A 54,471-nucleotide genomic window follows, 5' to 3' on the forward strand; every position below is an offset into this window, starting at 1 on the left:
GTCATACGTGGGCATGCCCGAACAGTATCGAGACCGCACCGCCCCCGCGAACGCCGTCCACGGTACGGCCGGGAGGCGCCCTTGACAGGATCTGGCGGCCCGTCAAATCTTGCGGGTGAGCCAGGCCCGGGGACAGCCGGCCGGCGCGACAGGCGGGGGAGGCGACGTTGTCGGCGGCCCGGGAGTCCTTGCTGAAAGCGGCGGAGGCGGCGCTGTGCGCCCGCCCCTGGCCGGCCGTGCGGATGGTGGAGGTCGCGAACGCCGCCGGGGTCTCGCGGCAGACGCTGTACAACGAGTTCGGCGGCAAGGAGGGCCTCGGCCGGGCCCTGGTGCGCCGCGCGGCCGACTGGTACCTCGACGGGGTGGACCGGGCGCTGGCCGCTGCCCCGCCCGGGCACACCGCCGCCGAGCGGCTCGCGGCGGTCGCCGAGTGGACCGTACGGGCGGCCCGCGCGCGTGCGCTCGTACGGGCCCTGCTGACCGGGGCGTGGACCCCGGCCCTGCCCGCGCCGCCCCCGGCCGGGAGCCGGCTGGCGATCGCGCCGGGGGAGCTGACCCGGGCCGTCCGCGACCGGGCCGCCGCCGCGCTGCCGCAGGAGCCGGAGCGGCGCTGTGAGCTCGCCGTGCGGCTCGCGCTGTCCTACGTGGTGGCGCCCGGGGAGGAGCCGGGGGAGCGGGAGCTGCTGCGGCTGCTCAGTGGGCCGAGCCGGAGAGCTGGAGGCCGATGACGCCGAGGATGACCAGCGTGATCGAGACCAGCTTGAGGGTGGAGACCAGGTCCCCGAGGAAGACCATGCCGTAGATGGCGGTCCCGGCCGCCCCGATGCCCGTCCACACCGCGTACGCCGGGCCCACGTCCAGCTTCTTGAGGGCCAGGGTCAGCAGGCCGAAGCTGCCGAGCGCGAAGCACGCGAAGGCGATCGTCGGCCACAGCCGGGTGAACCCGTGGGACAGCTTGAGGCAGACCGCGAAACCGGTCTCCAGGATTCCCGCGACCACGACCAGCAGCCACGCCATGTCGAATGCCTCCCCGCGTCAGGTGACATCGCGTCACGTGGTGGGATTATGCATTTACCAGACAAGGCGTGACGCAAACCCCGCCGGACGATCAGTCGCCTTCGCGGCGCTCGCGCGTCCCCAGCAGCCGGCGCAGCGAGTACAGCCGCGCCGGATCCGCGTGACCGTCCTCCACCCACTGGTCGAGCGCGCAGTCCGGCTCGTCGTGGCTGCACGCGCGCGGGCACTCCTCCGTACCCGGCACCAGGTCCGGGAAGGCCAGCACCACCCGGGAGGGGTCCACGTGGTGCAGGCCGAAGGAACGCACGCCCGGGGTGTCGATGACCCAGCCGTCCCCGGAGGGCAGGGGCAGGGCCAGCGCGGAGGTGGTGGTGTGCCGGCCGCGGCCGGTGACCTTGTTGACGTGGCCGGTGGCCCGCTGACGGCCCTCGGCGACCAGCGAGTTCACCAGCGTCGTCTTGCCGACGCCCGAGTGGCCGACGAAGGCGGTGATCCGGCCCTCCAGCCGCTCGCGGACCCGCTCGGCGGCGTCGCCCGTCTCCAGCTCCTCGCGGTTGGTCACCACGTAGTTCAGGCCGAAGGTCGAATAGACCTCCAGGATCTTGTCCGGGGAGGTCAGGTCGGACTTGGTGAGCACCAGCAGGGGCTCCAGCCCCGCGTCGTACGCCGCCACCAGACAGCGGTCGATCATCCGGGGCCGGGGCTCCGGGTCGGCCAGCGCCGTGACGATGGCCAGCTGGTCGGCGTTGGCGACGACCACCCGCTCGTACGGGTCGTCGTCGTCGGCGGTGCGCCGCAGGACGGACTTGCGCTCCTCGATCCGCACGATCCGGGCGAGGGTGTCCTTCTTGCCGGACAGGTCGCCGACGAGGGACACCCGGTCGCCGACCACCGCCGCCTTGCGGCCCAGTTCACGGGCCTTCATCGCGGTGACCTTGCGATCGTCGACCAGGCAGGTCAGCCGGCCCCGGTCGACGGTGAGGACGAAGCCCTCGGAGGCGTCCTCGTGCTTGGGCCGGATGTTCGTCCGCGCCCGGTTGCCCTTGGGGTTCGGGCGCTGGCGGATGTCGTCCTCGTCGGTGTGCTTGCCGTACCTGCGCATGACCGGGCCCCTACGCTCCCGCTCCCGCATCCGCTCCGGAGAGCATGTCCGTCCACATCTTCGGGAAGTCGGGCAGCGTCTTGGCGGTGGTCGCCACGTTCTCGATCTCCACGCCCGCGACGGCCAGGCCGATCACCGCGCCCGCGGTGGCCATGCGGTGGTCGTCGTAGGTGTGGAAGACCCCGCCGTGCAGCGGGCGCGGGCGGATGTGCAGCCCGTCCGCCGTCTCGGTGACGTCGCCGCCGAGCTCGTTGATCTCCTTGGTCAGCGCGGCCAGCCGGTCCGTCTCGTGCAGCCGCAGGTGGGCCACCCCGCGCAGGGTCGACGGGGAGTCGGCCAGCGCCGCCACGGCGGCGATGCCCGGGGTCAGCTCGCCGACCTCGCCCAGGTCCACGTCGATGCCGTGGATCGTGCCGGTGCCGGTGAAGACTAGGCCCGCGTCGGTCAGCTCGCAGGAGCCGCCCATCTCGGTGAAGATGCGGCGCAGCTCGTCGCCGGGCTGCGTGGTGCGGTGCGGCCAGTCCGGGATGGTGACCGTGCCGCCGGTGATCAGCGCGGCCGCCAGGAAGGGCTGGGCGTTGGACAGGTCCGGCTCCACCACCATGTCGCGGCCCAGCAGCGCGCTCGGCGCGACCCGCCACACGTTCTTCTCGCCCCCGGCCTCGGGCGTGTCGACCTGGGCGCCGGCCGCGCGCAGCATCTCCACCGTCATCCGGATGTGCGGCATCGACGGCAGGGTCGCGCCGGTGTGCCGGACCTCGACGCCCTGGTTGAAGCGCGGGGCGGACAGCAGCAGCGCCGAGACGAACTGCGAGGAGTTGGAGGCGTCGATCTCGACCGTGCCGCCCTCCAGGGCGCCGCCGCCGTGGACGGTCATCGGCAGCGCGCCGCGGCCGTCGTCGTCGATCCGGGCGCCCAGGGCGCGCAGGGCGTTGATGACCTCGCCGAGCGGGCGCTCGTAGGAGCGCGGGTCGCCGTCGAAGCGGATGTCGCCCGCGGCCAGGGTGGCGACGGGCGGCAGGAAGCGCATGACCGTGCCCGCGTTGCCGACGTCGACGGTGGCCGGACCGTGCAGGGCGGCGGGGATGATCCGCCAGGCCTCGCCGCCCGCGCCGGCGCCGGCGGAGCTGGAGGAGACCGTCTCCTCGATGCCGACGCCCAGGGCGCGCAGCGCGTCCGACATCAGCTGCGAGTCGCGCGAGCGCAGCGGACGGCGCACCCAGCCCGGCTCGGCGGCCAGGGCGGCGAGCACGAGGGCGCGGTTGGTGACCGATTTGGACCCCGGCACGGTGACGGTGGCGTGGACGGCGCCCTCGGCGAGCGGAGCGGGCCAGAGGGGATGGAGCGCGGGGGTCTCGGTCATGGCCCCCACTTTAGTGGCTCCCCGCTACCCCGGATCTTGATCGCTCCCGCGTCTCACAGGCCGAGCAGCCAGCGCCCGCCGCCCACCAGGCAGCACAGCGTGACCGTGTGGAAGAAGACCAGCCAGACCACCGGATGCAGGTGCGTGAGCCGCCCCAGCTGGTCGGCGTCGGAGTCCGGCGCCCCGCCCCCGCGCCGCTTGACCTGGAGCTCGAAGACCGGCCGCACCCCGCCCACCAGCAGGAACCACACCGCCGCATAGGCGAACACCGCCTGCACCTGGGCCGAGGCCAGCCAGGACACCAGGACGAACGCCGTACCGGTCAGGATCACGGTCAGCAGCCCGTACGCGTTGCGGATCCGCACCAGCAGCAGCACCAGCAGCGCGGTCGCCGCCCACAGCAGCACCGTGATCCGGTGCGCCGACAGCAGGGCGGCCCCGCCGAGGCCCAGCAGCGAGGGCGCCGTGTACCCGGCGGCCGCCGTCAGGACCATGCCGATCCCGGTCGGCTTGCCCCAGCTGACGGTGACCCCGCTCGTGTCCGAGTGCAGCCGGATCCCCGCCAGCCTGCGGCCGCTCAGCCGGGCCACCAGCCCGTGGCCGCCCTCGTGCGCGATGGTGATCGCGTTGCGGGCCGGCAGCCACAGCGGCCGCCAGGCGACGACGGCCAAGGCGGCCAGGCCGGTGGCGGCCACGAGCCACCAGTCCGGGGCGGTCTGTATACCGGTCAGCCGGTCCCAGAGGCCGGCGGTCGTGGTGCTGTCCATGGAGTGGCGCACTCCTTGCGGTGGGGGGCGGTCGTCGTGGCAGTGTGTCAGCCATGTGCGGAAGGTTTGCGGCCGGTCGGACGCCACAGGAGCTGGCGGGGATATTCGGCATCGAGCGGTGGGAGCCCGAGGAGACCCTGGCCCCCGACTACAACGTGGCGCCCACGAAAGAGGTCCACGTCGTCCTCGACCGCCCCCTCAAAGACGCGCGTGACCCCCGTCCGGTTCGCCAGCTGCGGACCCTGAAGTGGGGCCTGGTCCCCTCCTGGGCCAAGAGCCCCGAGGGCGCCGCCCGGATGATCAACGCCCGGTCGGAGACCCTGCACGAGAAGCCCTCCTTCCGGCGCCCCTTCGCCCAGCGCCGCTGCATCGTCCCCGCCGACGGCTACTACGAGTGGGTCACCGCCCACGACGAGCGGCAGCTGGAGGTCGAGGGGAAGCGGAAGCGGGCCCGCAAGCAGCCCTACTTCGTGCTCCCCGCCGACGGCTCCGTCTTCGCGATGGCCGGGATCTACGAGTTCTGGCGCGACGCCACCCTGCCCCCCGACCACCCGCAGGCCTGGTGGGCCACCTGCTCGGTGATCACCGCCGAGGCCGAGACCACCCCGCTGGGCGTCGCCCCCGCCGAGGGGCCCCGCTCGCTCTCCGACATCCACCCCCGGATGCCGCTGATGCTCACCCCGGACCGCTGGGACGCCTGGCTCGACCCCGCCCGCAGCGACGAGACGGGCCTGCGCGAGCTGCTGGCCCCGCCGCCGGGCGGGCTGATGCGGGCCTACCCGGTCTCCACCGCCGTGAGCAACGTACGCAACAACGGGCCGGAGCTGCTCGGCGAGCTGGAGGCCCCCGAGGAGGGCACGCTCTTCTAGGCGTTTCCAGGCCGCCCCTCCCGGCCCCGGCACGCCCCCACCGGGGCCGCCGCCCGGCACGATGGGGGCATGACCACGCGCAGCGAGACCGTCGACACCCCGGCCGGCCAGGCCCGGATCACCTGGCACACGGCCCGCGCCGCCAAGGCCGTACTGGCCCTCGGCCACGGCGCCGGCGGCGGCGTCGAGGCCCGCGACCTCCAGGCCCTGGCGGCGGAGCTGCCCGCGCGGGGCTTCACCGTCGCTCTGGTCGAACAGCCCTGGCGGGTGGCGGGGAAGAAGGTGGCGGCCGCCCCCAAGGTCCTCGACGAGGGCTGGCGCGGCCTGTGGCCCGCCCTGGAGAAGCCCGGGCCGCCCGTCGTCGCCGGCGGCCGCAGCGCGGGCGCCCGGGTGGCCTGCCGGACCGCCGCGGAACTGGGCGCCGCCGGGGTGCTCGCGCTGGCCTTTCCCCTGCACCCGCCGGGCAAGCCCGAGAAGTCCCGGGCGGACGAGCTGCTGGGGGCGGGCCGGCCCGCACTGGTCCTCCAGGGCGGCCGGGACCCCTTCGGGCGGCCGGAGGAGTTCCCCGAGGGGGAGTACGAGCTGGTCGAGGTGGCCCACGGCGACCACGGCTTCGCCGTGCCCAAGAAGGCCGCCCTGACCCAGGAGGAGGCCCTCGCCGTGATCACCGGCGCGGTGGCCCCCTGGCTCGCCCGGCTCCTCGGCTGAACCCTTCGGCGGCCGAGCCCCCCGGCGGCCGAGCCCCCTCCGGCGGCCGTCCCCTTCGGCGGCCGAGCCCCCCGGCCCGGACCTGACAGATTTCCGCCGGGCCGGCACGTGATCCCGCTCACCCGCCGTCCCCCGGCCCCCGCGCACACGCCGGATCCCTTGCCCCGCCCGGGAATGCGCGGGCGGGGGCTCCTGTTGTGCGGAGTGTCGGTACGCAGGGAAAAGACGTCGGAGGAGAGGGAGCGCATGACCCGGGTCATCAGCCAGAACCGTCCGCAGGCCGCTGACCTGGAGTGGACGGTCCTGCCGGCGCCCAGGCGCGGCTCGGTTCGAGCGGCGGAGGGCCGGGATGGTCGACTATTCTCCGATTCGAGCGGATCCGCTTTCGGAGCCGCCACGCTGTCGGAGGAGGTGGGTCCTGTCGCTGGGACCGACGAAGGCCAGGCGCAGGAGACGACCGCTGAGCGCAATGCGCGATTCGAGCGGGACGCCCTCGGCTACCTCGACCAGATGTACTCCGCCGCCCTGCGCATGACGCGCAACCCGGCCGACGCCGAGGACCTGGTCCAGGAGACGTACGCGAAGGCGTACGCGTCCTTCCACCAGTTCCGCGAGGGCACCAACCTCAAGGCGTGGCTGTACCGCATTCTGACCAACACCTTCATCAACTCCTACCGCAAGAAGCAGCGCGAGCCGCAGCGGAGCGCCGCGGAGGAGATCGAGGACTGGCAGCTGGCGCGCGCCGAGTCGCACATGTCGACCGGTTTGCGTTCGGCCGAATCGCAGGCGCTCGACCACCTGCCGGATTCCGACGTGAAGGAGGCCCTCCAGGCCATTCCCGAGGAGTTCCGCATCGCGGTCTATCTTGCCGACGTAGAGGGCTTTGCGTACAAGGAGATCGCGGACATCATGGGTACACCCATCGGTACGGTCATGTCCCGGCTGCACCGTGGCCGCCGTCAACTCCGCGGAATGCTGGAGGACTACGCCCGCGAGCGCGGGCTGGTCCCCGCGGGCGCGGGAGAGTCGAACGACCTGAAAGGCTCGGGCTCATGAGCTGCGGAGACCCGCACGAGACGGAGTGCGCCGAGGTCCTGGACCATCTCTACGAGTTCCTGGACCACGAGATGCCCGACAGTGATTGCACGAAGTTCGAGACGCACTTCGGCGAGTGCAATCCCTGCCTGGAGAAGTACGGTCTGGAACAGGCCGTGAAGAAGCTGGTCAAGCGCTGCTGCGGATCGGACGACGTACCGACCGATCTGCGTTCCAAGGTCATGGGACGGATCGAGCTGATCCGCTCGGGCCAGGCCGTTCCGGATCACGACATCACGGCGGGACCCGCGGGCGGCTAACACCGCCGGAAGCACGGTCCGTTCACTCGAACGTGCTAATCCGCAGCCGCCCGTACGGGGCAATACGAAAATGTCCCCCGCTTCGCGCGGGGGCCGACTTATTCTCCCCTCGCGGTACCCCTTCCGATCCGATGCCCGGATCGCCGCCCGGGGGGAGGAGAGCGCCATGCGGGTCCTTCCGCCGGCGGCGCGCGCCTGCGTCCTGGGCGCGGTGCTCGCGGCCGCCGCCTGTGCCGCCCCCGCCCTGCGCCCCGGATCCGCCGTGCCCTGGCCGGCCGTGGGACTGCTGGCCGCCCTCTGCCTCGGCTCCGAGGCCGCCCGGATCCTTCCGCTGCGCGGGCGCGGGTCGCCCGAGGGGACCGGCCCCTTCTTCCCGGTGGTGCTTGCCGCCGTCTTCCTGCTGCCGCCCTCCGCCGCCGCGCTCGTGGCCCTGCCCGCCGGGCTCGCCCAGCCCGCCGTCCAGCGGCCCGTCGCCGTGCGCCGCGTCTGGCACGCGGCCCAGCAGGCCGTCGCCGCCTGGGCCGCCGGGCAGGCGTACGGACTGCTCGGCGGCCGGGAGGCGCTCGCCGGGGCGGCCGCCTTCCCCTCCGCGATGCTCCCCGCGGCCCTCGCCGCAGGCGTCTTCTGCCTGGTGCTCACCGCCCTCGACGCCGCCGTCCTGGCCGCCGCCGAACCCCGCCCCGCCGAACCCCGTCCCGCCGGGGCCGCCCGGCGCGGGCCGGCCGGCCTCCCGCGGCTCCCGTCCGGGGGGACCGCCGCCCTCGCCCCGTACTGCCTGCACGGCCTGGTCGGCCTGATGACGGCCGTCATGTGGCACAGCCCCTACGGGCCGCCCGCCGCACTGCTGGCCCTGCTGCCGATGTACATCTCCTGCTGGGTCTTCGCCCAGTACCGGCGCGAGCACGCCGCGCACCAGGCCACCATCCGCGCCCTCGTCCAGGCCGTCGACATCAAGGACCGCTACACCCGCGGGCACAGCGAACGCGTGGGCCAGGCCTCCGAGATGATCGCCCGGGAGCTGGGCATGGCGGACGACCGCCGCGAGGTCGTCCGCATCGCCGGGATCCTGCACGACGTCGGCAAACTGGGCGTGCCCACACGGCTGCTGCGCAAGGACGGGCCGCTGACCCCGGAGGAGCGGCGGGTCATCGAACTGCACCCCGAGTACGGGCACGAGATGGTGCGCGGCATCGGCTTCCTCGGGGAGGCCCGCGCGGCGATCCTGCACCACCACGAGCGGGTCGACGGCTCCGGCTACCCGTACGGGCTGAGCGGGGAGCAGATCCCGGTGCTGGCCCGGGTGGTGGCGGTGGCCGACTCCTTCGACGCGATGACCTCGACCCGCTCCTACAGCCGGGCCCGGCCGGTGGAGACGGCCCTGGCGGAACTCGAACGCTGCGCGGGCTCCCAGTTCGACCCGGCCATGGTGCGGGCCCTGACCACCGCCGTCGGCCGGCACGGCTGGCACCCGGTGGTCACCTCCGACGAGGACCTCCCCATGGCCCCCGCCGGCCCCGTCCCCGGTCCCGCCCCCGCCGCCGGTGCCACCCCCGCCGCCTCAGGGCGGGACACCGGCCGGGAGGGCCTGCCCGGGATGCCGGCCCAGGTCCGGGACGCCGCCCAGACCGGGCCGCCCGGCCCGGGGAAGGCCGGCCGGTGAGGGCATGGGCCGGGTGGGCCGTACGGGGGGCCGCCGCCGCGCTCACCGCGGCCGGGCTGGGGCACACCCTGTGGACCGGGGTCACCGAACCCGCCACCGCCCTGGCCTTCGGCGCCCTGGTCACCGTCGGTGAGCTCGCCCGCCGCGACCACCCCGCCGCCGGCCGCCGCCCCGCCCCGCTCGGTTCCGCCGGAGCCCTCGCCTACGCCCTGCTCGGGCAGGACGCCGGGCGGCCCACCCATCACGGCGTGCTCCAGATCGTCGCCGTCGTCGTCGCGGCCGCCCTCGCCGGGTCCGTCCCGCACATCGCCCGGGGCCACGGCCCCGCCCTGGACCACGTGGCCCGGCGGGTCCTGGCCGTCGCCTTCGCCGCCGCCTGCTTCCAGCCCCTGCTCGGCTCCGGCCGGCTCACGCGGTGGACCGGGCAGGGCCCCGGCCTCGTCCTGTTCCTGCTGCTCCTGCTGGGCCTCACCGCCCTGTGCGACGCCGTCCTCGCCGCCGCGCTGGCCGGGGCCCGCACCGGATGGCCGTACGGGCCGCTGCTGCGCGACGAGCTGCGCGCCCAGCTCGGGATCGGCCCGGCCATCTGTGCCACCGGGGTGGTGATGGCGCTCGGGGTGGCCGTGGCGGGGCTGTGGGCCCTGCCGGTCTTCAGCGTGCCGCTGCTGCTGACCCAGCTGTCCTTCCACCGGGTCGACGCCGTCCGCACCACCTACCGCCAGACCATCACCTCCCTGGCCCGCGCCACCGAGATCGCCGGCTGCACCGCCCCCGGCCACTCCCGCCGGGTCGCCGCCCTCAGCTGCGCGGTCGGCCGGGAGCTGGGGCTCTCCGAGCGGGAGCTCACGGTGCTGGAGTACGCGGCACTGATGCACGACATCGGCCAGCTCTCCCTCGTCGACCCCGTCCCCGGCGGGGCCACCGCCGAGCTGCCCCCGGACGAGGCCCGCCGGATCGCCGGGCTCGGCGGCGAGGTGGCCCGGCAGACCGGGGTGCCGGCGGAGGTCGCGGTCATCGTGGAACGCCAGGCCGACCCCTACCGCGAGCAGCCCGTCGCGGCCCGGATCGTGCGCGCGGTCAACGCCTACGACGACCTGGCCGGAGCGGGACGTCACCCGGGTGGCCCACTGGCCGCCCTGGAACGGCTCCGCCTGGGCACCGGGCACGACTACCAGCCGGAGGTCGTGGAGTCCCTGGCGAGGGTTCTGGCCAGGGGCGGACGCGGCAGAGTCGTTCCCGTTCCGCCGGGGTAACCCATGGGTAATGAGCGGTCGTCCGAGCGGGCATGGTTGGATGCAGTAAGGGGTGTCCGTGAGGGTGTCCGCAGGGCTGAACCGGTGGAGCGGCAGGCGGGAATCGTGAGGATCTTCGGGAAGGTACGGCATCGGCCCTCCGCCTCGTGGCGGCAGGCCACCGACCGCGCGTTCACGCTGATCGGCGACGGTCGGTACGAGGACGCGGGTGCGCTGCTGACCAGGGCGGCGGACCTGGAGCCCTGGCTGTCCGAGTCCTGGTTCAACCTGGCCCTTCTCCACAAGTTCCGGCACGACTGGGAGCAGGCGCGGGCCGCCGGACTGCGCGCCGTGGCCCTGCTGGACCGCGAGACGGGCGCCCCCGACTGGTGGAACGTCGGCATCGCCGCGACCGCGCTCCAGGACTGGCCGCTGGCCCGCCGGGCCTGGCAGGCGTACGGGCTGAAGGTCCCCGGAGATCCGCACAGCACGGCCGGGACGGGCGAGCCCGTGGGCATGGAACTGGGCAGCGCGGCCGTCCGCCTCTCGCCCGAGGGCGAGGCCGAGGTCGTATGGGGCCGCAGGCTCGATCCAGCCCGCATGGAGGTCCTGTCCATCCCGCTGCCCTCCTCGGGACGCCGCTGGGGCGAGGTCGTCCTGCACGACGGGGTCCCGCACGGCGAGCGGGTCACCGCGGCCGGGCCCTCGTACCCGGTCTTCGACGAGATCGAGCTGTGGGCGCCCTCCCCGGTGCCGACCTGGGTGGTGCTGCTGGAGGCCGCCACCGAGGCCGACCGCGACGCCCTGGAGCAGCTGGCCTCGGACGCGGGCTTCGCCGCCGAGGACTGGTCCTCGTCGGTGCGGCTGCTCTGCCGGACCTGTTCGGAGAGCTCGATGCCCAGCGGCGAGAACAACGGCGACCACCTCGACCCGCACGACCACAGCGAGCCCGGCCACCCCGGCCCGCTGGGCCACCGCACGGCCGGATCCGGTTCCCTGTGGGTGCCCGAGCGCGAATGCGGCATCGCGGCCCCGGCCGGTCTGGTGCGCGGACTGCTCGACGGCTGGGTCGCGGACAGCCCCGACAGCAGGGAGTGGCGGGATCTCGAAGAAGTCTGCTGACCCCGGGCCGTAGGCTGTACGGGCACACCACGGACTTGAGGGAAGGCGTACGGCGGACATGGCGCAGCAGGAGAACCAGGTGACCCCGATCGACGACGAGGGCTACGTCGTGGACACCGAGGACTGTGAGGCGCGCGAGCTCGCGTACCGCGAGCGCGGTACGTCCCGCCCCATCACGGTGGTCGGCAACCCGGTGCTGCACCGCGAGTGCAAGGACGTCACCGAGTTCGGCGACGAGCTGGCGCGGCTGATCGACGACATGTTCGCCAGCCAGAAGACCGCCGAGGGCGTGGGCCTGGCCGCCAACCAGATCGGCGTGGACGCCAAGGTCTTCGTCTACGACTGCCCCGACGACGACGGCGTGCGCCACACCGGTGTCGTGGTCAACCCCAAGCTCGTCGAGCAGCCCGCCGGCTCCCGCGTCCTGGACGACTCCAACGAGGGCTGCCTCTCGGTCCCCACCGCCTACGCCTCCCTGGCCCGCCCGGACTACGCCGAGGTCACCGGCCAGGACGCCCAGGGCAACCCGATCAAGGTCCGCGGCACCGGCTACTTCGCCCGCTGCCTCCAGCACGAGACCGACCACCTGTACGGCTACCTGTACATCGACCGCCTCTCGAAGCGCGACCGCAAGGACGCGCTGCGCCAGATGGCGGAGAACACCCCGCGCTACGAGATCGTCCCGAACGACTGACCCCGCGCGGTCACCGCACCCGCACGAAGGCCCCGCTCCGGAACGCTCCCGGAGCGGGGCCTTCGCCTGTGGGGGGTCTTCCGCGTGGGTCGCGCGGTACGGCGTACCCGGATCACACCACCGCCGGGGTGCGACGGCCAGATGCACCCGTCCTGAATGTCAAGTCATGGGCGATTACCGGCCGTTGCTTCCTGTCAGGCTGCCGCACGGGGACCCCGGAAGGCCCGCCGGAAGGCGTTCGGGGTGGTGCCCAGGGTCCGCAGGAAGTGGTGGCGCAGGGCCGCCGCGTTGCCGAAGCCGCTGCGGCCCGCGACGGCGTCGACCGTGTCGTCGGTGGACTCCAGCAACTCCTGCGCCAGCAGCACCCGCTGGCGCAGCACCCACTGGTACGGGGTGGTCCCCGTCTCCTGGAGGAAGCGGCGGGCGAAGGTCCGGGGCGACATGTGGGCCCGTTCCGCCAGCTGCTCGACGGTGATCTCCTCGTCCAGGTGCCGGGCCATCCAGCCGATCACCTCGCCGACCGTGTCGCAGCCGGTGCGCGGCAGCGGCCGCTGGATGAACTGGGCCTGCCCGCCGTCCCGGTGGGGCGGTACGACCATCCGCCGGGCGATGGTGTTGGCCACCTCGGCGCCGTGCTCCCGGCGCACCACGTGCAGGCAGGCGTCGATGCCCGAGGCGGTTCCGGCGGCGGTGATCACCGGCCCCTCGTCCACGTAGAGCACGTCCGGGTCGACCCGGGCCGCCGGATACCGGCGCATCAGCGCCGGGGCGTGCATCCAGTGAGTGGTGCAGCGCCGCCCGTCCAGCAGCCCGGCCGCGCCCAGTACGAAGGCCCCGGTGCACACGCTGAGCACCCGCGCCCCCCGGTCGACGGCCCGGCGCAGGGCGTCGAGGAAGGGCTCGGGGTACTCCCGCACCGGCGCCTTGCGGTCGGCGGGCAGGCAGATGAGGTCGGCCTCCTCCAGCCGCTCCAGGCCGTGGGCGGGCGCGACGGTGAAGCCGACGTCGGCCATGGTCAGCGGCCCCTCCTCGGCGGCGCACACCGCGAAGTCGTACACCGGCAGCCCCTGCTCGCTCCGGTCGATCCCGAAGACCTCGCAGAAGATCCCGAACTCGAAGGGGGCCACCCCGTCCACGAGGGCCACGGCCACGTTGTTCAGCATGGATCCAGTGTGGCAGTAATTCGCTCTTCGATGACAGTCCTGCCACTGTCCGGTTCCCGCCGCCCGGAGGATCTTGGAGTCATGAACACGTTCCTCGACTACCTCACCGTCCTCGCCGTGGCCGCCCTCCTCCTCGCCCCCTCCCTCTACGGCGCCTTCCACGACCGCCGCATCGACCGGCAGCTCGCCGCGGCGGCCGGCGGGGGCCGGGACGAGAAGAGCCGGGAAGCACCCAGCGGTGCTTCCCGGCTCCTCGTGCCGAACTACGGCGGCTCGGACTAGAAGTCCTCGTCCAGGTCGACCGTGCCCTCGACGGCCACCTGGTACGCCGACGGGCGGCGCTCGAAGAAGTTCGTCAGTTCCTGGACGCCCTGGAGCTCCATGAACGAGAACGGGTTCTGCGAGCCGTACACCGGCGGGAAGCCGAGGCGCACCAGGCGCTGGTCGGCGACGCACTCCAGGTACTCGCGCATCGAGTCGGTGTTCATGCCCGGCAGGCCGTCGCCGCACAGGTCACGGCCGAACTGGAGCTCGGCCTCCACGGCCTCCTTCAGCATGTCGGTGACCTGCTGCTGGAGGGCGTCGTCGAAGAGCTCCGGCTCCTCCTTGCGGACCGTGTCCACGACCTCGAAGGCGAAGTTCATGTGCATGGTCTCGTCGCGGAAGACCCAGTTGGTGCCCGTCGCCAGGCCGTGCAGCAGGCCGCGCGAGCGGAACCAGTACACGTAGGCGAAGGCGCCGTAGAAGAACAGGCCCTCGATGCACGCGGCGAAGCAGATCAGGTTCAGCAGGAAGCGGCGGCGGTCGGCGGCCGTCTCCAGCTGGTCGATCTTCTCGACCGAGTCCATCCACTTGAAGCAGAACTGCGCCTTCTCGCGGATCGACGGGATGTTCTCCACCGCGTCGAAGGCCGCCGCGCGGTCGTCCGGGTCGGGCAGGTAGGTGTCGAGCAGCGTCAGGTAGAACTGGACGTGCACGGCCTCCTCGAACAGCTGGCGCGACAGGTACAGGCGCGCCTCCGGGGAGTTGATGTGCTTGTACAGCGTCAGGACCAGGTTGTTCGCCACGATCGAGTCGCCCGTCGCGAAGAACGCGACCAGACGGCCGATCATGTGCTGCTCGGCCGGCGTCAGCTTCGCCAGGTCGGCGACGTCGGAGTGGAGGTCGACCTCCTCCACCGTCCAGGTGTTCTTGATCGCGTCCCGGTAGCGCTCGTAGAAGTCCGGGTAGCGCATCGGGCGGAGCGTGAGCTCGAAGCCCGGGTCGAGGAGGTTCTTCTTCTCGGCGGTCATTACTGGCAGGCCTCGCAGGACTCGGGGTTCTCAAGGGAGCAGGCCAGCGCCTCGGCGTCCATGGCCTGCGGCAGCTGGGTGGGGGCGGCGGCCGGGACGGCGGTGCCGGAGGCCGCGCGGGCGATCTTCGTCGCCGGGCGCGAGCGCAGGTAGTACGTGGTCTTCAGGCCCTGCTTCCAGGCGTACGCGTACATCGAGCTGAGCTTGCCGATGGTGGGCGTCTCCAGGAACAGGTTCAGCGACTGGCTCTGGTCCAGGTACGGCGTACGGGCCGCCGCCATGTCGATCAGGCCGCGCTGCGGGATCTCCCACGCCGTGCGGTACAGCTCGCGGACCTCCTCGGGGATCCAGCCGAACCCCTGGACGGAGCCGGAGGAGTCGCGCAGGGCCTCACGGGTCTGCGCGTCCCACACGCCCAGCTTCTTGAGGTCCTCCACCAGGTAGCCGTTGACCTGGAGGAACTCACCGCTGAGGGTCTCGCGCTTGAAGAGGTTGGAGACCTGCGGCTCGATGCACTCGTACACGCCCGCGATGGAGGCGATCGTCGCCGTCGGGGCGATGGCGAGGAGCAGGGAGTTGCGCATGCCGGACTTCGCGACGCGGGCGCGCAGGGCGTCCCAGCGCTCGGGCCAGTGGGCTTCCGTCTCGTAGTGGTCCGGGTGCAGGACGCCCTGGGCGGTACGGGTCTCGGCCCAGGCCGGGAGCGGGCCGCTGCGCTCGGCGAGGTCGCAGGAGGCCTCGTACGCGGCGAGCATGATCCGCTCGGAGATCTTCGTGGACAGCGCCTTGGCCTCGGCGGAGTCGAAGGGCAGGCGCAGCTTGAAGAAGACGTCCTGGAGGCCCATCGCGCCCAGGCCCACCGGACGCCACTTGGCGTTGGAGCGGCCGGCCTGCTCGGTCGGGTAGAAGTTGATGTCCACGACGCGGTCGAGGAAGGTCACGGCCGTGCGGACGGTCTCGTCCAGGCGCTCCCAGTCCATGTCCCCGTCGGCGACGAACGCGCCGAGGTTGACGGAGCCGAGGTTGCAGACGGCCGTCTCGGCGTCGTTGGTGACCTCGATGATCTCGGTGCAGAGGTTGGAGGAGTGGACCACCGTGCCGGGCAGGGCGGTCTGGTTCGCCGTCCGGTTGGAGGCGTCCTTGAAGGTCATCCAGCCCTGGCCGGTCTGCGCGAGGGTGCGCATCATGCGGCCGTAGAGGTCGCGGGCCGGCATGGTCTTCTTGGCGAGCCCGGAGGCCTCGGCCTTGGCGTAGGCGGCGTCGAACTCCTCGCCGTACAGGTCGACCAGCTCGGGGACGTCGGCGGGGGAGAACAGCGACCAGTCGGCGTCGGCGTTCACGCGGCGCATGAACTCGTCGGGGATCCAGTGGGCGAGGTTCAGGTTGTGGGTGCGGCGCTGGTCCTCGCCGGTGTTGTCGCGGAGCTCCAGGAACTCCTCGATGTCCGCGTGCCAGGTCTCCAGGTAGACGGCGGCGGCGCCCTTGCGGCGGCCGCCCTGGTTCACGGCGGCGACGGAGGCGTCGAGGGTCTTCAGGAACGGCACGATGCCGTTGGAGTGGCCGTTGGTGCCGCGGATCAGCGAACCGCGGGCGCGGATGCGGGAGTACGAGAGGCCGATGCCGCCGGCGTGCTTGGAGAGGCGGGCGACCTGGTGGTAGCGGTCGTAGATGGAGTCCAGCTCGTCCAGCGGGGAGTCGAGGAGGTAGCAGGAGGACATCTGCGGGTGCCGCGTGCCCGAGTTGAACAGGGTGGGGGAGGACGGCAGGTAGTCGAGGCGGCTCATCAGCCGGTACAGCGAGGCCACTTCCTCGACGGCGCGGACGCTCTCGTCCTCGGCCAGGCCGCAGGCCACGCGCAGCATGAAGTACTGCGGGGTCTCGATCACCTGGCGAGTGTGGGGGTGGCGCAGCAGGTAGCGGCTGTGCAGGGTGCGCAGGCCGAAGAAGCCGAAGCGGTCGTCGGCGCCCTCGGCGAGGGCGTGCTCGACCAGGGCGTTGAGGCGGGCGGCGTGGGCGGCGACGAAGTCGGCGGTGCGGTCGGCGATCAGGCCCTCGCGGTGGCCGACGGCGACGGACTCGGCGAAGGAGGTGGCGCCCTGGCCGGCGGCCTCGTCGGCCACGGCCAGCGTCAGCAGGCGGGCGGCGAGGCGGGAGTAGGCCGGGTCCTCGGAGATCAGGCCGGCCGCGGCCTCGGTGGCGAGCCCGCGCAGCTCGGCCTCGTCGGCGGCGGCGCTGCGGCCGCGCAGGGCGGCGGCGGCGATCCGGCCGGGGTCGGTGTCGGGGAGGTCGGCCGTGAGCTCGGTGAGGGTCCGCAGCAGGGCGGCTCCGGGACCTTCTGCTTCGGGGTGGTCGGACTCGGCGCGCGGTGCGGCGGGCGCGATGGTCACGGGGGAGCTCTCCCTCACTCGGCCCGGTCATCGGCGGAGCGGGGCGCGAGCGGGCGCATGCGGGCGCGCGCACAAGCGCGTTCGGCACCGCATGGCGTCCACCGGCCCAACCGCGAGGCCCGGACGAATCGACACCCCGGCTCGGTCGATCCGGGGGCACTGCCGGCAGGTCTTCGGACTCGCGGATACGCCCTCGGGCGTACGTCTCACCGTTGCGGGACAGTTCCGGATTCCCACCGGATTCCCCTGCGGCGGCAGCAGGCATGAGCATACATGTGGGGGCGACCCGATGCGGTAGCCCCCACATGTTGTGTCGGGTGCATGCGGAGCGTGTCGTCACAGCTCCAGTCGGTACGTGAGCAGGGTCAGCGTGGGGATGGGCGACCAGTCCAGTTCCGGCGTACGGACGAACCCGAGCCGCTCGTAGATCCGTTGGGCTCCGCGCATGGCCGGCTGGGTGGACAGCACCAGCGCGGTGACCCCTTCCAGGGCCAGGGCCCGTTCGGCGCAGGCCCGTACGAGCGCCTCCCCGACGCCCTGCCCGCGCGCCTCGGCGGCCACCGCGAGCATCCGGAACTCGGCGTCGTGCGGCCCGGCGACGTCGGCGAGCCGGCTGCCGGGTGCGGCGAAGGTCACCCCGCCGAGGACCACCCCGTCGCGCACGGCGACGCCGAAGTCCATGCCGTCGAGTGTGCGCCCCGTACACGCCGAGGGGCCCCGCCGGATGGCCGGCGGGGCCCCTCGGTGAGCGCTCAGCAGCAGCGGAAGCCCTCGCGGGGGTCGGCCTCGCGGGCGTCCGTGCGGGCGCGTTCGAAGGCGCGGCGGGTCAGGACCTCGGCCCCGGGGTCGTGGGAGCGGGCGTGGGCGACGTAGCGGTCGTACGCGGCCTCGCCCGAGAACTCCCGGACGTAGTACCGCGCCTTCGCCAGCGCCCCCCGGACCCCGGTCACGCGACGGGGTCCTTCACACGGCCGCCGCCCCCGTCGAGGCCGGCCGCGGCGAGCTCGGCCTTCTCCTCGGCGGTGGCGATCAGGCCCGCCGGGGCGATGATCTTCGACTCGGACCACGGGACCTCGGAGAGGCGGACCGTCTCCGGCGCGGACGCGGCCTTGAAGCAGATCCGGGCCGCGTCCACCAGGACGATGATGATCAGGACGGCGAAGAGGGCGGAGAGGATCCCGTCGACCGTGGCGTTGGTGACCACGGTCTGCATCTCGTCCAGGGTCTTGGCGGGCGGCAGCACCTTTCCGGCGTCGATGCCGGTCTGGTACTTGTCGCGCTGCGCGAAGAAGCCGATCTTCACATCGTCGGAGAAGACCTTCTGGTAGCTCGCGGTCAGGGTGACGGCCACGTCCCAGGCCAGCGGGACGCCGGTGACCCAGGCCCACTTGAGGCGGCCGGACTTGACCAGCAGCGTGGTGCACACCGCGAGGGCGACGGCGGCGAGCAGTTGGTTCGCGATGCCGAACAGCGGGAAGAGCTGGTTGATGCCGCCCAGCGGGTCCTTGACGCCGACCCACAGGAAGTAGCCCCAGCCGCCGACGACGACCGCGCTGGCCAGCCACACGCCCGGCTTCCAGCTGACGTCCTTGAAGGACTTGTGCACGTTGCCCAGGGTGTCCTGGAGCATGAAGCGGCCGACGCGGGTGCCCGCGTCCACCGTCGTCAGGATGAACAGGGCCTCGAACATGATGGCGAAGTGGTACCAGAACGCCTTCATCCCGGCCCCGCCGAACACGGAGGAGAAGATTTCCGACATCCCGAGCGCGAACGTCGGCGCGCCGCCCGTGCGCGAGAGCAGGGTGGTCTCCTCCACGTCCTTGGCGGCCTGCGCCAGGGCGTCGGGGGAGATCGCGAAGCCGAAGTGGCCGACGGCCGCCGACGCGCTCTGGACGGTGGTGCCGATGACCCCGGCGGGGGAGTTGACGCCGAAGAACAGGCCGGGTTCGATGATGCAGGCGGCGATCACGGCCATGACGGCGACGAAGGACTCGGTGAGCATCGCGCCGTAGCCGATGACCCGGATCTGGGTCTCCTTCTGGATCATCTTCGGGGTGGTGCCCGAGGCGACCAGCGAGTGGAAGCCGGACAGGGCCCCGCAGGCGATGGTGATGAAGACGAAGGGGAACATCGAACCGGCGAAGACCGGGCCGTCGCCGCGCGTGGCGAAGTCGGTCACCGACGGCATCTTCAGCGTCGGCATCGCGACGACCACGCCGACCGCCATCAGCGCGATCGTGCCGACCTTCATGAAGGTGGACAGGTAGTCGCGCGGGGCGAGCAGCAGCCACACCGGCAGGACGGAGGCGAAGAAGCCGTACCCGATCATCCAGAGGACGAGGGTCTCCTTGTCCAGGGTGAAGAAGCCGGCCCAGGAGGACTCGGCGACCCAGCCGCCCGCCACGATGGCGAGGAGCAGCAGCGCGACGCCGACGACGGAGACCTCGGTGACCCGGCCCGGCCGCAGGTAGCGCAGGTAGACGCCCATGAAGAGGGCGATCGGGATGGTCATGCCGATGGAGAAGACGCCCCAGGGGGAGTGCCCCAGCGCGTTGACGATGACCAGGCCGAGCACCGCCAGCAGGATGATCATGATGGTGAAGACGGCGAGCAGGGCGGCGGCCCCGCCGACCGGACCGATCTCGTCCCGGGCCATCTGGCCGAGCGAACGGCCGTCGCGCCGGGTGGAGAAGAACAGCGTCACCATGTCCTGGACGGCGCCGGCGAAGATGACGCCCGCGACGATCCAGATGGTGCCCGGCAGGTAGCCCATCTGGGCGGCGAGGACCGGGCCGACGAGCGGGCCGGCGCCGGCGACGGCGGCGAAGTGGTGGCCGAAGAGCACGCGGCGGTCGGTGGGGTGGAAGTCGACACCGTTGTCGAGGCGTTCGGCGGGGGTGGCCCGGGTCTTGTCCAGCTTCAGCACGCGGTTCGCGATGAACCGCGCGTAGAAGCGGTAGCCGATGGCGTACGAGCCGAGCGCGGCGGCGAGCAGCCAGGCGGCGGAGATGTCCTCACCGCGCGAGAGTGCGAGCACGCCCCAGCCGACCGCCCCGACGAGGGCCACGAGCACCCATATGGCGATCGACTGCGGGGTGGCTCTCGCCGTCGGCGTCTGTTGTGTCCTTGTTGCTCCCGGTTCCGGCATGATCCTGGTCCCCTCGTTGATCATCTGCGTAAGCGCACGGAATCTACGGGGGGTTACCGGTGGATGTCAGCCCCCGTCCGCATAGCGGTACGAGCGTCCACCGGGGTTCGGAGGGCCGTCAACCGTTGATCACACGGCAGGTCGCTGGAGACGGGCAACGAACTTATAACGGTCGCCGCGATATACCGATCGCACCCATTCGACCGGTTCGCCGTCGGCGTCCAGCGAGTGCCGCGAGAGCATCAGCATCGGCAGGCCGACGTCCGTGCCCAGCAGCCCGGCCTCGCGCGGGGTGGCGAGGGAGGTCTCGATGGTCTCCTCGGCCTCCGCGAGCCGGACGTCGTACACCTCGGCGAGGGCGGTGTAGAGGGAGGTGTACTTGGCCAGCGAACGGCGCAGCGCGGGGAAGCGCTTGGCCGACAGGTGCGTGGTCTCGATGGCCATCGGCTCGCCGCTGGCCAGGCGCAGCCGCTCGATGCGCAGCACCCGCCCGCCGGTGGCGATCTTGAGCAGTCCGGCGAGGGTGTCGTCGGCGGTCACGTAGCCGATGTCGAGGAGCTGGGAGGTCGGCTCCAGGCCCTGGGCGCGCATGTCCTCGGTGTAGGAGGAGAGTTGCAGCGGCTGGGAGACCTTGGGCTTGGCGACGAAGGTGCCCTTGCCCTGGATGCGCTCCAGCCGGCCCTCGACGACCAGCTCCTGGAGGGCCTGGCGGACGGTGGTCCGGGAGGTGTCGAACTCGGCCGCGAGCGTCCGCTCCGGCGGTACCGGAGTGCCGGGGGGTAGCGTTTCGGTCATGTCGAGCAAGTGCCGCTTGAGTCGGTAGTACTTGGGCACACGTGCCGTTCGAGTGGCCGGCCCGCCCTCCGGCTCCGTGGTCGCCCCTTCGGTGGACATCGACGCCCGCCTTCCCGACTCCAGTTTCGCTGCCGTCACCGGCTCCTCCGATATGTGCGGTCACATGGTGACACGGGCGGGAGGGCAGGCCTCCTCCCTCCCCCAGGTGTCGGTCCGATAACGGACCGAGCACCCGCTCATTAGACCCTTGACACCCCTAAAGGTCTAGGCCAAGCTCCCGGTACTGGTCTAAACCAATCTGGATCAGATCCCGGCCCCACGGGCAGTACTTGGTACGTACGTCACCGCGGCGGGCGAGGGAAGGTGCACAGCAGCAGCATCCCTGAGGAGGGTGGCGTGAAGCGCAAGCTCATTGCGGCGGTCGGTGTCGTGGGCATGATGGTCGGTGTCGCGGCGTGCGGCAACGGCGGCGACGACAAGCCGAAGTCCGACGCGTCGGGTGGCGCCAAGGAGATCACCGTCTGGGTGATGGACGGATCCGCTCCGAAGGCCTGGATCGAGCAGGTCAACAAGGAGTTCTCGGCCAAGCACCCCGGTGTGACGGTGAAGGTCGAGGAGCAGAAGTGGACGGGCATCCAGGAGAAGGTCACCACGGCCCTCTCCGAGAACACCCCGCCGGACGTCCTTGAGCTCGGCAACACGCAGACCGCCGGTTACGCGGTCACCGGCGGCCTCGCCGACCTCACCAAGGACAAGGCCACGCTCGGCGCCGACGCCTGGCAGAAGAGCATGCTCGCCTCCGCCGAGGTCGACGGCAAGCTCTACTCCGCCCCCTGGTACGCCGCCAACCGCGTCGTCGTCTACGACAAGAAGGCCTACGAGAAGGCCGGCGTCACCCCGCCGAAGACCCGCGACGAGTGGATCGCCGGCCTGGAGAAGCTGAAGGCCTCCGACCCGTCCGCGCAGCCGATCTACCTCCCCGGCCAGAGCTGGTACATCCTCGCCGGCTTCATCTGGGACGAGGGCGGCGACCTCGCCGTCAAGGACGGCGGCAAGTGGAAGGGCCAGCTCTCCACCCCGCAGGCCGCCGCGGCCATGGACTTCTACAAGAAGCTCCAGTCCTACTCCACGGCCCCCAAGGACAAGGACGAGGCCACCCCGCAGCAGTCCACCGACATCGTCCCCAAGGGCGGCGTCTCCTCCTGGATCGGTCTCGGCTGGGAGGCCGGCGGTGCCGAGAAGGCTCTGAAGGACGCGGGCAAGGAGGCCGACTTCGGCTACTTCCCGATCCCGGGCAAGACGGCCGACAAGTCCGGCACCGTCTTCCTCGGCGGCTCCAACCTCGCCGTGGCCGAGCGCTCCAAGAACAAGGAGCTCGCCAAGGAGTGGCTGGCCCTCGCCACCGGCAAGGACCAGATGACCAAGTACGCCGCCGAGGTCAAGGGCGCCCTGCTGCCCAACCAGGTCGGCGCCAACTTCACCCCCGCCGCCGGCTCCTTCGCCGAGGCCATGGCCAAGGCCGGCCTCAACGGCAAGATCACCCCGGTGACCGCGGGCTGGGCGAACGTCGAGACCGAGCCGAACCCCATCAAGGAGTTCATGACCAAGGTCCTGAAGGGTGAGGACGCCGCCAAGGCGGGCGCGGACGCGGACAAGGAAATCGCGAACCGCATCAACAAGTAACAGCCCCACCCCGCAGCACCCGCTCGACCCAGCAGTGTGAACGCACCGGGGGGTGCGGCAGGCCCCGGCCGCCTGCCGCGCCCCCGGTCGCGCATTTGACTCCACAGTCAACCGCGAGGAAGCCAAGCCATGACCGTGCACTCCCAGGGAGCGACGACCAGCGCTCCACAGGACGCACCACAGAAGTCCGCCGGACGGCCGAAGGGGCACAGCCCCGCAGCCGGCCCCCGTCCCGCGCCTCCTCGCGGGGGCGGAAAGCAGCTCCCCTCGGGGTGGCTGCCGTACCTGCTGGTGCTGCCGGCCGTGGCCAGCATGGCCCTCCTGCTGCTCTATCCGCTGATCAAGAACGTGATCCTGTCCTTCCAGGACATCAACAAGATCGAGTTCATCCAGCGGAAGTACCCGTTCGGGGGACTGGCCAACTACACCCAGCTGCTCGGCGACTCCAACTTCTGGACCGTCGTCGTCCGCAGCTTCGCCTTCACCTTCGCCAACGTCGTGCTGATCATGGTGATCGGCAGCCTCATCGGCATCCTGCTGAACCGGCTCGGCAAGTGGATGCGGCTGGTCCTGTCGATGGCGCTGGTGATGGCCTGGGCCATGCCGATCGTCGCCTCCGTCCAGGTCTTCTACTGGCTCTTCGACGAGCAGTTCGGCGTCATGAACTGGGTCATGCGCACCCTGGGCTTCTCCGGCTACGAGCAGCACAACTGGTTCGAGACCGGCCTGTCCACCCTGACGATCGTCACCCTCCTGGTGGTCTGGGGCTCCATCCCCTTCGTCGCCCTCAACATGTACGCCGGCCTCACCACGGTCGGGGCCGAGCTGTACGAGGCCGCCCGCATGGACGGCGCCAACGGGTGGCAGACCTTCTGGAAGGTCGTCTTCCCCAACCTCAAGCCCTTCTTCCTCGTCACCACGTTCCTTGAGGTGATCTGGGTCTTCAAGGCCTTCACCCAGGTCTACGCGATGAACAAGGGCGGCCCGGACCGCGCCTCCGAGATCCTCCCGGTCTTCGCCTACGTCGAGGGCCAGAGCCAGTTCCACTACGGCCTCGCCGCGGCGATCTCCGTCCTGACGATCCTCATCCTGCTGGTCGTCATGTCCTTCTACTTCCGCCTGATCCTGAAGCAGGAGGAGGAGCAGTGAGCACCACCACCGCCCCGAACGAGCCCGCCCAGCGGCTGCGCACCCGCCGGCCCCTGCGCCCCGCGACCGTCGCCAAGAACCTCGGAGCCCTGCTCCTGGCCCTGGTCTTCGTCTTCCCGGTCTACTGGATGTTCTCCTCGGCCCTCAAGCCGAACAGCGAGATCCTCACCAAGGACCCGGTCTTCGTCTTCACCCCGACGCTCGACAACTTCACCAAGGCCACCGGCGTCGAGAACTTCTGGAACTACGTCACCAACAGCCTCGTCGTCACCGTCGGCGCCGTCCTGCTGGCCCTGCTGGTGGCCCTCGCCGCGAGCTTCGCGATCGCCCGCATGAAGTTCAGGGGCCGCAAGGGCCTCGTCCTCGGCGTGATGATGGCCCAGATGGCCCCCTGGGAGGTCATGGTCATCGCGATGTACATGATCGTCCGTGACGCCGAGATGCTGAACAGCATCGGCGTGCTCACCGCGATCTACTTCGTGATGGTCCTCCCCTTCACCATCTGGACCCTGCGCGGCTTCATCGCCGCCGTCCCGGTGACCCTGGAGGAGGCCGCCCAGATCGACGGCTGCACCCGCGGCCAGGCCTTCCGCAAGGTGATCTTCCCGCTGCTGGCCCCCGGCCTGATGTCCACCTCGCTCTTCGGCTTCATCACCGCCTGGAACGAGTTCGCGATGGTCCTGATCCTCAACAAGGACAAGACCGCCCAGACCCTGCCGCTGTGGCTGACCGAGTTCAAGACCGCCTTCGGCAACGACTGGGGCGCCACCATGGCCGCGTCCTCGATTTTCGCGATCCCCGTCCTGGTGATCTTCATCTTCCTCCAGCGCAAGGCCGTCGGCGGCATGACCGCCGGCGCCGTGAAGGGATAACGGCCGTGACGATCCTCGCGCACCACACCGATACGGTGACCCGCGACGCCCTCGCGGTCCTCCAGCCCGGCTTCGAGGGCACCACCGCCCCCGCCTGGCTGCTGCGCCAGGTCGGCGAGGGCCTCACCGCCGTCGGCCTCTTCGGCCGCAACATCGCCTCGCCCGAGCAGCTCGCCGCGCTCACCGCGCAGCTGCGCCGCGAGCGGGACGACGTCCTCGTCGCCATCGACGAGGAGGGCGGCGACGTCACCCGCCTGGAGGTCCGGGACGGTTCCTCCTTCCCCGGCAACCTGGCGCTCGGCGCCGTCGACGACCCGGACCTCACCCGCGAGGTCGCCCGCGAGCTGGGCCGCCGCCTCGCCGAGTGCGGGGTCAACCTCAACTGGGCCCCGTCCGCGGACGTCAACTCCAACCCGGACAACCCGGTCATCGGGGTGCGCTCCTTCGGCGCCGACACCCGCCTCGCCGCCCGGCACACCGCCGCGTACGTCGAGGGCCTCCAGGCCGCCGGGGTCGCCGCCTGCACCAAGCACTTCCCGGGCCACGGCGACACCAACGTCGACTCGCACCACGCGCTGCCCCGCATCGACGTGGACCCGGACACCCTCCAGGCCCGCGAGCTGGTCCCCTTCAAGGCCGCCATCGAGGCCGGCACCAAGGCCGTCATGAGCGCCCACATCCTGGTGCCCGTCCTCGACCCGACCCGCCCCGCCACCCTCAGCCCGCAGATCCTCACCGGTCTGCTGCGCAAGGAGCTCGGCTACGAGGGCCTCATCGTCACCGACGGCATGGAGATGAACGCCATCGCCGGGACGTACGGCATCGAGCGGGGCTCGGTGCTCGCCATCGCGGCCGGCGCCGACGCCATCTGCGTCGGCGGGGGCCTCGCCGACGAGGCGACCGTCCTGCGTCTGCGTGACGCGCTGGTCGCCGCCGTGCGCGAGGGCGCGCTGCCCGAGGAGCGGCTCGCCGACGCCGCCGACCGGGTGCGCGCCCTCGCCGGATGGACCCTGCGGGCCCGGCCGGACGCGCAGCCGGAGGGGAGCCGCGCGTCCGGCATCGGCCTGGAGGCCGCCCGCCGCGCACTGGTCGTGTCGGGCACCCCGGCCCCCGTGGCCGCCCCGTACGTCGCCACGCTCGCACCCGTCGCGAACATCGCGGTCGGCGACGAGACCCCCTGGGGGGTGGCCGCGGAGCTGGCCGCCCTGGTCCCGGGGACCGTCTCGGACGTCTACCCCGAGGGTGCGTCCGCCGGGGACGTGCTGGCGGCCGCGGGGGACCGTACGGTCGTCGCGGTGGTCCGTGACGCGCACCGGCACCCGTGGATGGCCGAGGCGCTGGACGCCCTGGTCGCCGCGCGGCCGGACACCGTGGTGGTGGAGATGGGCGTACCGCGCGCCGAGCCGCGCGGGTCGCTGTACATCGCCACGCACGGCGCCTCCCGCGTCTGCGGGCGGGCCGCGGCCGAGGTCATCGCCGGAACCCGGTAGTCCACCGGGTACGCGAAAGGGCCGGGCCCCCGAGGAGGGGGGCCCGGCCCTTTGCCGTACCCGCTACAGGCCCTGCCAGGAGGGCTTGTTCGCGTAGGTGTGGCGGAAGTAGTCGGCCAGCTTCAGCTTGGAGGCGGCCGCCTCGTCCACGACGACGGTGGCGTGCCGGTGCAGCTGGAGCGCGGAGGCCGGGACCAGCGCGGACAGCGGGCCCTCGACGGTCTGGGCGACCGCCTCGGCCTTGCCCTCGCCGGTGGCCAGCAGGACCAGGTGGCGGGCGTCGAGGATGGTGCCGATGCCCTGGGTGATGACGTGGTGGGGCACCTGGTCTATGTCGTCCTCGAAGAACCGCGCGTTGTCCACGCGGGTCTGCTCGGTCAGCGTCTTGATGCGGGTGCGGGACGCCAGCGAGGAGCAGGGCTCGTTGAAGCCGATGTGGCCGTCGGTGCCGATGCCCAGCAGCTGGAGGTCCACGCCGCCGGCGTCGGCGAGGGCCTGGTCGTAGGCCTCGCAGGCCGCCTGGACGTCGTCGGCGGAGCCGTCGGGGCCCATGAAGGAGCCCTCGGTCAGGCCCAGGGGCTCGACGACCTCGCGGAGCACGACCGCGCGGTAGGACTCCGGGTGACCGGCGGGCAGGCCGACGTACTCGTCGAGCTGGCAGATGCGGGCCCGCGAGGCGTCGACCTCGCCGGCCCTCACCTTGGCGGCCAGGGCTTCGTAGATGGGCAGCGGGGTAGAGCCGGTCGCCACGCCGAGCAGGGCGTCGGGCTTGCGGCGGACCAGGGCGGCCATGGCCTCCGCGATGAGCTCGCCGCCTGCCTTGGCGTCCGGGACGATGACAACTTCCACTCGGGGCCTGCCGATCTGAGAGGTGTGGGCACTTGTGGTATAGACCAATCTAGCAGAGCCCGCCCGCCTGCGGCGGCCGTCCGCCACATCCATCGTCCCGCCGCCCCGGGCCCCCCGCCCGGCCGGCGGGAGTCCGGCCCGCACCCGCGACCAGCGCGCCTTCCCGTATCAGATTCCATAGCGAGCGCTATAGAATCGTCCGCATGGTGACAGGACAGCGCGGCAGGCCCCGCTCCTTCGACCGGGAAGCCGCCCTCGACAAGGCGATGCTGACCTTCTGGGAGCACGGCTACGAGGCCACGTCCATCTCCGACCTGACCCGCACCCTGGGCATCGGCGCGCCCAGCCTCTACGCGGCCTTCGGCGACAAGCGCAAGCTCTTCGACGAGGTGGTGGTGGTCTACGGCAACCGCTACGGGGACTTCGCGGCCGTCGCGCTCCGTGAGGAGCCCACCGCCGGCGCGGCCCTGGGCCGGATCCTGCGCGAGGCCGCCGAGATCTACACCGACCCCGCCCACCCGCCGGGCTGCATGGTGATCAGCGCGGCCGCCAACACCACCTCGCGGGAGGTGGCCGAGGCCCTGCGCGACCGCCGCAACGCCAACCTGGCCCTGTTCGAGAGCCGGATCAGGGCCGACGTCGCGAGCGGGGTGCTGCCCGCGGACACGGACGCGCGGGCGCTGGCCCGTTACGCCGGGGCGGTGCTCCAGGGGATGAGCCAGCAGTCGCGCGACGGGGCGACCCGGGAGGAACTGGAGGCGGTGGCGGAGCGGGCGCTGCTGGCCTGGCCGCGATGACGCGGCGCGCTCGGGCGTGATACCTCGATACCGCGATACCGCGGGGAATTCCGCACGCGTCCGGCATTTCCTCTGGGCCACGGTGCAGGACGGGACCCTCAACCCGTCCGGCACCGTAGCCCGGAGTACTTACGGCCGTCAGGTGTGCGGTTCCCGGCGGCCGGTTGGAGGCGCCGTCACGGTCAGGGCAGAACGCGCGGCCACCTCGATCCGTCCTCCTGTGCGGGGAGGGCGGAAGCTTGAGTCAATTGTGGACTAGACCAATCTGTCCTGTCCATCCAAAGCGCGCGCCTACCGGCCCGTCACTTCCTCCAACAGTACGCGGAGTGTGCCCTTCCTGGATACTCCCGAGTACCAGTCGTGGGGAAAGTCATCCTCGTACCCGGGGTACGCTCGCAATGTGCCCTCCATGAACGATCTCGTACGCCAGCACACCGCTCTCGGTGAAACCGACCTGGAGTGGCTCCACCTGCTGGTATCGGAGTGGCAGCTGCTCTCCGACCTCTCCTTCGCGGACCTCGTGCTCTGGGTCCCGACCCTCGACGGCACCCGCTACGTCTCCGTCGCGCAGATGCGGCCGAACACCGGCCCCACCTCGTACCAGGACGACATGGTCGGCCACCTCGTGCCGCGCGGCCGCCGCCCGCTGCTCGACGCCGCCCTCGACGAGGGCCGGATCGTGCGCGAGGGCGACCCCGAGTGGCGCGAGGAGGTGCCGGTCCGCGTCGAGTCGATCCCCGTCCGCCGCGAGGGCCGGGTCCTCGGCGTGATCGCGCGGAACACCAATCTGCTCACTGTGCGTACACCGAGCCGGCTGGAGCTCACCTACCTCCAGTCCGCCTCCGACCTCGCGCAGATGATCGCCGCGGGCTCCTTCCCGTTCCCCGGCCAGCAGGTCGACATGGACGCCTCCCCGCGCGTCGGCGACGGCCTGATGCGCCTCGACGCCGACGGCGTGGTGACGTACGCGTCCCCCAACGCGCTCTCCGCCTACCACCGGCTCGGCCTCGCCGCCGACCTGGTCGGCCAGCACCTGGGCACCACCACCGCCGAACTCGCCCCGTCCCGGGGCCCGGTGGACGAGGCGCTCGTCAAGCTCGCCAGCGGCTGGGCCCCGCGCGAGACCGAGGTCGAGGGCAACGGCGGGGTCATCCAGCTCCGCGCGATCCCCCTCAAGCCGAAGGGCACCCGGATCGGTTCCCTGGTCCTGTGCCGCGACGTCACCGAGCTGCGCCGTCGCGAACGTGAACTGATCACCAAGGACGCGACCATCCGGGAGATCCACCACCGGGTGAAGAACAACCTCCAGACGGTGGCCGCGCTCCTGCGGCTCCAGGCCCGCCGGATGGATTCGGAGAGCGGCCGCGAGGCGCTCAACGAGGCGGTGCGGCGCGTGGGTTCGATCGCGATCGTGCACGAGACCCTCTCCCAGAACCTGGACGAGCGGGTCGAGTTCGACGAGATCGCCGACCGCGTGATCGCGATGGTCGCCGAGATCTCGCCGGGCAAGGTGCAGTGCCGGCGCGTCGGGCGGTTCGGCATCCTGGACGCGGAGGTCGCCACTCCGCTGTCGATGGTGCTGACCGAGATCCTCCAGAACGCCCTGGAGCACGCCTTCACCCAGGGGGAGGGCGGCACGGTCGAGGTGACCGCCGCCCGCAGCGGATCGGGCCGCACCGACGGCCGGCTGCTGATCACCATCCTCGACGACGGCTGCGGCCTGCCCGAGGGCTTCGACCCGCAGCGCGCCGGCAACCTCGGGTTGCAGATCGTCCGGACCCTCGTGGAGGGCGAGCTCGGCGGCACCTTCGACATGGTCCGGGCCGAGCCGCGCGGCACCAAGGTCGTCCTGGACGTACCGGTCAGCTCACAGAAGTAGGCCCCGTCGGGCCGGTCACTCACCGTGACGGGGAAAGCACTGAGCCCCGGACCGAAGGGTGATTCGGTCCGGGGCTCAAGAGCACGTTGCTGAGCGCTATATGGGTACTACGCGCTGCGCGTCGAGGCTCGAAAGTCGTATCAGGCGCTGGCGTTGCGCGCCCGGTTGCGAGCGGCGCGGCGCTTCATGGCGCGGCGCTCGTCCTCGCTCAGGCCGCCCCAGACACCGGAGTCCTGGCCGGACTCGAGCGCCCACTGCAGGCACTGCTCCATGACGGGGCAACGGCGGCAGACGGCCTTGGCTTCCTCGATCTGCAGCAGCGCAGGACCGGTGTTGCCGATGGGGAAGAAGAGCTCGGGGTCTTCCTCGCGGCAAACGGCGTTGTGACGCCAGTCCATGGCTGCTCCATCTCCTTGTATTGCGGGCAGGTTGCTTGTGAATGTGAACGCTTTCACGAATCCCCCCGTGAGGGAAGGGCCGACGCCCAGTCGCCTGGTGCGGTCCGAAGATTCGTGGTGGGGTTCTGGCGGTCTGTGTGGGTGCCGGGTTCTGCGGGCTGTCCCGATCGCCATGTAGAGATTCGCAAACCTCGGACGGGGATACAACCCCTTCCGGAAAGTTTTTTTGGATTCGTCGGTGTCGACTAGGTCACAGCCCTAGTTCCTGGGGGTGGACCGGCGTGTAAACGTTCGACTGAAAGGACTTTGGGCTCTTCTACTCACACAATCACACGCAGTGCACGGCGAACGCCTGTGAACCGAACGCTGGTGCGCACTCCGAGGTGATCCCCGTCCATCTGAAAAGGGAGGGGAACCTTCGAATGCAAGGTGAAGTCGGTCAGATCGTGCAGAGACACGGCGTGCTTGCCGTGCGGACCGCGCTCAGGAGTCGAGGTCAGGAGCTGTGTCGCGTACCGCGCGACGGCCGGAGTTGACAAACGGTCCAGCGCCAATACGTCAAGCGCGGTATCGAACGAGGCCTCCGGCGAGGCGTAAAGGGGCCGATTCCCCAGGTACGTCCACGGGGAGGTGTTGCAGACTATCGACAGCACCAGATCCGTCACCGGATCCACGCCGGGACGCTCCAGGGTGATCGTCCCGTGCCGGCGGTTGGGCTCCTCCCAGAACTGCCGCATCAGCTGTCGTACATAAAGGGCGTGCGTCGAACGCTTGCCGCGCTCCCGCTGCTGCTCGACCCGCCCCACCACGCCCGCGTCGAAACCGAAGCCCGCGCAGAAGGTGAACCAGCGCGACGGGACCCCCTCGTCCTCCGTCCCCGGCACCCCCGCGGCCAGCCCCAGGCCCACCGTCCGCTCCCGCCGCTCCCGCAGCGCGTCCAGCAGGGCACCCGTCGCCTCGACCGAATCGTTCGGCAGCCCGAGCGCACGGGCGAAGACGTTCGTCGAACCACCCGGCACCACCGCCAGCCGCGGCAGGCGCTCCGGATCCGGGCCGTCGTGCAGCAGCCCGTTCACCACCTCGTTCACGGTGCCGTCGCCGCCCAGCGCCACCACGAGGTCCAGCCCCTCGTGCGCGGCCTTGCGCCCCAGGTCCCGGGCGTGCCCCCGGTACTCGGTGGTCACCGCCTCCAGCTTCATCTCGCTGGCCAGGGCGTGCGTCAGGACGTCGCGCGTGCGCGCACTGGTGGTCGTCGCTGCTGGGTTGGCCACGAGAAGTGCACGCATGGTCGCCAGACTACCCACCCCCGCGCACACGTCCCCTACCGACCGTCCCCGTCCGGGCCGGGCCCCCCGCGGCTACCCTGCTGGGGTGAGCAAGAAGCCGAGCCCCCGCACCCCCGCCGCGTCCACCGCCGCTCCCGCGACCCCCGCCGCCGCAGCCGCGGAGCCCGGGGCACTGCCCGGCCGGCTGACCGCCGCCGCCGCGCTGACCGCGCTGGAGGGCCTGGCCCTCGCCGGCCTCGGCGTCTACATGCTGTTCGTCGGCATCGCCGGCCACCCCGACTCCCCGCAGCAGGCCGAGACCGGCGGAGTCACCCTGCTCTCCCTCGCCGCGCTCCCGCTGATCGCGGCGCGCGGGCTGCGCTTGGGCCGCCGCTGGAGCCGCGGCCCCGCGCTGATCACCCAGCTGATGGCCCTCCCCGTCGCCTGGACCCTGTGGACCACCGGCGGCGCGATGACCGCGGCCGCCGTGGCCCTCGCCCTGGCGGCGGTGGCCGTCACCGCGCTCCTGGTGAACCCGACGGCCACCGAGGCACTGGGCATCGGGCCCGGCGACCAGGCCCGATAACCCCTCCGTCACTCCTCCACCGCTCCTGCGCTCACTCCTCCACGAGGAGCTTGTCGCGCAGCTGGGCCAGCGTGCGGGCCAGCAGCCGGGAGACGTGCATCTGGGAGATGCCGACCTCCTGCGCGATCTGCGACTGGGTCATGTTCCCGAAGAAACGCAGCAGCAGGATCCGCTTCTCCCGCGGCGGCAGCCCCTCCAGCAGCGGCTTCAGCGACTCGCGGTACTCGACGCCCTCCAGCGCCTCGTCCTCCGAGCCCAGCGTGTCCGCCACCGCCGGCGACTCGTCGTCCGTGTCCGGTACGTCCAGCGAGAGCGTGCTGTAGGCGTTGGCCGATTCCAGCCCCTCCAGCACCTCCTCCTCCGAGATCCCCAGCCGCTCGGCCAGCTCGTGCACCGTGGGGGAGCGGCCGTGCTGCTGCGACAGCTCCGCCGTCGCCGTGGTCAGCGAGAGCCGCAGCTCCTGAAGGCGCCGGGGCACCCGCACCGCCCAGCCCTTGTCACGGAAGTGGCGCTTGATCTCGCCCACCACCGTCGGGGTGGCGTACGTCGAGAACTCCACCCCCCGGTCCGGATCGAACCGGTCCACCGACTTGATCAGGCCGATGGTCGCCACCTGGGTCAGGTCGTCCAGCGGCTCACCGCGGTTGCGGAACCGCCGCGCCAGGTGCTCGACCAGCGGCAGGTGCATCCGCACCAGCCGGTTGCGCAGCTCCGCCCGCTCCGGGGACCCCTCGGGCAGCTCGCGCAGCTCGAAGAACAGGGCCCGCGCGCCACTGCGGTCCCGCGGGTCCGGCAGCGCCACGTGCGCCTCGTCCGCGGCCTCCGGGGCCTCCGGTGGCTGGGGTTGGTCGTGCTGGTTCTCGCTCATAGGGCCCGCCCGTCGCTCCGCCGAGTCCAAAAAGCCGTCTTCCGCATCCGCGTCAGCCGGGTGCGGCCGGGCGTGGTGCTGCTCCGGGATGCCGCCGTCGACCTCGTGTCTCACCCGGGGCCGATCCCCGCCCCGCACCGGGATCTCCCCGCCGCTCACGCCGGGCCTGGCCCCGCGCCGCGCTGTTTGTAGAGGCTGATGCTCACCGTCCGGTTGTCCTCGACCGTCGCCTCGACCTTGCCGGCCAGCGCCGACAGCACGGTCCACGCGAACGTGTCCCGCTCCGGGGCGCGCCCGTCGGTGGTGGGCGCGGAGACGGTCACTTCCAGTGAATCGTCGATCAACCGGAAGACGCAGCTGAGGACGGAGCCCGGCACGGCCTGCTGGAGCAGGATCGCGCAGGCCTCGTCCACCGCGATGCGGAGGTCCTCGATCTCGTCGAGGGTGAAGTCCAACCGTGCCGCGAGACCGGCCGTGGCCGTTCGCAGCACCGACAGGTAGGCACCCGCAGCCGGCAGCCGGACTTCCACGAAGTCCTGGGTCCCGGGCTCGCCTGCGATCTGGGACACCCTCACCTCCAAGGTGGTACGAGCTCTGTTCGCCGGTGACGCTATCGCGATCCGGGCGATCGTGTCGCGGCACCCCTCGTGACGCCTCATGACGCCCGCCGTGGAGCGACCGGGCCGACCCCACCTCCGTGCAGTGACTGATGGTAAACCCATGAGTACGCACAGTGGCTAGGGGTCTGCGGGCCCAATTCGGGGGAACCGGCGGAGGGTTGAACTACCCCGCTTCAGACGATCGAACCGTCGACGAAACACCAGCGCCACGTCTCGCCCGGTTCGAAGCTGCGCATGACCGGATGGCCCGTCTCCTGGTGGTGCGCGGTGGCGTGCCGGTGGGGAGAGCTGTCACAGCAGCCCACGTACCCGCACCCCAGGCACATCCGCAGCTGCACCGGATGACTCCCGAGCACCTGACATTCCGGGCAGGTCAGCGCATGCGGGACGGGCTCGGGGCGCGGCAGTTCGGCAACGTGGGTGCACTCGCTCATGATGGCCAGGTTACGGGCAGGCTGCGGACGCGACATCGGCGACGACGGATGGGGATGGATCTTCGATGGAGGTATTGCCGCTGGTGGCGCTTGTGGCGGTCAGTGCCGCCGTGGCGGGTGCGGCCCGGCGCACGCCCGTGCCGGCCCCGCTGCTGCTGGTCGCCGTGGGGCTCGTGGCGGCCTACGTGCCGGGGGTGCCCTCGTACGCCCTCGACCCGCACATCGTGCTGCCGCTGCTGCTCCCGCCGCTCCTGCACACGGCCGCGGTGGACAGCTCGTACCTGGACCTGCGGGCCAACCTGCGGCCGATCGCCCTGCTGTCGGTGGGGTACGTGCTGTTCGCGACGCTCGCGGTGGGCTGGGTGACGTACCTGCTCGTGCCCGGGGTGTCCCTGCCGGTGGCGCTGGTGCTGGGCGCGGTCGTGGCCCCGCCGGACGCGGTCGCGGCGACCGCGATCGCCCGGAGGCTGGGACTGCCGAACCGGGTGACGACCATCCTCCAGGGCGAGTCCCTGGTGAACGACGCCACCGCCATCACCGCCTACAAGGTGGCCCTGGCCGCCGCGGTCGGGGTGAGCGCCGGCTGGGCGGGCGGGGTCGCCGAGTTCCTGCTGGCGTCGGTGGGCGGCGTCGGGGTGGGCCTGCTGCTCATGGTCCCGATCCACCAGCTGAGGAAGCGGCTGCGGGAGCCCCTGCTCCAGAACACCCTGTCCCTGCTGATCCCCTTCGTGGCGTACGCGGCCGCCGAGCGGGTGCACGCGTCGGGCGTCCTCGCGGTGGTGGTCGTGGCCCTCTACCTGGGGCACCGGAACTGGCAGGTCGACTTCGCGACCCGGCTCCAGGAGGAGGCGGTGTGGAAGGTCGTCGCGTTCGTCCTGGAGTCGGTGGTCTTCGCCCTGATCGGCCTCCAGCTGCCGGTGGTCCTGAAGGGGCTGGGCGAGTACGAGGGGCTCGCGGCCGCCTGGTACGCGGTCGCGGTGTTCCTCGCCGTGGTGGTGACCCGGTTCCTGTGGGTGTTCCCGGCGACCTTCATGCCGAGGTGGGTCTCGGAACGGATCCGCACGCGGGAGCCCGACACCGACTGGAAGTCCCCGGTGATCGTGGGATGGGCCGGGATGCGGGGGGTGGTCTCCCTGGCGATCGCCTTCTCGGTGCCGATGACCGTGCCGCACCGCAACCTGATCCTCTTCCTCACCTTCACGACGGTGATCGGCACCCTCGTGGTGCAGGGCCTGACCCTCCCGCCCCTGATCCGGGCGCTGCGGCTGCCGCCGCGCGACACCCAGGCGGAGACCCTCGCGGAGGCCCAGGCCCAGAGCGAGGCCTCACGGGCGGCGGAGGAACGCCTGGCGGAACTCCTGGAGGCCCCGGAGAACAGCACCCTGCCGCCGCCCCTGGCGGACCGGCTGCGCACGGTCCTGGAGCGCCGCCGCAACGCGGTGTGGGAGCGGCTGGGCGAGGTCAACCCGGTGACGGGCGAGTCGGCGGACGACGTCTACCGCAGGCTGGCCCGGGAGATGATCGAGGCGGAACGAGAGGTCTTCGTGACCCTCCGCGACCGCCGCCGCATCGACGACGAGATGCTCCGGGGCCTGCTGCGCAGGCTGGACCTGGAGGAGGCGGCGGCGTACCGCGAGGAGACGGGCTGAGGCCTGCCCCCGGCCCCGCGAGGGAGCGACGGCCCGCCCTACCCCCGCCCCGTCACCACCGCCGCCACCCTCGTGCCCCGGGGGAAGGCCCCCGCCCGGGTCAGGGCGGTCAGGGCCCAGAGGAGCTTCGCCACGTAGACGCGTTCCACCGGGAGGCCGTGGCGGGACTCGAAGTCCCGCGCGAAGTCCTCCAGCGGCCGGGGGACGCGGGCGTAGCCGCCGTGGTCGTAGCCCTCGGCCAGGGTCCAGGAGCCGGCCGGGCCCCCGAAGGCCTGCGCCTGGAGGGAACGTATCTCCGCCCCGAGGAAGCCCCCGGCCAGGACCGGGACGCCCAGGGCCCGCTGGGCGGGGGAGAGCCCCGCCGCCAGGCCGGCCAGGGTGCCGCCCGTGCCGCAGGCCACCGCCGCCACGTCGCAGACGTCCCGCAGCTCGCGGCCCAGTTCCGCGCAGCCCGTGAGGGCGGGCGCGTTGCTGCCGCCCTCCGGGACCACGTACGCGTCGCCGGCACCGGCGGCGGCCAGGAGGCGGGGGAGGACCTCCGGGTCCGCCTTGCGCCGGTACTCCGAGCGCGTGATGAAGTGCAGCCGCATCCCGTCCGCCGCGCAGCGGGCCAGGGAGTCGTTGAGGGGGCGGTCCGCGAGCTCGTCGCCCCGGACGATGCCGACCGTCCCCAGGCCGAGGAGCCGTCCGGCGGCCGCCGTGGCCCGCAGGTGGTTGGAGTAGGCGCCGCCGAAGGTGACGAGCCGGTCGTGGCCCGTCTCCAGGGCCGCCCGGAGGTTGGGGGCGAGCTTGCGCCACTTGTTGCCGGGCAGCTCCGGGTGGACGAGGTCGTCCCGTTTGAGCAGGAGCCGCACCCCGTGCGCGGCGAAGCGTTCGTCGGCCGCCTCGACGAGGGGGGACGGCGGGCGCGGGCGCAGCTCGGGGTGGGTCACCCTTCCATTGTCACTTCAGCCGGTCGGCCACCCGTTCGCGGAGCCAGTCCATCGCGAACCCCTTGGGGTCGATCTTGCCGGGCTGCCATTCGAGGTGGCCGATGACCGAGCGGGCGCCCCACTCGTGGACGCGGCAGAGGGCCGCCGCCGCGCGGGTGACGGCGTCGAGCTGGACGGGCGGCCAGGGGTCCTCGCCGTCGCCGAGGTTCTCGCACTCGAAGCCGTAGAAGTAGCGGTTGCCGTCGGTGTCCGCGTGGTGGTCCGGGGGGAGCCGGCGTTCCGCGACGACCGCCGCGAGGACGTCGGAGTCGCCGGCGCCGGCGTGGTTGGCCCGGCCGTAGCCGACGAGGTGGACGCGGCCGTCCTTGGTGATGACCCCGTGGCAGAGCGGGCCGGGCAGGGCCCGGTCCCCGTCGCGGCAGAGTTCGACGGTGTAGTCGGTGCCGTGGGTGACGGTGTGGTGGATCATCACCCCGTGCACGGGTCCCCAGGGGCCCTTGTGGTTGCGGTTGTGCGTGCGCCAGTGGCCGACCTCGACGACGGTCAGGCCTTCGGCGCGCAGGGCGTTGATGAAGCGGTCCGCGGACATGGGTGCGGACATGGCCGCCTCCCTTACGGTACGTGCTCGGTTCGTTACGTACCGGTGTAGTGGAGGCGGCCCTTCCGCGACTAGGGCGGGTTTCGGCCAGTCAGGCCGAGGCGAGCCAGAGGTCCGGGCCGAAGACCTCGTAGTAGATGTCGGCGGCGGGGACCCCCTTGGCGAGCAGCTGTTCGCGCACCGACCGCATGAAGGGCAGCGGGCCGCAGAGGTAGGCCTGGGTGCCGGGGGCGACCGGGGTGTCGCCGAGGTCGAGGAACCCGGTGGCGTCGCCCGGTTCGGCGCCCGACTCGTACCAGAAGCGGACCGAGGCGGCGGGGAGCTTGAGCGCCAGGGCGCGGTGATCGGTGCGCAGCGCGTGGTCCGCCGGGGTGCGGTCGGCGTGGACGACGGTGACCGGCGCCGGGTGTCCGGTCTCGGCCAGGTGCTCCAGCATCGAGACCATCGGGGTGCAGCCGATGCCGGCGGAGGCGAGGAGGACCGGTGCGGTGGAGTCCCGCAGGACGAGGTCGCCGTACGGGGCCGAGACGCGCAGGGTGTCGCCGGTGCGGATGTGAGCGTGGAGGTGGCTGGAGACCTCGCCGTCGGGGCCGGGGCCGCCGTGGACGCGCTTGACCGTGATCGTGCGGACGGGGGAGCCGGGGGAGCCGGAGAGGCTGTACTGGCGGATCTGGCGGGCGCCGTCGGCGAGTTCGGTCTGGACGGAGACGTACTGGCCGGGCTTGAAGCCGGCCGCCGGGGCGCCGTCGACGGGGACGAGGTGGAAGGTGGCGCAGTCGGCGGTCTCCTCGACCCGGGCGGCCACGGTCCACTCGCGCCAGACGTCCTCGGCCAGGACCCGGTGTTCGGCGTAGAGGCGCTCCTCGATGGCGATGAGGGCGTTGGCCATCAGCCAGTAGACCTCGTCCCAGGCCTCGGCCACCTCGGGGGTGACGGCCTCGCCGAGGATCTCGGCCATGGCCTCGAAGAGGTGCCGGTGGACGACCGGGTACTGCTCGCGGGTGACGCCGAGGGAGGCGTGCTTGTGGGCGATGCGGCCGAGCATCACGTCCGGGCGGGTGTCCGGGTGCTCCAGCAGGTGGGTCGCGAAGGCCGCGATGGACCCGGCGAGGGCCTGCTTCTGGAGGCCGGCGTTCTGGTTGCCCCGGTTGAAGAGGTCGCGCAGGAGCGCCGGGTGCGCCGCGAACAGCTTCTCGTAGAACAGCTCCGTGATGTCGCCGATGGCCGCCCCGACGGCGGGCAGGGTGGCGCGTACGGTCGCAGCCGACTTCTCGGACAGCATGGGGGCTCCTCGCGTGAGTGGCTAATTGGTATCTGAGGTTCGTATTTACGACCGCGCCGGCGCCTGCGCCGGACCGCTCCGCCGGGTGCGGAGCCGCGTCCGGGGACGGGGTCAGCCGGCCGGGGTTCCGGCGGGGCCGCGGGTGGTTCCCGAGAGGCCGAGGAGGAGGGGGCCCGTGGGGGCCGCCACCAGCTCGTCCACCGTGAGCGGGTCCAGGGCGGCGAAGAAGGCCTCCTGGGCCCGGCGCAGCGCGCCGCGCAGGACGCACGCCCCGCGCAGCGGGCAGGGCGTGGCCCCGTCACAGTCGACGACGTCCCCCTCGCCCTCCAGCTCGCGCACGACGCCGCCCACCGAGGCGGCCCGTCCGGCCGCCGTCAGCGCCAGTCCGCCGCCGCGGCCGCGCCGCGCCTCGACGAGGCCGAGGTGCTGGAGCCGGGCGACCACCTTGGCGGTGTGGGTGTACGGGACTTCCATGGTCGCCGCCACCTCGCGGGTGGTGGGGAGTTCCGCGTCCTCGACCGCCAGGCGCATCAGGACGCGCAGCGCCAGGTCGGTGAATCGGGTCAGCCTCATGGCGTCAGCGTAGAAAAACTGGCATCGGAGATGCAAATTAGGAGAGGCGCCGAATCTTCGATGCTGCCCATTCCGGCCGGGAGTAGTCCCACCCTTTTGTGTAATGGTCTGACCACATTGCGTGCTGAAAGGCTTCTCCACCGCAGACCATGGAGTGATCGAAAGGCGAAGACATGTCGGTCCAGGCGGGCTCCGAACCCGAAGCCCAGACACCGCAGCGCAGTCTCGGCACCGCGGCGGCGCGGAACTTGGCCAGCACCACCAAGTCCGCCCCGCAGATGCAGGAGATCACCTCGCGGTGGCTCCTGAAGATGCTCCCGTGGGTCTCCGTCCAGGGCGGCACCTACCGGCTCAACCGCCGCCTCAGCTACTCCGTGGGCAACGGCGTCGTCGAGTTCGTCAAGACCGGCAGCCGGGTCCAGGTCATCCCCGCCGAACTCGGCGAACTGCCCCTGCTGCGCGACTACACCGACGAAGAGGTCCTCACCGAACTCGCCGCGCGCTGCCGGCAGGTCGACTTCGAGGCCGGCCAGGAGCTCACCTCCTTCGGCAGCCCCTCCGACCAGGTCTTCCTCCTCGCCCACGGCCGCATCGACCAGATCGGCCCCGGCCCCTACGGCGAGGACGCCGTCCTGCGCACCGTCGCCGACGGCGCCTACTTCGGCGAGGACGCCCTCACCGACGAGGAGGCCATCTGGGAGTACACCGCCCGCGCCGCCACTCCCGGCACCGCCCTCGTCCTGACCCGCCAGGACTTCCAGCTCCTCGCCGACCGCGTCCCCGCCCTGCGCGCGCACGTGGACGGGGTGCGGACACGGCCCGAGCGGCAGGCCAACCCGTACGGCGAGGCCGCCATCGACCTCTCCGCCGGCCACCACGGCGAAGCCGTCCTCCCCGGCACCTTCGTCGACTACGAGGCGCGCCCTCGCGAGTACGAACTCTCCATCGCGCAAACGGTCCTGCGCGTCCACACCCGCGTCGCCGACCTCTACAACCACCCGATGAACCAGACCGAGCAGCAGCTGCGGCTCACGGTCGAGGCGCTCCGGGAGCGCCAGGAGCACGAGATGCTCAACAACCCCGACTTCGGCCTGCTCCACAACGCCGACTACGACCAGCGCATCCAGCCCCACGACGGCGCGCCCACCCCCGACGACTTCGACGCGCTGCTCAGCATGCGCCGCGACTCGAACCTCTTCCTCGCCCACCCCAAGGCCATCGCCGCCTTCGGCCGCGAGTGCAACAAGCGCGGCCTCTACCCCGAGACGGTCGACGTCGCCGGGACCCGGGTGCCTGCGTGGCGGGGCGTGCCCATCTTCCCGTCCAACAAGATCCCGGTCAGCGACACCCGGACCACGTCCATCCTCTGCATGCGCACCGGCGAGGAGAACCAGGGCGTGATCGGGCTCCACCAGCCCGGCATCCCCGACGAGATCGAGCCGAGCATGTCCGTGCGCTTCATGGGCATCAGTGAGCAGGCGATCATGTCCTACCTGGTCACCGCCTACTTCTCCGCCGCCGTGCTCGTCCCCGACGCGCTCGGCGTACTGGAGAACGTCGAGATCGGCCGCTGGCGCTGATGACCGCGCACACCATCGCCGCCGGCGAGGGGCAGGAAGCGGCCGCCCTGCTGGACGACACGAGAGAAACGGTCAACCCGGAGCTGCGCCGGGCCGTCGAGAGCCTGCCCGCCCTCACCCGGCGGGTGGCGATGTACCACTTCGGCTGGGAGCACGAGGACGGCAGCCCGGCCGCCGTCGGCGCGGGCAAGGCCATCCGCCCGGCCCTGGTCCTCGCCTCCGCGCGGGCCCTCGGCGGCCCGCAGGGCGGTGCGGAGTCCGTCGTCCGGGCGGCGGCGGCCGTGGAGCTGGCGCACAACTTCACGCTGTTGCACGACGACGTCATCGACAACGACGCCCGCCGGCGCGGACGGGCCACCGCCTGGACCGTCTTCGGGATCCCCGACGCCCTGCTCGCGGGCGACGCCATGATGGCGCTCGCCCTGCGGCTGCTCGCCGACGACCCGCACCCGGCCTCGGCGCGGGCCTCGGCGCGCCTCGCGGCCTGCATCGTCGAACTGTGCGCCGGGCAGCAGGCGGACTGCGCCTTCGAGCGGCGCGCGTCGGTCTCGCTGGAGGAGTGCCTGGCCATGGCCACGGCCAAGACCGGCGCCCTCCTCGGCTGTGCGTGCGCGGTCGGCGCGCTGTACGCGGGCGCCGGGCCGGAGGCGGTCGAGGCGATGGACGCCTTCGGGCGTCAGGCGGGCCTGGCCTTCCAGCTGATCGACGACCTGATCGGCATCTGGGGGGACCCCGGGCACACCGGCAAGCCCGCCGGGGCCGACCTGCTCGCCCGCAAGAAGTCCCTGCCGGTCGTGGCCGCCCTCACCTCCGGCACCGAGGCCGGGGAGGAGCTCGCCGCCCTGTACGCCGGCCCCATGACCGGGGACGGCGACGTGGAGCGGGCCGCCCGGGCCGTGGAACGGGCCGGGGGCCGTGACTGGGCGCAGGCGCACGCCGGCGACCGGATGGGCCGGGCGGTGCAGGAGCTGTCCCGCGCGGTGCCGGACGTGGCGGAGGCGGGCGGGCTGCTGTCGCTCGCCGAGTTCGTGACCCGCCGCACGCGGTAGCGGCGGGGGAGGAGGACGGCGGAGGCTCGTTCCGGCATCACGGGGGTGCCGGAACGAGCCTTTCCGCGCACTGCGGCCAACTCTAGGATCACTTGCGGTAGTTGACTCGCGAGTGAAGGGTGTGACCTGTGGTGCTGGAGATACGCCAGGCGGATCAGTCGGACCGGGACGCCGTCGCGCGCCTGCTGGACGAGGCCTTCCGCAGCGACCCGGTCAGCTCCTGGGTCTTCCCCGATCCCGCCCACCGGGCCGCCGTCCACGGCAGGTTCCTCGGGGTCTTCGTGGACGTGGCGCTGTCCGAGGGCCGGATCGACTACGCCGCGGACGGTTCGGCGGCCGCGCTGTGGCTGCGGATCCCGGCCGGGGAGCCGGAGGGGGAGGACGAGGTGCCGGCGAGGATGCGCGCGGTGGCCGACCCCGGCAACGAGCGGTGCGAGCTCGTCGGACGGCTGACGGGGGCGGTGCACCCCACGGCCGAGGAGCACGAGTACCTGCTGATGATCGCGGTCGCGCCCGGCCGGCAGGGCGAGGGACTGGGTACGGAGCTGATCCGGCCGGTGCTGGAGGGCTGCGACCGGGAGGGGGTGCCCGCGTACCTGGAGGCGAGCAGCGAGCGGAGCATGCGCCTGTACGAGCGGCTGGGCTTCGAGTTCACCGGCGAGGCGGTGCGCCTGCCGGACGGCCCGCTGATGTGGCCCATGTGGCGCAAGCCGCGCGGATAGCGGAGGGGCGGAGGTCCTTGCGTAACCACTTCAGCTGAAGTACTTTAAATGCCGTGCCCCGGACATCGACGGCACCCCCGAACGGAAGAGATCTCGCTTGCGCAAGCTCACGTACTTCGTCGCCACCACCGTCGACGGCTTCATCGGAGCCCCGGACGGAGATGCCGATTTCATGTACGCCTACGTCGACCAGGAGTTCCTCGGACACCTGATCGCCGAATACCCCGAGACGATCGCCGCCGCCGGCCGGGCCCACCTCGGCCTCGCCGACGTGGCCCCCAAGCGCTTCGACGCGGTGATCATGGGCCGGGGCACCTATGAACCGGGCCTCAAGGCCGGCATGACCAGCCCCTACGGCCACTTCCGGGAGCAGTACGTCGTCTCGCGCTCCCTCACCGAGGCGCCCGCCGGCGACGTGCGCCTGATCAGCGGGGACATCGCCGCACACGTCCGGGAGCTCAAGGCGCGGGACGGGCTCGGCATCTGGCTGTGCGGCGGCGCCGACCTCGCGGCGCAGCTGGCCGACGAGATCGACGAGTACGTCGTCAAGACCTACCCGGTCGTGGCCGGCACCGGCATGCCGATGTCCCGCACGGGCTTCGGGGTGCGCGAGCTGGAGCTGACCGGCTGCACCGCCTTCGGCGGCGGCCAGGTCGTCACCTCGTACGACGTCAAGCGCTGACCGGGCGGACGCGCCGAACCGGCCTACCGTGGAGGTATGGCCGGTGAACAGCAGCAGCACGCACACGAGACGGTCGCCCCGCAGGCCGGGCACGCCCAGCGGACGTGCCCGGCCTGCGGGAGCCCCGTGGAGACGGTGGTCCGCCGCCGCAAGTCCCTCGGGATCTTCGTACCGCAATGGGGCCCGGGCCCCTGCCGGAACCCGCGGTGCCCGCAGTACGCGCCCGCGGAGGGATGACCCCCCGCGGGCGCCTGCGGTCACTCCCGGGGCTCAGCCCTTGCTGTCGAGGCCCGAGGCGACCAGGCCGTTGGCCCACAGCTGGTTGACGCGCGAGCGCTCGGTGCTGTTCGGGTAGGCGTTGGTGCACGAGGTGCCCGGCCCGCCGCCCGACATCAGCTCGCTGCACGGACCCGAGTAGTGGTCCGGCAGGCCCAGCACGTGCCCGGTCTCGTGCGCCGTCACGCGGGTGGAGTTGTACTGCTGGTTCTGGGCGTAGTCGAGGAAGATGTAACCCCGGCCGTGCCCGTCCGTGCTCGCGTACGAGCCGCGCGAGTCGTTGCCCTCGTAGTACGAGAAGTTCCCGCCCGAGGACACCTCCTGGAGCTTCACGTTGGCGACCGAGCCGTTCCAGATGCGGGTCGAGTTGGCTATCTGGGTACGGAAGCTGGGCGCGTTGCGGGTGTTGTACGTGACGGTGACGACGGCCGTGGCGCTGGGGTTCGCGGCGCGCTGCTCGGCGACCGCACGCCGGACCGCCTCGAAGAACGCCTTGTTGGCCGCCTGGTTCTCCGCCGAGCGCTCGTACGCGGCGTAGCTCGCCGGGCTGCCGCCCGCCGGGGTCGCGGCCGTGGCGGTGGGCACGACGCCGCCGAGCGCGGCGGCGACACCGAGGCCGACGGAGGCGACGGACAGCATGGTCCTGCGGGAGTGGCGCATGTGGGGGGCTCCTACTCATCAGGTGCGGTGGGGGGTGGATGGGTGATCCGGTACCGGAGTCTGCGGGAGCGGGAGGGGCCGGCGGATGATGTCAGAGCCCGATAACACCGCCCTATCGGGGGGTTTCGGAGAGATTTACCTTGGTCAACTAGCGTGAGAATGGCGGGATTCGGGGGGCTATCGGCGGCTGGTGCGGCCCCCTGGGGCCCGCCTACCCTCAGGTCATGGAGCTCGAGGTGAGGCACCTGCGCGCGCTGTGCGCCATCGCCGACGCCGGCAGCCTGCACAAGGCCGCCCGGCAACTCGGCGTGAGCCAGCCCTCCCTGACGACGCAGCTGCGCCGGATCGAACGGGCCCTGGAAGGCGAGCTGTTCCTGAGGGAGCGCACGGGCTGCCGCCCGACTCCCTTCGGCCGCACGGTACTCGGACGGGCGCGGCCGCTCCTCGCCGAGATGGCCGCCCTGGTCGCCGAGGCGCGGGCCGCCGCGCACGGCCCCCGGCTGCGGATCGGCTCGACCGCGAGCCGGGCCCTGCCGGGGTGGCTGCGCCGGCTGCACCGGCGCGCGCCGGAGACGGAGACCACGCTGGTCGTCGACGTCTCGGCGAACGCGCTGCTGCGGATGACCGCCGCCGGACAGCTGGACGTGGCGTTCGTGCACGAGGTGGAGGGCAGCCCGCTGCGCGTGCCGGACGGCCTGGAGCTGCGGGTCCTGATGGAACGCGAGCCGCAGTTCGTGTCCATGTCCCTGGACCACCCGGCCGCCCGTTCGCCGGTGGTGGAGTTACAGGACCTGGCCGGGGACCGCTGGACGGTGGACCCCTCGGTCGACGGCGAATGGGACGGCCTGCGGCGGGTGTTCGCCCGCGCCGGCCTGACCCCGCAGGTCCTGCACGCGGACTACCACACGGCCGCGTCGCTGATCGTCTCCGGCGAGGCGGTGGCCCCGTGCCAGCCGACGTCGGGCCCCCGCGACGACATGGCGATCCGCCCCCTCGCGGGCGACCCCCTGGCGGTGCGCCTCCTCCTGGCCACCCGCCCGGGCGAACACGCGGAGGCCTACGACGACCTCCGCGACGCCTACCGCGAGGCGGCCCTGGGCACCCCGCCCTACCGGGCCTGGCTGTCCCGCCAGGGAAGCTCACTGCTGGTGGCTTAGGCGCCCGGCCCGTCGGATCGCCACGCGCTCCTCTCCTCTCAGCGGAATCCCCCTCCCCCCTTCCCCCCGCCCCCTTGAGGGCGCGACGGCGCGCCCCTGTCGTGTGTGCTTGACTTCGCGACACCGCGATATATCGTGTTCTTCAGAAGACGCGATATGTTGCGTGCGTCAGCCCACGAGGAGGAGCAGCACCATGCCTGAGCAGATGACCTGGTCCGTCCCCGCCCCCCAGCGGCTCACCTTCGAGCAGCCCGTCACCGACCTGCGGGTTCGCGTGGTGGGCGGCACCGTGAACGTCGTGGCCGCCGAGGACGGGCCCGCGCGGCTGGAGGTCGGCGAGGTCGACGGGCCGCCGCTGCACGTGGTGCAGGAGGGCGGCACGCTCACCGTGTCCTACGAGGACCTGCCCTGGAACGGTTCCCAGGGGTTCAAGAAGTGGTTCGAGGGCAAGCCCTGGAAGGCCTGGTCCGGTTCCTCCCCCGACGGGCGCAAGGCGTGGGAGCGCAGCGTGACCGTCACGCTGACCGTGCCCGCCGCCACCGCCGTGCAGCTGGCCACCGTCAGCGCGACCGCCTTCGTCTCCGGCATCTCCGGCGCCACCGACGTCAACGGGGTCTCGGGTGACGCGACCCTGGTCGGTCTGTCCGGGCGGGTCAAGGCGCACACCGTGTCGGGCAGCGTCGAGGTGCAGTCCGTCACCGGTGAGCTCGGCTTCCACTCGGTCTCCGGCGGTCTGACGGTCGTCGACGGCGCGGGCGGCAGCGTACGCGCCGACTCGGTCAGCGGTGACATGCTCATCGACCTCGCCCCCGAAGGGGCGGCCCCCAGGCCGGTGGACATCTCCCTCAACTCCGTCTCCGGCCAGGTCGCCATCCGCCTTCCGCACCCCGCCGACGCCAAGGTCGAGGCCAACACGGCCACCGGCAGCGTCTCCAACGCCTTCGAGGACCTGCGCGTCACCGGGCAGCTGGGCGCGAAGCGGATCACCGGCACCCTCGGCAAGGGCTCCGGCACGCTGCGGGCCACCACCGTCTCCGGGTCCATCGCCGTCCTGCGCCGCCCGCCGGCCGACGGCGAGGCCCCGGCCCCCCTCCAGCTCGACAAGAAGGTGCTCTGACATGCCGCCCGTCTTCGCCCACGGCCGTCTCCGCCTCTACCTCCTCAAGCTGCTGGACGAGGCGCCCCGGCACGGCTACGAGGTGATCCGTCTGCTGGAGGAGCGCTTCCAGGGGCTGTACGCGCCCTCCGCCGGCACCGTGTACCCGCGGCTGGCGAAGCTGGAGGCCGAGGGGCTCGTCACGTACGCCACCGAGGGCGGGCGCAAGGTGTACTCGATCACCGAGGCGGGCCGTGCCGAACTGGCCGACCGGGGCGGTGAACTGGCCGACCTGGAGCTGGAGATCCGCGACTCGGTGTCCGAGCTGGCCGCCGAGATCCGCGACGACGTGCGGGGCGCCGCCGGCGATCTGCGGCGCGAGATGCTGGCCGCCGCCAACGCCTCGGCGACGCAGGTCGAGGACGAGTCCTGGAAGGCCGCCAAGGAGGAGCTCCGCAAGGCGCGCCAGGAGTGGAAGGAGCAGGCCCGCCGGGCCAAGGACGAGAGCCGCCGGGCCCGTGAGGAGGCCCAGCAGGCCCGCCGCCAGGCCAAGGAGGCGCAGGAGCGGGCCCGCGAGGAGGTGCAGCGGATCGCCGCGCAGCTCCAGGAGCAGTTCAGCAAGACGGGCGGGGTGTTCGGCAGCATCGCCGGGGCCTGGCTGGGCAACGGCTCCTCCGCCGCCCCCGAGACGCCCACCGCCCCCGGTCCCTCGGGTTCGGCCTGGGCCGAGGACCTGGCACCCACCGCCGATCCGGCGCGGGACCTGGACCGGCTGCTGGACCGCTTCCGTGACGACATCCGTGACGCGGCCCGCGACCACGGCGTCACCCCGGCCCAGCTGTCGGAGGCCCGCGCCCATCTGGCGGCCGCGGCCGCCAGGATCGAGGCGGGTCTGCGGCCGGGCGCGTAGCCGGGGCGCAGCCGGGCCGCCGGGCCGTCAGGCGGCGAGGGCGGTTTCCACCGTCGCGTACGTGACCCCGTGGTCCGCGAGGACTTCGGAGACCGTGCCGGGGCGGGTGAGCAGGGCCAGGAGCAGGTGCGGGGTGCCGATGGAGGGGTCCTTGCGGCCCAGGGTGATGCGCAGGGCCTGTTCCAGGGTCTTCCTGGCGCCCTGGGTGAAGGGGAAGTGGCGCCGCTTCGGCTCGGGACGGCCCAGGGCCTCGCGGAGGGAGGCGCCGAGGCCGCGCCTGCGGGGTGCGGGGGCCGAGAGGGCGCCCTCGCCGTGGGTCTCCTCGATCCGGGAGACGATCTCGGAGAGGTCGATGCCCAGGCCCGCCAGGGCCTCCTCGTCGGCCTTGGAGATCCCGCCCCGGCGGCGGGAGGCCTCCAGGTCGGCGGTCAGTGCGGGGCGGTCGACGCCCAGGGCGTCCAGTGCGCCCCGGTCGAGCAGGGACAGCAGCAGGTGTTCCTCGGTGACGGTCTCGGACCCGGCCGCGACGGCCTGGGCGACGGCGCCCGCCACCGCGTCGCGCGCGTCCCGGGTGAATCGTTCGAACATCACAGCCTCCCGTGCTTCTTGTGGACGGCCTGCCGGCTGACGCCGAGCTCGGCCGCGATCTCCTGCCAGGACCAGCCCTGGGCGCGGGCGCTGCGTACCTGGACGGCCTCCAGCTGCTCCAGCAGCCTGCGGAGGGCGGCCACGGCACGCAGGCCCACGCGGGGGTCCCGGTCTCCGGCCCGTTCGGCGAGATCGGTGGCTTCGGTCATGGATGTCAATCTAGGTTGACGCGGGAGGAGTGTCAACCCCGATTGACAAGCCGGAGGCCGGGCCGGGGCGGACCGGACCGGCCCGGGCCGTCCGTTCAGACCGTGAGCACGATCTTCCCGAACAGGTCGCCGGATTCCAGGCGTTCGAAGCCCTCACGGGCCCGGTCCAGCGGGAGGACCTCGTCGATGACCGGGCGCACGCCGGTGGTCGCGCAGAAGGCCAGCAGGTCCTCCAGCTCGTCCTTCGTGCCCATCGTCGAGCCGACCACCTTCAGCTCCAGGAAGAAGATCCTGCGCAGCTCCCCCTGCGGAGGGGTGTCGCCGCTGGTGGCGCCCGAGATGACCAGGGTGCCGCCCGGGCGCAGGCACTTGACGGAGTGGGACCAGGTGGCCGCGCCCACCGTCTCGATCACGGCGTCCACCCGGTGGGGGAGCCGGGCGCCCGGCGGGAAGGCCTCGACGGCGCCGAGTTCCACCGCCCGCTTGCGCTTGGCCTCGTCCCGGCTGGTGGCGTAGACCCGCAGGCCCGCCGCCCGGCCCAGGACGATCGCGGCGGTGGCGACGCCGCCGCCGGCGCCCTGGACGAGGACGGAGTCGCCGGGGCGGACCCCGGCGTTGGTGAAGAGCATCCGGTACGCCGTCAGCCAGGCGGTCGGCATGCAGGCGGCCTCGGCGAACGAGAGCTCGGCGGGCTTGCGCAGCACGTTCCAGGCCGGGACGCTCACCTGCTCGGCGAAGGTCCCCTGGTAGCGCTCGGTCAGGACGGAGCGGGGCTCGTCCGGGCCGACGCCGTGGCCGCTCTGGCCGATCACGGAGTGCAGGACGACCTCGTTGCCGTCCTGGTCGGTGCCGGCCGCGTCGCAGCCGAGGATCATGGGCAGTTTGCCGGCGTCGAGGCCGACCCCGCGCAGGGACCACAGGTCGTGGTGGTTGAGCGAGGCGGCTTTGACGTTGACGGTCACCCAGCCGGGGCGGGCCTCGGGGGCCGGGCGTTCGCCCAGCTCAAGGCCGTTCAGCGGCTGGTCTCGGTCGATTCGGGCGGCGTAGGCAGCGAACATGGCGCCAGAGGCTACCGGTCGGTAAGGCCCGTGACCAGGGGCGGGGGGTTTCGGATGGGCATGAGTGGAAGCGGAGTGGGTTCTCCCAACTACCGTCCGTGCCACGAGGTTTGTGTGCCTCATAGGGCTAAACGGAATAGATCGGCAGCCCTTGGAGGGGGGTAATATTCAGGCCATGCGGTGGCCCGTCGTGCACGTGTCGCGTGCCCCGCACACTCCTTTTGCGTTCCCGGGGCGCCCTTTCGCGCGCTCTTTCCGCGCGCCCGCTCGTACCCGGTCGTGTCCGGCCGAGCCGGTGAGGAGGCCCACGGCCGGCCGCGGCGAAGGACCCGGGACGTCCCCTCCCCGTTCGGGGGCGGGGAGGGTGCGTTCCCCTGCGCGGCGGCCCTCCGTACACGAAGAGGCCCGGCCGGATCACTCCGGCCGGGCCTCACCCGTTCAGCCCCACGGGGCTCCGCCCGTCGCTCAGACGAGGCGGGCCACCCCGTCGGCCTTCGCCGCCGCGGCGACCGCGGCCGTGACGGCCTCGGCGACGCGCTCGTCGAACGGCGAGGGGATCACGTAGTCGGCGGCGAGCTCGTCACCCACGACGCCGGCGATGGCGTCGGCGGCGGCGATCTTCATGCCCTCGGTGATCCGGGTCGCGCGGACCTTCAGGGCACCCGCGAAGATGCCCGGGAAGGCCAGCACGTTGTTGATCTGGTTCGGGAAGTCCGAACGGCCCGTGGCCACGACCGCCGCGTACTTGTGCGCGACGTCGGGGTGGACCTCCGGGTTCGGGTTGGCCATGGCGAAGACGAAGGAGTTCGCCGCCATCGTGGCCACCGCCTCCTCGCCGACCGTGCCGCCGGAGACGCCGATGAAGACGTCCGCGCCCGCGAGCGCCTCCTCCAGCGTCCCGCTGAGGCCCGTCTTGTTGGTCAGGCCCGCGATCTCCGCCTTGACGTCCGTCAGGTCGGTGCGGTCCGCCGAGACGACGCCCTTGCGGTCGGTGACGCAGACGTCGCCGATGCCCGCGTCCACGAGGATCTTGGCGATGGCGATGCCCGCCGCGCCGGCGCCCGCGATCACGGCGCGCAGGTCGCCGAGGGTGCGGCCGGTGAGCTTGGCCGCGTTGCGCAGGGCGGCCAGCGTCACGATGGCCGTGCCGTGCTGGTCGTCGTGGAAGATCGGGATGTCGAGCGCCTCCTGGAGGCGCCGCTCGATCTCGAAGCAGCGGGGGGCGGAGATGTCCTCCAGGTTCACCCCGCCGAAGGACGGCGCCAGACGGATGACCGTCTCGACGATCTCGTCCGTGTCCTTGGTCGCGAGCGCGATCGGCACCGCGTCCACGCCGCCGAACTGCTTGAACAGAATCGCCTTGCCCTCCATGACGGGGAGGGAGGCCTCGGGACCGATGTCACCGAGTCCGAGCACGGCCGTACCGTCGGTGACGACGGCGACCACGTTGGACTTCCAGGTGTACTCGTTCACGAGCTCGGGCTGCTCGGCGATGGCGGTGCACACCTTCGCCACGCCGGGCGTGTAGGCCAGGGACAGGTCATCCTTGTCCTTGACGGGCACGGTGGCCTGGATGGCCATCTTGCCGCCCCGGTGCAGTGCGAACACCGCATCGGGGTTGTTGTCCGTCGCACTGTCACTGCGAGGGTTGACGATCTCCGCTGCCACTTCGTGTGACCCCTTAAGTCCTTTGATCATTGAGGGTGGCCACTCCTGGTTAAGGGGTGGGCGGGCACCGCGTCCGTACTCCGCGTCGACGGTTGGCCCGTCTCCTCGGAGGGGAGGTTCGTACGCGCGGGCGCGCCGCACGCGCGCCCTGAGCCCCGGATGAGGGGTGTAAGGATCTGTTCTACCCGAAGAGCACACGCCCAGACGAGTCGATTCCGGACCGATCGTAGGTTGCTTGTCCCGGTTTTGGCCAAAAGTCCAAAGGTCTCTGTCCAACAGGCGAGACGCACGGGAAATAGTGAGGCGAAAATGCCAGGTCACGGCGGTTTGTGCGGCTCCGGGGGGCCTTGCCCGCAGTCCTGTTGGGTAGTCGGGGGCGCCCGTTATCTGATTTTGACCTCACGGGCACCCTGAATGCGCCAGTCCGAATGGCAAGATGCCGTAATCACACAAGGTCGCGGCACTCGATGGTGCGTGCTCGACCTGTTCTCGGATGCTTTTCCACCCCCGTCGGAGGAACCAGCTCATGACCGCAAGCACCACCCGTCGTACGACCGCCGCCCGGTCCCGCATCGCCGCGGTCGGCGCGATCGCGGTCGCCGGCGCCCTGATCCTCACCGGCTGTGGCGACCAGACGAACAAGTCCTCCTCGGGCACGGGTGCCGGTGACAGCAGCGCCCCGCTGTTCTCCAAGCTCCCGAAGAAGATCCAGGACGCGGGTGTCATCAAGGTCGGCTCGGACACCGCCTACGCCCCGATGGAGTACGTCGACAACGGCAAGATCGTCGGTGTCGACCCGGACATCGCCGAGGCGCTCGGCAAGCAGCTCGGCGTGAAGCTCCAGTTCACCTCCGGCACCTTCGACGGCCTGATCACCTCCCTGGAGACCGGCCGCCAGGACGTCGCGATCTCCTCGATCACGGACAACAAGAAGCGCCAGGAGGGCCTCGACGACAAGGGCGCGAAGATCGGCAAGGGCGTCGACTTCGTCGACTACATGTCCTCCGGCGTCTCGCTCCTGGTCAAGAAGGGCAACCCGGACAACATCAAGTCCCTCGACGACCTCTGCGGCAAGACGGTCGCCGTCCAGCGCGGCACCATCTACGAGGACACCTTCAAGGCCCAGGCCGAGAAGTGCGGTGACAAGAAGCTCACCATCGAGGCCTTCGACACCGACGCCGACGCCCAGGTCCGCGTCAAGGCCGGCGGCGCCGTCGCCGACCTGAACGACTTCCCGGTCACCTCGTACATCGCGAAGACCTCGGGCGGCGGCAACGACTTCGAGGTCGGCGGCCAGCAGTCCGACGTCGGCCTCTTCGGCATCGCGGTCTCCAAGGACAACACCCAGCTCCGCGACGCCCTCAAGGAAGCCGTGGACGCCATCATCAAGGACGGCTCCTACGCCAAGGTCCTGGAGAAGTGGAACGTGAAGGACGGCGCCGTGCAGTCCGCCACGATCAACGCCGGCAAGTAAGACCCGAAGCGCTCCACTGAAGGGCAGTCATTGTGACTGACAAGATCGACAAGGGTCCGGCCGCTACTCCGCCGGCCGGGCCCGGCGCCTCGGGCACCACCCCTTACGAGGCCATCAAGGCAATCCCCGTACGGCACTACGGCCGCTGGATCAGCGCCGTGGTCGTGGCCGTACTGCTGGCGTGGCTCGTCTACGCCTTCTCCCAGGGCAAGATCATCTGGGCGACGGTCGGCGACAAGCTCTTCGACTCCTCCGTCCTGAGCGGCCTCGGCAACACCGTCGTCATCAGCATCACCTCGATGGCGCTGGGCCTCGTGCTCGGCATCCTCTTCGCGGTGATGCGCCTCTCGAAGAACCCGGTCACCAGCTTCGTGGCCTGGCTCTACATCTGGTTCTTCCGCGGCACCCCGGTCTACGTGCAGCTGCTGGTCTGGTTCAGCCTCCCGCTGATCTTCCAGTACATCAACCTGGGCCCGATCTACAAGAACGAGACCGTCGACGTCATGACGCCGTTCATGGTCGCCCTCCTGGGCCTCGGCCTGAACGAGGGCGCCTACATGGCGGAGATCGTCCGCGCGGGCATCCAGTCCGTCGACGAGGGCCAGTCCGAGGCCTCCCACGCGCTCGGCATGACCCAGACGCAGACCATGCGCCGCGTCGTGCTCCCGCAGGCCATGCGCGTGATCATCCCGCCGACCGGCAACGAGTTCATCAACATGCTGAAGACCTCCTCCCTGGTCTCGGCGGTCCAGTACACCGAACTCCTGCGGGCCAGCTCCAACATCGGCAGCACCGCCGGCGCGGTCATCGAGATGTACTTCGTCGCCTCCATCTGGTACCTCGCGCTGACCAGCGTCTTCAGCGTCGGCCAGTACTACCTGGAGCGCCGCTACGCCCGCGGCTCGCTGCGCAGCCTCCCGCCCACCCCGTTCGAGCGGCTCAAGGCCAACCTGAACATGTTCCGCCGTACGGAGGTGGCGAAGTGACCGCCCAGCCGATGGTCAAGGCCGAAGGCGTCCACAAGTCGTACGGCGCCGCCCACATCCTGCGCGGCATCGACCTTGAGGTCGCCCCCCGCGAGGTCTTCTGCCTGGTCGGCCCGTCCGGCTCCGGCAAGTCCACCTTCCTGCGGTGCATCAACCACCTGGAGCGCATCAACGCCGGCCGGCTCTCGGTCGACGGCCAGCTGGTGGGCTACAAGCAGAAGGGCGACAAGCTCTACGAGCTGAAGGACAGCGAGGTCGCGGCCCAGCGCCGGGACATCGGCATGGTCTTCCAGCGCTTCAACCTCTTCCCCCACATGACGGCCATAGAGAACGTCATGGAAGCCCCGGTCATGGTCAAGGGCGAGTCCAAGGCGGTGGCGCGCGAGCGCGCCGTCAAGCTCCTGGACCGGGTCGGCCTCGGGGACAAGGGCGGGAACTACCCGACCCAGCTCTCCGGCGGCCAGCAGCAGCGCGTGGCGATCGCCCGCGCGCTGGCCATGGAGCCGAAGCTGATGCTCTTCGACGAGCCCACCTCGGCCCTCGACCCGGAGCTGGTCGGTGACGTCCTCGACGTCATGCGCGACCTGGCCGAGTCCGGCATGACCATGGTCGTGGTGACCCACGAGATGGGCTTCGCCCGCGAGGTCGGCGACAACCTCGTCTTCATGGACGGCGGCGTCGTGGTCGAGTCCGGCCACCCGCGCGACGTCCTGGGCAACCCGCAGCACGACCGCACCAAGGCGTTCCTCTCCAAGGTGCTCTGACCGGTGCTCTGACCGGTGCCCTGAGCGCTCGGCGAAGGGGCGGTACGGATCTCCGTACCGCCCCTTCGCGCTGCCGCCGGAAGTTACGCCTTGAGACCTAGGACCAGGGCGTCCGAGGGGGAGCGCCAGACCGTACGGGCCTCCGCGAAACCCGCCTCGCGCAGGGTGCGGGCGTGCCAGGCCTCGTCGGGGGTGTCCCCGTCGGCGTGCTCCCCGTAGATCGCGAAGCGGGCCGCCGTCGGCTCGGCCAGCACCGGGTCGGCGGCCGCCAGGGCCCACCAGTCGCGCCAGTCCAGGACCCCGTCCGCCTTCGCCCGGTCCATCCCGGCGTGCCGCTGGGCGCGGTCGGCGGCGTTGATCAGCGGGGTGGAGGGGTCGGGCATGTGGTCGGCGTTCATGAAGACCCCGCCCGGGCGGACCAGCGGTGCGATCTGCCCGTAGAGGACCGCCAGCTCCTCGCTGTGCAGCCAGTGCAGGGCCGTCGCGGTCAGGACGGCGTCGTAGGAGTCGTACGGGAGCGCGGCGCGCCAGTGCGGGTCCTTGAGGTCGGCGGTGACGAAGGTGACCCGGTCGTCGCCGGCGAAGTGGCCCCGGGCGATCGTCAGCAGGGCGGGGTCGAGATCCAGCCCGGTGCTGACCGCCTCCGGGAACCGTTTGAGGAGGCGGTCCGTGATACTTCCCGTACCGCACGCGAGGTCCAGGACCCGGGGCGCGGGGCCGGTCAGCGCCTCGACCATGTCCAGCATCACCCGGAACCGCTCCTCGCGGTCGGGCATGTACCACTCCTGCTGGCGGTCCCAGCTGTCCTGCCAGGCCTGCCAGTCCGTACCGAACGAGCCAGTCGCCGTATCCGTCATCCCGAACCCCTCCATACGTAATACCCTCGAAGCAAGAGCAGCCGTTACCGGCGGCCGTGATCGACCCTAACCCGCAGCCGTAAGGACTACAAGTGGAACTGGCCCATTACTCGGACTATGCCGTGCGCCTGGTCAAC

The 54,471-nt window shown here is 71.8% G+C and carries 57 protein-coding genes, 1 pseudogene and 1 riboswitch (2 of these 59 running past the window's edge); of the genes and pseudogenes, 30 read left to right on the forward strand and 28 right to left on the reverse strand.

Features of this window, described 5'->3' with window-relative positions; genetic code table 11:
* Nucleotides 1–15, reverse strand: the start of a protein-coding gene (gene hisN, locus ABT403_RS29420; RefSeq protein ID WP_344164787.1) for a histidinol-phosphatase. It extends 792 nt beyond the left edge of the window; the window shows 15 of its 807 coding nt (coding positions 1–15); its start codon is at nucleotides 13–15; its stop codon lies off the left edge, out of view.
* 152 nt (nucleotides 16–167) lie between these two features.
* Here hisN and ABT403_RS29425 point away from each other — a divergent pair, with 152 nt between their 5' ends.
* Nucleotides 168–728, forward strand: coding sequence for a TetR/AcrR family transcriptional regulator (locus tag ABT403_RS29425; protein ID WP_344164790.1), 561 nt, complete (start codon nucleotides 168–170; stop codon nucleotides 726–728).
* Here the strand turns inward: ABT403_RS29425 and ABT403_RS29430 are convergent.
* The 4 genes from ABT403_RS29430 to ABT403_RS29445 form a co-directional block, all read right to left on the reverse strand.
* Nucleotides 694–1,017: a DMT family transporter gene (locus tag ABT403_RS29430; RefSeq protein ID WP_007266432.1), complete on the reverse strand. Its 324-nt coding sequence runs from the start codon at nucleotides 1,015–1,017 to the stop codon at nucleotides 694–696. The two genes, ABT403_RS29425 and ABT403_RS29430, sit on opposite strands and share 35 nt — an antisense overlap.
* 91 nt (nucleotides 1,018–1,108) lie before the next feature.
* The gene (gene rsgA / locus ABT403_RS29435) at nucleotides 1,109–2,119 is read right to left on the reverse strand and encodes a ribosome small subunit-dependent GTPase A (RefSeq protein WP_344164794.1); all 1,011 of its coding nucleotides are present in this window, start codon (nucleotides 2,117–2,119) and stop codon (nucleotides 1,109–1,111) included.
* Between the two features lie 10 nt (nucleotides 2,120–2,129).
* The gene (aroA, locus tag ABT403_RS29440) at nucleotides 2,130–3,482 is read right to left on the reverse strand and encodes a 3-phosphoshikimate 1-carboxyvinyltransferase (RefSeq protein ID WP_344164798.1); all 1,353 of its coding nucleotides are present in this window, start codon (nucleotides 3,480–3,482) and stop codon (nucleotides 2,130–2,132) included.
* 53 nt (nucleotides 3,483–3,535) lie between these two features.
* Nucleotides 3,536–4,249 (reverse strand): M50 family metallopeptidase, encoded by a 714-nt coding sequence (locus ABT403_RS29445; protein WP_344164801.1) that lies wholly within the window; start codon nucleotides 4,247–4,249, stop codon nucleotides 3,536–3,538.
* 53 nt (nucleotides 4,250–4,302) lie between these two features.
* Between ABT403_RS29445 and ABT403_RS29450 the strand changes: the two genes are divergently transcribed.
* The 8 genes from ABT403_RS29450 (at nucleotide 4,303) to def (ending at nucleotide 11,889) form a co-directional block, all read left to right on the forward strand.
* A complete protein-coding gene (locus ABT403_RS29450) occupies nucleotides 4,303–5,118 on the forward strand; it encodes an SOS response-associated peptidase (RefSeq protein WP_344164804.1) in 816 nt (271 codons plus the stop codon).
* 69 nt (nucleotides 5,119–5,187) lie between these two features.
* Nucleotides 5,188–5,826: an alpha/beta hydrolase family protein gene (locus ABT403_RS29455; protein WP_344164806.1), complete on the forward strand. Its 639-nt coding sequence runs from the start codon at nucleotides 5,188–5,190 to the stop codon at nucleotides 5,824–5,826.
* Between the two features lie 411 nt (nucleotides 5,827–6,237).
* Nucleotides 6,238–6,882 carry a sigma-70 family RNA polymerase sigma factor gene (locus tag ABT403_RS29460; protein WP_007266438.1) on the forward strand — a complete coding sequence of 215 codons (645 nt, stop codon included), beginning with the start codon at nucleotides 6,238–6,240 and terminating at the stop codon, nucleotides 6,880–6,882.
* A complete protein-coding gene (gene rsrA, locus ABT403_RS29465; protein ID WP_344164809.1) occupies nucleotides 6,879–7,181 on the forward strand; it encodes a mycothiol system anti-sigma-R factor in 303 nt (100 codons plus the stop codon). Before ABT403_RS29460 ends, rsrA begins: the two co-directional genes overlap by 4 nt.
* A 166-nt stretch (nucleotides 7,182–7,347) precedes the next feature.
* Complete coding sequence (locus tag ABT403_RS29470) at nucleotides 7,348–8,841, forward strand: HD-GYP domain-containing protein (protein ID WP_344164812.1); 1,494 nt, start codon at nucleotides 7,348–7,350, stop codon at nucleotides 8,839–8,841.
* The gene (locus ABT403_RS29475) at nucleotides 8,838–10,094 is read left to right on the forward strand and encodes an HD domain-containing protein (protein WP_344164815.1); all 1,257 of its coding nucleotides are present in this window, start codon (nucleotides 8,838–8,840) and stop codon (nucleotides 10,092–10,094) included. Before ABT403_RS29470 ends, ABT403_RS29475 begins: the two co-directional genes overlap by 4 nt.
* A gap of 105 nt (nucleotides 10,095–10,199) precedes the next feature.
* A complete protein-coding gene (locus ABT403_RS29480; protein WP_344164818.1) occupies nucleotides 10,200–11,195 on the forward strand; it encodes a tetratricopeptide repeat protein in 996 nt (331 codons plus the stop codon).
* Between the two features lie 58 nt (nucleotides 11,196–11,253).
* Complete coding sequence (gene def, locus ABT403_RS29485; protein WP_344164822.1) at nucleotides 11,254–11,889, forward strand: peptide deformylase; 636 nt, start codon at nucleotides 11,254–11,256, stop codon at nucleotides 11,887–11,889.
* A 194-nt stretch (nucleotides 11,890–12,083) separates the two neighbouring features.
* Here the strand turns inward: def and ABT403_RS29490 are convergent, their stop codons facing one another.
* Complete coding sequence (locus tag ABT403_RS29490; protein ID WP_344164825.1) at nucleotides 12,084–13,052, reverse strand: helix-turn-helix domain-containing protein; 969 nt, start codon at nucleotides 13,050–13,052, stop codon at nucleotides 12,084–12,086.
* 81 nt (nucleotides 13,053–13,133) lie between these two features.
* Between ABT403_RS29490 and ABT403_RS29495 the strand changes: the two genes are divergently transcribed.
* Nucleotides 13,134–13,334: a hypothetical protein gene (locus ABT403_RS29495; protein ID WP_344164827.1), complete on the forward strand. Its 201-nt coding sequence runs from the start codon at nucleotides 13,134–13,136 to the stop codon at nucleotides 13,332–13,334.
* On the opposite strand, the gene ABT403_RS29500 is transcribed toward ABT403_RS29495, so the two are convergent.
* From ABT403_RS29500 to ABT403_RS29525, 6 genes and pseudogenes are all read right to left on the reverse strand, one after another.
* Nucleotides 13,331–14,344 carry a ribonucleotide-diphosphate reductase subunit beta gene (locus ABT403_RS29500; protein ID WP_344164829.1) on the reverse strand — a complete coding sequence of 338 codons (1,014 nt, stop codon included), beginning with the start codon at nucleotides 14,342–14,344 and terminating at the stop codon, nucleotides 13,331–13,333. The two genes, ABT403_RS29495 and ABT403_RS29500, sit on opposite strands and share 4 nt — an antisense overlap.
* Nucleotides 14,344–16,731, reverse strand: a complete 2,388-nt coding sequence (locus ABT403_RS29505) for a ribonucleoside-diphosphate reductase subunit alpha (RefSeq protein ID WP_344164832.1) — start codon at nucleotides 16,729–16,731, stop codon at nucleotides 14,344–14,346. Before ABT403_RS29505 ends, ABT403_RS29500 begins: the two co-directional genes overlap by 1 nt.
* Before the next feature lie 147 nt (nucleotides 16,732–16,878).
* Nucleotides 16,879–17,002, reverse strand: a riboswitch (cobalamin riboswitch).
* A gap of 65 nt (nucleotides 17,003–17,067) precedes the next feature.
* A pseudogene (locus ABT403_RS29510) lies at nucleotides 17,068–17,400 on the reverse strand (GNAT family N-acetyltransferase); the annotation flags it as partial.
* An 83-nt stretch (nucleotides 17,401–17,483) separates the two neighbouring features.
* Entirely contained in the window at nucleotides 17,484–17,681 is a 198-nt protein-coding gene (locus tag ABT403_RS29515; protein ID WP_344164835.1) for a CstA-like transporter-associated (seleno)protein, read from the reverse strand.
* Nucleotides 17,678–19,879, reverse strand: coding sequence for a carbon starvation CstA family protein (locus ABT403_RS29520; protein WP_344165874.1), 2,202 nt, complete (start codon nucleotides 19,877–19,879; stop codon nucleotides 17,678–17,680). Before ABT403_RS29520 ends, ABT403_RS29515 begins: the two co-directional genes overlap by 4 nt.
* Nucleotides 19,880–20,008: 129 nt before the next feature.
* The gene (locus ABT403_RS29525; protein WP_045945891.1) at nucleotides 20,009–20,773 is read right to left on the reverse strand and encodes a GntR family transcriptional regulator; all 765 of its coding nucleotides are present in this window, start codon (nucleotides 20,771–20,773) and stop codon (nucleotides 20,009–20,011) included.
* 297 nt (nucleotides 20,774–21,070) lie between these two features.
* Here ABT403_RS29525 and ABT403_RS29530 point away from each other — a divergent pair, with 297 nt between their 5' ends.
* From ABT403_RS29530 to ABT403_RS29545, 4 genes are all read left to right on the forward strand, one after another.
* On the forward strand, nucleotides 21,071–22,357 hold the full coding sequence (locus ABT403_RS29530) for an extracellular solute-binding protein (protein WP_344164841.1): 1,287 nt from the start codon (nucleotides 21,071–21,073) through the stop codon (nucleotides 22,355–22,357).
* Between the two features lie 129 nt (nucleotides 22,358–22,486).
* Nucleotides 22,487–23,506 (forward strand): carbohydrate ABC transporter permease, encoded by a 1,020-nt coding sequence (locus tag ABT403_RS29535; RefSeq protein WP_344164844.1) that lies wholly within the window; start codon nucleotides 22,487–22,489, stop codon nucleotides 23,504–23,506.
* 35 nt (nucleotides 23,507–23,541) lie between these two features.
* A complete protein-coding gene (locus ABT403_RS29540) occupies nucleotides 23,542–24,378 on the forward strand; it encodes a carbohydrate ABC transporter permease (protein WP_344165876.1) in 837 nt (278 codons plus the stop codon).
* 5 nt (nucleotides 24,379–24,383) lie between these two features.
* On the forward strand, nucleotides 24,384–25,868 hold the full coding sequence (locus ABT403_RS29545) for a glycoside hydrolase family 3 protein (protein WP_344164847.1): 1,485 nt from the start codon (nucleotides 24,384–24,386) through the stop codon (nucleotides 25,866–25,868).
* 63 nt (nucleotides 25,869–25,931) lie between these two features.
* On the opposite strand, the gene nagB is transcribed toward ABT403_RS29545, so the two are convergent.
* Nucleotides 25,932–26,717, reverse strand: a complete 786-nt coding sequence (gene nagB, locus ABT403_RS29550) for a glucosamine-6-phosphate deaminase (RefSeq protein ID WP_344164850.1) — start codon at nucleotides 26,715–26,717, stop codon at nucleotides 25,932–25,934.
* A gap of 203 nt (nucleotides 26,718–26,920) precedes the next feature.
* Here nagB and ABT403_RS29555 point away from each other — a divergent pair, with 203 nt between their 5' ends.
* Nucleotides 26,921–27,514 (forward strand): TetR/AcrR family transcriptional regulator, encoded by a 594-nt coding sequence (locus ABT403_RS29555; protein WP_344164853.1) that lies wholly within the window; start codon nucleotides 26,921–26,923, stop codon nucleotides 27,512–27,514.
* 409 nt (nucleotides 27,515–27,923) lie between these two features.
* Nucleotides 27,924–29,393: a sensor histidine kinase gene (locus ABT403_RS29560; RefSeq protein ID WP_344164855.1), complete on the forward strand. Its 1,470-nt coding sequence runs from the start codon at nucleotides 27,924–27,926 to the stop codon at nucleotides 29,391–29,393.
* A 140-nt stretch (nucleotides 29,394–29,533) separates the two neighbouring features.
* Here the strand turns inward: ABT403_RS29560 and ABT403_RS29565 are convergent, their stop codons facing one another.
* Entirely contained in the window at nucleotides 29,534–29,791 is a 258-nt protein-coding gene (locus ABT403_RS29565) for a WhiB family transcriptional regulator (RefSeq protein ID WP_003953983.1), read from the reverse strand.
* Nucleotides 29,792–30,111: 320 nt separating this feature from the next.
* On the reverse strand, nucleotides 30,112–31,077 hold the full coding sequence (locus ABT403_RS29570; RefSeq protein WP_344164860.1) for a diacylglycerol/lipid kinase family protein: 966 nt from the start codon (nucleotides 31,075–31,077) through the stop codon (nucleotides 30,112–30,114).
* A gap of 85 nt (nucleotides 31,078–31,162) precedes the next feature.
* Between ABT403_RS29570 and ABT403_RS29575 the strand changes: the two genes are divergently transcribed.
* The gene (locus ABT403_RS29575; protein WP_344164863.1) at nucleotides 31,163–31,642 is read left to right on the forward strand and encodes a hypothetical protein; all 480 of its coding nucleotides are present in this window, start codon (nucleotides 31,163–31,165) and stop codon (nucleotides 31,640–31,642) included.
* A 31-nt stretch (nucleotides 31,643–31,673) separates the two neighbouring features.
* Here ABT403_RS29575 and ABT403_RS29580 read toward each other — a convergent pair whose 3' ends face one another.
* From ABT403_RS29580 to ABT403_RS29590, 3 genes are all read right to left on the reverse strand, one after another.
* Complete coding sequence (locus tag ABT403_RS29580; protein WP_344164866.1) at nucleotides 31,674–32,624, reverse strand: RNA polymerase sigma factor SigF; 951 nt, start codon at nucleotides 32,622–32,624, stop codon at nucleotides 31,674–31,676.
* A gap of 41 nt (nucleotides 32,625–32,665) precedes the next feature.
* Nucleotides 32,666–33,079: an ATP-binding protein gene (locus ABT403_RS29585; protein ID WP_042816094.1), complete on the reverse strand. Its 414-nt coding sequence runs from the start codon at nucleotides 33,077–33,079 to the stop codon at nucleotides 32,666–32,668.
* Nucleotides 33,080–33,303: 224 nt separating this feature from the next.
* Nucleotides 33,304–33,564 carry a UBP-type zinc finger domain-containing protein gene (locus tag ABT403_RS29590; RefSeq protein WP_042816105.1) on the reverse strand — a complete coding sequence of 87 codons (261 nt, stop codon included), beginning with the start codon at nucleotides 33,562–33,564 and terminating at the stop codon, nucleotides 33,304–33,306.
* A gap of 65 nt (nucleotides 33,565–33,629) precedes the next feature.
* On the opposite strand from ABT403_RS29590, the gene ABT403_RS29595 reads away from it, so the two are divergent.
* Nucleotides 33,630–35,213 carry a Na+/H+ antiporter gene (locus tag ABT403_RS29595; protein ID WP_344164874.1) on the forward strand — a complete coding sequence of 528 codons (1,584 nt, stop codon included), beginning with the start codon at nucleotides 33,630–33,632 and terminating at the stop codon, nucleotides 35,211–35,213.
* Between the two features lie 38 nt (nucleotides 35,214–35,251).
* On the opposite strand, the gene ABT403_RS29600 is transcribed toward ABT403_RS29595, so the two are convergent.
* From ABT403_RS29600 to ABT403_RS29615, 4 genes are all read right to left on the reverse strand, one after another.
* Nucleotides 35,252–36,145 carry a 1-aminocyclopropane-1-carboxylate deaminase/D-cysteine desulfhydrase gene (locus tag ABT403_RS29600; RefSeq protein ID WP_344164876.1) on the reverse strand — a complete coding sequence of 298 codons (894 nt, stop codon included), beginning with the start codon at nucleotides 36,143–36,145 and terminating at the stop codon, nucleotides 35,252–35,254.
* A 10-nt stretch (nucleotides 36,146–36,155) separates the two neighbouring features.
* Nucleotides 36,156–36,746: an N-acetylmuramoyl-L-alanine amidase gene (locus ABT403_RS29605; protein WP_344164879.1), complete on the reverse strand. Its 591-nt coding sequence runs from the start codon at nucleotides 36,744–36,746 to the stop codon at nucleotides 36,156–36,158.
* Nucleotides 36,747–36,834: 88 nt separating this feature from the next.
* Nucleotides 36,835–38,025, reverse strand: coding sequence for a globin domain-containing protein (locus ABT403_RS29610; protein ID WP_344164883.1), 1,191 nt, complete (start codon nucleotides 38,023–38,025; stop codon nucleotides 36,835–36,837).
* Nucleotides 38,026–38,136: 111 nt separating this feature from the next.
* Entirely contained in the window at nucleotides 38,137–38,598 is a 462-nt protein-coding gene (locus ABT403_RS29615) for an RrF2 family transcriptional regulator (protein ID WP_344164886.1), read from the reverse strand.
* A gap of 173 nt (nucleotides 38,599–38,771) precedes the next feature.
* Between ABT403_RS29615 and ABT403_RS29620 the strand changes: the two genes are divergently transcribed.
* From ABT403_RS29620 to ABT403_RS29640, 5 genes are all read left to right on the forward strand, one after another.
* A complete protein-coding gene (locus ABT403_RS29620) occupies nucleotides 38,772–40,178 on the forward strand; it encodes a family 2B encapsulin nanocompartment shell protein (RefSeq protein WP_344164889.1) in 1,407 nt (468 codons plus the stop codon).
* Nucleotides 40,178–41,227 (forward strand): family 2 encapsulin nanocompartment cargo protein polyprenyl transferase, encoded by a 1,050-nt coding sequence (locus tag ABT403_RS29625; RefSeq protein ID WP_344164892.1) that lies wholly within the window; start codon nucleotides 40,178–40,180, stop codon nucleotides 41,225–41,227. The genes ABT403_RS29620 and ABT403_RS29625 overlap by 1 nt, the downstream gene beginning before the upstream one ends.
* Nucleotides 41,228–41,355: 128 nt before the next feature.
* The gene (locus ABT403_RS29630) at nucleotides 41,356–41,949 is read left to right on the forward strand and encodes a GNAT family N-acetyltransferase (protein ID WP_344164895.1); all 594 of its coding nucleotides are present in this window, start codon (nucleotides 41,356–41,358) and stop codon (nucleotides 41,947–41,949) included.
* A gap of 97 nt (nucleotides 41,950–42,046) precedes the next feature.
* Nucleotides 42,047–42,631, forward strand: a complete 585-nt coding sequence (locus ABT403_RS29635; RefSeq protein WP_344164898.1) for a dihydrofolate reductase family protein — start codon at nucleotides 42,047–42,049, stop codon at nucleotides 42,629–42,631.
* Between the two features lie 36 nt (nucleotides 42,632–42,667).
* Nucleotides 42,668–42,868 carry a hypothetical protein gene (locus tag ABT403_RS29640; protein ID WP_344164901.1) on the forward strand — a complete coding sequence of 67 codons (201 nt, stop codon included), beginning with the start codon at nucleotides 42,668–42,670 and terminating at the stop codon, nucleotides 42,866–42,868.
* 33 nt (nucleotides 42,869–42,901) lie between these two features.
* On the opposite strand, the gene snpA is transcribed toward ABT403_RS29640, so the two are convergent.
* Nucleotides 42,902–43,567 carry a snapalysin gene (gene snpA / locus ABT403_RS29645; protein WP_344164904.1) on the reverse strand — a complete coding sequence of 222 codons (666 nt, stop codon included), beginning with the start codon at nucleotides 43,565–43,567 and terminating at the stop codon, nucleotides 42,902–42,904.
* Nucleotides 43,568–43,791: 224 nt separating this feature from the next.
* On the opposite strand from snpA, the gene ABT403_RS29650 reads away from it, so the two are divergent.
* The 3 genes from ABT403_RS29650 to ABT403_RS29660 all read left to right on the forward strand — a co-directional run bounded on the left by ABT403_RS29650 (nucleotide 43,792) and on the right by ABT403_RS29660 (nucleotide 46,730).
* The gene (locus ABT403_RS29650) at nucleotides 43,792–44,724 is read left to right on the forward strand and encodes a LysR family transcriptional regulator (RefSeq protein WP_344164907.1); all 933 of its coding nucleotides are present in this window, start codon (nucleotides 43,792–43,794) and stop codon (nucleotides 44,722–44,724) included.
* Between the two features lie 193 nt (nucleotides 44,725–44,917).
* Nucleotides 44,918–45,841, forward strand: coding sequence for a DUF4097 family beta strand repeat-containing protein (locus ABT403_RS29655; protein ID WP_344164910.1), 924 nt, complete (start codon nucleotides 44,918–44,920; stop codon nucleotides 45,839–45,841).
* Nucleotide 45,842: 1 nt separating this feature from the next.
* Nucleotides 45,843–46,730, forward strand: coding sequence for a PadR family transcriptional regulator (locus ABT403_RS29660; protein ID WP_344164913.1), 888 nt, complete (start codon nucleotides 45,843–45,845; stop codon nucleotides 46,728–46,730).
* 27 nt (nucleotides 46,731–46,757) lie between these two features.
* Here the strand turns inward: ABT403_RS29660 and ABT403_RS29665 are convergent, their stop codons facing one another.
* From ABT403_RS29665 to ABT403_RS29680, 4 genes are all read right to left on the reverse strand, one after another.
* Nucleotides 46,758–47,318, reverse strand: coding sequence for a Clp protease N-terminal domain-containing protein (locus ABT403_RS29665; protein WP_344164916.1), 561 nt, complete (start codon nucleotides 47,316–47,318; stop codon nucleotides 46,758–46,760).
* Complete coding sequence (locus ABT403_RS29670; protein WP_042818984.1) at nucleotides 47,318–47,527, reverse strand: helix-turn-helix domain-containing protein; 210 nt, start codon at nucleotides 47,525–47,527, stop codon at nucleotides 47,318–47,320. Before ABT403_RS29670 ends, ABT403_RS29665 begins: the two co-directional genes overlap by 1 nt.
* A gap of 95 nt (nucleotides 47,528–47,622) precedes the next feature.
* Entirely contained in the window at nucleotides 47,623–48,585 is a 963-nt protein-coding gene (locus ABT403_RS29675; RefSeq protein WP_344164921.1) for a zinc-binding dehydrogenase, read from the reverse strand.
* Between the two features lie 465 nt (nucleotides 48,586–49,050).
* Nucleotides 49,051–50,253, reverse strand: coding sequence for an NAD(P)-dependent malic enzyme (locus ABT403_RS29680; protein WP_425580258.1), 1,203 nt, complete (start codon nucleotides 50,251–50,253; stop codon nucleotides 49,051–49,053).
* Between the two features lie 526 nt (nucleotides 50,254–50,779).
* On the opposite strand from ABT403_RS29680, the gene ABT403_RS29685 reads away from it, so the two are divergent.
* From ABT403_RS29685 to ABT403_RS29695, 3 genes are read left to right on the forward strand one after another with little or no spacing between them, the layout of a single operon-like run.
* Nucleotides 50,780–51,727: an ABC transporter substrate-binding protein gene (locus ABT403_RS29685; protein ID WP_344164924.1), complete on the forward strand. Its 948-nt coding sequence runs from the start codon at nucleotides 50,780–50,782 to the stop codon at nucleotides 51,725–51,727.
* Nucleotides 51,728–51,759: 32 nt separating this feature from the next.
* Nucleotides 51,760–52,713 carry an amino acid ABC transporter permease gene (locus ABT403_RS29690; RefSeq protein ID WP_344164927.1) on the forward strand — a complete coding sequence of 318 codons (954 nt, stop codon included), beginning with the start codon at nucleotides 51,760–51,762 and terminating at the stop codon, nucleotides 52,711–52,713.
* Nucleotides 52,714–52,724: 11 nt separating this feature from the next.
* Nucleotides 52,725–53,477 (forward strand): amino acid ABC transporter ATP-binding protein, encoded by a 753-nt coding sequence (locus ABT403_RS29695; protein ID WP_344165881.1) that lies wholly within the window; start codon nucleotides 52,725–52,727, stop codon nucleotides 53,475–53,477.
* Between the two features lie 83 nt (nucleotides 53,478–53,560).
* Here the strand turns inward: ABT403_RS29695 and ABT403_RS29700 are convergent, their stop codons facing one another.
* A complete protein-coding gene (locus ABT403_RS29700; protein ID WP_344164930.1) occupies nucleotides 53,561–54,334 on the reverse strand; it encodes a class I SAM-dependent methyltransferase in 774 nt (257 codons plus the stop codon).
* A gap of 92 nt (nucleotides 54,335–54,426) precedes the next feature.
* Here ABT403_RS29700 and ABT403_RS29705 point away from each other — a divergent pair, with 92 nt between their 5' ends.
* Nucleotides 54,427–54,471, forward strand: partial view of a CGNR zinc finger domain-containing protein gene (locus ABT403_RS29705; RefSeq protein ID WP_344164933.1) — the 5' end (the start) only. It continues 585 nt past the right edge of the window; only the first 45 of its 630 coding nucleotides appear in the window; the start codon lies at nucleotides 54,427–54,429; its stop codon lies beyond the right edge, outside the window.

The organism is Streptomyces sp. NPDC000075 (genome assembly GCF_040301925.1).
GTDB lineage: Bacteria > Actinomycetota > Actinomycetes > Streptomycetales > Streptomycetaceae > Streptomyces > Streptomyces polychromogenes.

Bases quoted from the DNA above. Each gene is read 5' to 3' on its own strand.
- ABT403_RS29525 (WP_045945891.1), bottom strand. From the start codon at position 20,773: ATGTCCACCGAAGGGGCGACCACGGAGCCGGAGGGCGGGCCGGCCACT.
- rsrA (WP_344164809.1), top strand. From the start codon at position 6,879: ATGAGCTGCGGAGACCCGCACGAGACGGAGTGCGCCGAGGTCCTGGAC.
- ABT403_RS29660 (WP_344164913.1), top strand. From the start codon at position 45,843: ATGCCGCCCGTCTTCGCCCACGGCCGTCTCCGCCTCTACCTCCTCAAG.
- ABT403_RS29535 (WP_344164844.1), top strand. From the start codon at position 22,487: ATGACCGTGCACTCCCAGGGAGCGACGACCAGCGCTCCACAGGACGCA.
- ABT403_RS29595 (WP_344164874.1), top strand. From the start codon at position 33,630: ATGGAGGTATTGCCGCTGGTGGCGCTTGTGGCGGTCAGTGCCGCCGTG.
- ABT403_RS29670 (WP_042818984.1), bottom strand. From the start codon at position 47,527: ATGACCGAAGCCACCGATCTCGCCGAACGGGCCGGAGACCGGGACCCC.
- ABT403_RS29450 (WP_344164804.1), top strand. From the start codon at position 4,303: ATGTGCGGAAGGTTTGCGGCCGGTCGGACGCCACAGGAGCTGGCGGGG.
- ABT403_RS29470 (WP_344164812.1), top strand. From the start codon at position 7,348: ATGCGGGTCCTTCCGCCGGCGGCGCGCGCCTGCGTCCTGGGCGCGGTG.
- ABT403_RS29615 (WP_344164886.1), bottom strand. From the start codon at position 38,598: ATGAGGCTGACCCGATTCACCGACCTGGCGCTGCGCGTCCTGATGCGC.
- ABT403_RS29565 (WP_003953983.1), bottom strand. From the start codon at position 29,791: ATGGACTGGCGTCACAACGCCGTTTGCCGCGAGGAAGACCCCGAGCTC.
- ABT403_RS29685 (WP_344164924.1), top strand. From the start codon at position 50,780: ATGACCGCAAGCACCACCCGTCGTACGACCGCCGCCCGGTCCCGCATC.
- snpA (WP_344164904.1), bottom strand. From the start codon at position 43,567: ATGCGCCACTCCCGCAGGACCATGCTGTCCGTCGCCTCCGTCGGCCTC.
- ABT403_RS29625 (WP_344164892.1), top strand. From the start codon at position 40,178: ATGACCGCGCACACCATCGCCGCCGGCGAGGGGCAGGAAGCGGCCGCC.
- ABT403_RS29445 (WP_344164801.1), bottom strand. From the start codon at position 4,249: ATGGACAGCACCACGACCGCCGGCCTCTGGGACCGGCTGACCGGTATA.
- ABT403_RS29570 (WP_344164860.1), bottom strand. From the start codon at position 31,077: ATGCGTGCACTTCTCGTGGCCAACCCAGCAGCGACGACCACCAGTGCG.
- ABT403_RS29490 (WP_344164825.1), bottom strand. From the start codon at position 13,052: ATGCTGAACAACGTGGCCGTGGCCCTCGTGGACGGGGTGGCCCCCTTC.
- ABT403_RS29675 (WP_344164921.1), bottom strand. From the start codon at position 48,585: ATGTTCGCTGCCTACGCCGCCCGAATCGACCGAGACCAGCCGCTGAAC.
- def (WP_344164822.1), top strand. From the start codon at position 11,254: ATGGCGCAGCAGGAGAACCAGGTGACCCCGATCGACGACGAGGGCTAC.
- ABT403_RS29665 (WP_344164916.1), bottom strand. From the start codon at position 47,318: ATGTTCGAACGATTCACCCGGGACGCGCGCGACGCGGTGGCGGGCGCC.
- aroA (WP_344164798.1), bottom strand. From the start codon at position 3,482: ATGACCGAGACCCCCGCGCTCCATCCCCTCTGGCCCGCTCCGCTCGCC.
- ABT403_RS29655 (WP_344164910.1), top strand. From the start codon at position 44,918: ATGCCTGAGCAGATGACCTGGTCCGTCCCCGCCCCCCAGCGGCTCACC.
- ABT403_RS29590 (WP_042816105.1), bottom strand. From the start codon at position 33,564: ATGAGCGAGTGCACCCACGTTGCCGAACTGCCGCGCCCCGAGCCCGTC.
- ABT403_RS29700 (WP_344164930.1), bottom strand. From the start codon at position 54,334: ATGACGGATACGGCGACTGGCTCGTTCGGTACGGACTGGCAGGCCTGG.
- ABT403_RS29455 (WP_344164806.1), top strand. From the start codon at position 5,188: ATGACCACGCGCAGCGAGACCGTCGACACCCCGGCCGGCCAGGCCCGG.
- ABT403_RS29555 (WP_344164853.1), top strand. From the start codon at position 26,921: ATGGTGACAGGACAGCGCGGCAGGCCCCGCTCCTTCGACCGGGAAGCC.
- ABT403_RS29650 (WP_344164907.1), top strand. From the start codon at position 43,792: ATGGAGCTCGAGGTGAGGCACCTGCGCGCGCTGTGCGCCATCGCCGAC.
- rsgA (WP_344164794.1), bottom strand. From the start codon at position 2,119: ATGCGCAGGTACGGCAAGCACACCGACGAGGACGACATCCGCCAGCGC.
- ABT403_RS29430 (WP_007266432.1), bottom strand. From the start codon at position 1,017: ATGGCGTGGCTGCTGGTCGTGGTCGCGGGAATCCTGGAGACCGGTTTC.
- ABT403_RS29500 (WP_344164829.1), bottom strand. From the start codon at position 14,344: ATGACCGCCGAGAAGAAGAACCTCCTCGACCCGGGCTTCGAGCTCACG.
- ABT403_RS29495 (WP_344164827.1), top strand. From the start codon at position 13,134: ATGAACACGTTCCTCGACTACCTCACCGTCCTCGCCGTGGCCGCCCTC.
- ABT403_RS29605 (WP_344164879.1), bottom strand. From the start codon at position 36,746: ATGTCCGCACCCATGTCCGCGGACCGCTTCATCAACGCCCTGCGCGCC.
- ABT403_RS29620 (WP_344164889.1), top strand. From the start codon at position 38,772: ATGTCGGTCCAGGCGGGCTCCGAACCCGAAGCCCAGACACCGCAGCGC.
- ABT403_RS29640 (WP_344164901.1), top strand. From the start codon at position 42,668: ATGGCCGGTGAACAGCAGCAGCACGCACACGAGACGGTCGCCCCGCAG.
- ABT403_RS29695 (WP_344165881.1), top strand. From the start codon at position 52,725: ATGGTCAAGGCCGAAGGCGTCCACAAGTCGTACGGCGCCGCCCACATC.
- ABT403_RS29610 (WP_344164883.1), bottom strand. From the start codon at position 38,025: ATGCTGTCCGAGAAGTCGGCTGCGACCGTACGCGCCACCCTGCCCGCC.
- ABT403_RS29520 (WP_344165874.1), bottom strand. From the start codon at position 19,879: ATGCCGGAACCGGGAGCAACAAGGACACAACAGACGCCGACGGCGAGA.
- ABT403_RS29560 (WP_344164855.1), top strand. From the start codon at position 27,924: ATGAACGATCTCGTACGCCAGCACACCGCTCTCGGTGAAACCGACCTG.